Annotated in this window: 57 protein-coding genes, 1 pseudogene and 2 riboswitches (2 of these 60 cut by a window edge); of the genes and pseudogenes, 45 read left to right on the top strand and 13 right to left on the bottom strand. The window is 41.5% G+C overall.

The genetic code is table 11. The annotated features are described in order from the left end of the window. From ACZ5B7_RS19815 to map, 7 genes are all read left to right on the top strand, one after another. Positions 1–871: the 3' portion of an iron-containing alcohol dehydrogenase family protein gene (locus tag ACZ5B7_RS19815; protein WP_464490724.1), read on the top strand. The gene continues 236 nt to the left of window position 1, outside the view; the window shows 871 of its 1,107 coding nt (coding positions 237–1,107); its start codon lies beyond the left edge, outside the window; the stop codon is at positions 869–871. A gap of 25 nt (positions 872–896) precedes the next feature. Beyond that, a complete protein-coding gene (locus ACZ5B7_RS19810) occupies positions 897–1,889 on the top strand; it encodes an ABC transporter substrate-binding protein (protein ID WP_464490723.1) in 993 nt (330 codons plus the stop codon). A 240-nt stretch (positions 1,890–2,129) separates the two neighbouring features. Then, positions 2,130–2,927, top strand: coding sequence for an ABC transporter permease (locus ACZ5B7_RS19805; RefSeq protein ID WP_464490722.1), 798 nt, complete (start codon positions 2,130–2,132; stop codon positions 2,925–2,927). Position 2,928: 1 nt separating this feature from the next. Continuing rightward, on the top strand, positions 2,929–3,756 hold the full coding sequence (locus ACZ5B7_RS19800; RefSeq protein WP_464490721.1) for an ABC transporter ATP-binding protein: 828 nt from the start codon (positions 2,929–2,931) through the stop codon (positions 3,754–3,756). Positions 3,757–3,791: 35 nt separating this feature from the next. Continuing rightward, positions 3,792–4,994, top strand: a complete 1,203-nt coding sequence (locus ACZ5B7_RS19795) for an aminotransferase-like domain-containing protein (protein ID WP_464490720.1) — start codon at positions 3,792–3,794, stop codon at positions 4,992–4,994. Between the two features lie 241 nt (positions 4,995–5,235). Further along, the gene (locus tag ACZ5B7_RS19790) at positions 5,236–6,063 is read left to right on the top strand and encodes a dienelactone hydrolase family protein (RefSeq protein WP_464490719.1); all 828 of its coding nucleotides are present in this window, start codon (positions 5,236–5,238) and stop codon (positions 6,061–6,063) included. Between the two features lie 127 nt (positions 6,064–6,190). Next, positions 6,191–6,931, top strand: a complete 741-nt coding sequence (map, locus tag ACZ5B7_RS19785; protein ID WP_423798661.1) for a type I methionyl aminopeptidase — start codon at positions 6,191–6,193, stop codon at positions 6,929–6,931. A gap of 48 nt (positions 6,932–6,979) precedes the next feature. Here the strand turns inward: map and ACZ5B7_RS19780 are convergent, their stop codons facing one another. Beyond that, the gene (locus tag ACZ5B7_RS19780) at positions 6,980–7,108 is read right to left on the bottom strand and encodes a hypothetical protein (RefSeq protein WP_464490718.1); all 129 of its coding nucleotides are present in this window, start codon (positions 7,106–7,108) and stop codon (positions 6,980–6,982) included. A 215-nt stretch (positions 7,109–7,323) separates the two neighbouring features. Here ACZ5B7_RS19780 and ACZ5B7_RS19775 point away from each other — a divergent pair, with 215 nt between their 5' ends. Next, positions 7,324–8,628, top strand: a complete 1,305-nt coding sequence (locus ACZ5B7_RS19775) for a LytS/YhcK type 5TM receptor domain-containing protein (protein WP_464490717.1) — start codon at positions 7,324–7,326, stop codon at positions 8,626–8,628. Positions 8,629–8,662: 34 nt separating this feature from the next. Here ACZ5B7_RS19775 and ACZ5B7_RS19770 read toward each other — a convergent pair whose 3' ends face one another. Continuing rightward, a complete protein-coding gene (locus ACZ5B7_RS19770; protein ID WP_213145360.1) occupies positions 8,663–9,433 on the bottom strand; it encodes a sulfite exporter TauE/SafE family protein in 771 nt (256 codons plus the stop codon). 200 nt (positions 9,434–9,633) lie between these two features. Continuing rightward, on the bottom strand, positions 9,634–10,521 hold the full coding sequence (gene dapA, locus ACZ5B7_RS19765) for a 4-hydroxy-tetrahydrodipicolinate synthase (RefSeq protein WP_464490716.1): 888 nt from the start codon (positions 10,519–10,521) through the stop codon (positions 9,634–9,636). Positions 10,522–10,633: 112 nt separating this feature from the next. Then, positions 10,634–10,814: riboswitch (Lysine riboswitch) on the bottom strand. Between the two features lie 228 nt (positions 10,815–11,042). Here dapA and ACZ5B7_RS19760 point away from each other — a divergent pair. The 17 genes from ACZ5B7_RS19760 to ACZ5B7_RS19680 all read left to right on the top strand — a co-directional run bounded on the left by ACZ5B7_RS19760 (position 11,043) and on the right by ACZ5B7_RS19680 (position 28,977). Next, on the top strand, positions 11,043–11,996 hold the full coding sequence (locus ACZ5B7_RS19760; protein ID WP_464490715.1) for an alpha/beta hydrolase: 954 nt from the start codon (positions 11,043–11,045) through the stop codon (positions 11,994–11,996). A gap of 98 nt (positions 11,997–12,094) precedes the next feature. Continuing rightward, on the top strand, positions 12,095–13,027 hold the full coding sequence (locus ACZ5B7_RS19755) for a D-2-hydroxyacid dehydrogenase (RefSeq protein ID WP_464490714.1): 933 nt from the start codon (positions 12,095–12,097) through the stop codon (positions 13,025–13,027). Positions 13,028–13,049: 22 nt separating this feature from the next. Next, positions 13,050–13,937 (top strand): NAD(P)-dependent oxidoreductase, encoded by an 888-nt coding sequence (locus tag ACZ5B7_RS19750; protein ID WP_464490713.1) that lies wholly within the window; start codon positions 13,050–13,052, stop codon positions 13,935–13,937. 166 nt (positions 13,938–14,103) lie between these two features. After that, positions 14,104–15,120 carry an NADP-dependent oxidoreductase gene (locus ACZ5B7_RS19745; RefSeq protein ID WP_464490712.1) on the top strand — a complete coding sequence of 339 codons (1,017 nt, stop codon included), beginning with the start codon at positions 14,104–14,106 and terminating at the stop codon, positions 15,118–15,120. Positions 15,121–15,284: 164 nt separating this feature from the next. Next, positions 15,285–15,953 carry a phosphatase PAP2 family protein gene (locus tag ACZ5B7_RS19740; protein ID WP_464490711.1) on the top strand — a complete coding sequence of 223 codons (669 nt, stop codon included), beginning with the start codon at positions 15,285–15,287 and terminating at the stop codon, positions 15,951–15,953. Between the two features lie 107 nt (positions 15,954–16,060). Further along, positions 16,061–16,960 (top strand): formyltetrahydrofolate deformylase, encoded by a 900-nt coding sequence (gene purU, locus ACZ5B7_RS19735; protein WP_464490710.1) that lies wholly within the window; start codon positions 16,061–16,063, stop codon positions 16,958–16,960. A gap of 113 nt (positions 16,961–17,073) precedes the next feature. Then, positions 17,074–17,211: a hypothetical protein gene (locus ACZ5B7_RS19730; RefSeq protein WP_423798653.1), complete on the top strand. Its 138-nt coding sequence runs from the start codon at positions 17,074–17,076 to the stop codon at positions 17,209–17,211. A gap of 308 nt (positions 17,212–17,519) precedes the next feature. After that, entirely contained in the window at positions 17,520–18,521 is a 1,002-nt protein-coding gene (locus ACZ5B7_RS19725) for an LLM class flavin-dependent oxidoreductase (protein WP_464490709.1), read from the top strand. Between the two features lie 127 nt (positions 18,522–18,648). Then, positions 18,649–19,182: a cysteine hydrolase family protein gene (locus ACZ5B7_RS19720; protein ID WP_464490708.1), complete on the top strand. Its 534-nt coding sequence runs from the start codon at positions 18,649–18,651 to the stop codon at positions 19,180–19,182. A 137-nt stretch (positions 19,183–19,319) separates the two neighbouring features. Then, a complete protein-coding gene (locus tag ACZ5B7_RS19715) occupies positions 19,320–19,763 on the top strand; it encodes a hypothetical protein (RefSeq protein ID WP_464490707.1) in 444 nt (147 codons plus the stop codon). A 132-nt stretch (positions 19,764–19,895) separates the two neighbouring features. Beyond that, positions 19,896–20,345 carry an OsmC family protein gene (locus ACZ5B7_RS19710; protein WP_464490706.1) on the top strand — a complete coding sequence of 150 codons (450 nt, stop codon included), beginning with the start codon at positions 19,896–19,898 and terminating at the stop codon, positions 20,343–20,345. 86 nt (positions 20,346–20,431) lie between these two features. Beyond that, a riboswitch (cobalamin riboswitch) is annotated at positions 20,432–20,632 on the top strand. Positions 20,633–20,769: 137 nt separating this feature from the next. Further along, positions 20,770–23,058: a ribonucleoside-diphosphate reductase subunit alpha gene (locus ACZ5B7_RS19705; RefSeq protein WP_464490705.1), complete on the top strand. Its 2,289-nt coding sequence runs from the start codon at positions 20,770–20,772 to the stop codon at positions 23,056–23,058. Between the two features lie 15 nt (positions 23,059–23,073). Next, positions 23,074–24,111, top strand: coding sequence for a ribonucleotide-diphosphate reductase subunit beta (locus tag ACZ5B7_RS19700; protein ID WP_464490704.1), 1,038 nt, complete (start codon positions 23,074–23,076; stop codon positions 24,109–24,111). Next, entirely contained in the window at positions 24,108–24,563 is a 456-nt protein-coding gene (locus ACZ5B7_RS19695; protein WP_464490703.1) for a flavodoxin domain-containing protein, read from the top strand. Before ACZ5B7_RS19700 ends, ACZ5B7_RS19695 begins: the two co-directional genes overlap by 4 nt. Positions 24,564–24,724: 161 nt before the next feature. After that, entirely contained in the window at positions 24,725–26,413 is a 1,689-nt protein-coding gene (locus tag ACZ5B7_RS19690; RefSeq protein WP_464490702.1) for a bifunctional metallophosphatase/5'-nucleotidase, read from the top strand. Between the two features lie 189 nt (positions 26,414–26,602). Next, positions 26,603–27,529 (top strand): DMT family transporter, encoded by a 927-nt coding sequence (locus ACZ5B7_RS19685; protein ID WP_464490701.1) that lies wholly within the window; start codon positions 26,603–26,605, stop codon positions 27,527–27,529. 161 nt (positions 27,530–27,690) lie between these two features. Continuing rightward, a complete protein-coding gene (locus ACZ5B7_RS19680; protein ID WP_464490700.1) occupies positions 27,691–28,977 on the top strand; it encodes an allantoate amidohydrolase in 1,287 nt (428 codons plus the stop codon). Between the two features lie 207 nt (positions 28,978–29,184). Here ACZ5B7_RS19680 and ACZ5B7_RS19675 read toward each other — a convergent pair whose 3' ends face one another. After that, entirely contained in the window at positions 29,185–30,096 is a 912-nt protein-coding gene (locus ACZ5B7_RS19675; RefSeq protein ID WP_464490699.1) for a molybdopterin-dependent oxidoreductase, read from the bottom strand. A gap of 114 nt (positions 30,097–30,210) precedes the next feature. Between ACZ5B7_RS19675 and ACZ5B7_RS19670 the strand changes: the two genes are divergently transcribed. The 5 genes from ACZ5B7_RS19670 to ACZ5B7_RS19650 all read left to right on the top strand — a co-directional run bounded on the left by ACZ5B7_RS19670 (position 30,211) and on the right by ACZ5B7_RS19650 (position 35,825). Beyond that, a complete protein-coding gene (locus ACZ5B7_RS19670) occupies positions 30,211–30,384 on the top strand; it encodes a hypothetical protein (RefSeq protein WP_464490698.1) in 174 nt (57 codons plus the stop codon). Positions 30,385–30,489: 105 nt separating this feature from the next. Continuing rightward, positions 30,490–31,635, top strand: a complete 1,146-nt coding sequence (locus tag ACZ5B7_RS19665; RefSeq protein WP_464490697.1) for a DUF3800 domain-containing protein — start codon at positions 30,490–30,492, stop codon at positions 31,633–31,635. Between the two features lie 23 nt (positions 31,636–31,658). Continuing rightward, entirely contained in the window at positions 31,659–33,284 is a 1,626-nt protein-coding gene (locus ACZ5B7_RS19660; RefSeq protein ID WP_464490696.1) for an amidohydrolase, read from the top strand. Positions 33,285–33,457: 173 nt separating this feature from the next. Then, the gene (gene argH / locus ACZ5B7_RS19655; protein WP_464490695.1) at positions 33,458–34,948 is read left to right on the top strand and encodes an argininosuccinate lyase; all 1,491 of its coding nucleotides are present in this window, start codon (positions 33,458–33,460) and stop codon (positions 34,946–34,948) included. Between the two features lie 145 nt (positions 34,949–35,093). Further along, positions 35,094–35,825: a gamma-glutamyl-gamma-aminobutyrate hydrolase family protein gene (locus ACZ5B7_RS19650; protein ID WP_464490694.1), complete on the top strand. Its 732-nt coding sequence runs from the start codon at positions 35,094–35,096 to the stop codon at positions 35,823–35,825. 63 nt (positions 35,826–35,888) lie between these two features. On the opposite strand, the gene ACZ5B7_RS19645 is transcribed toward ACZ5B7_RS19650, so the two are convergent. From ACZ5B7_RS19645 to ACZ5B7_RS19635, 3 genes and pseudogenes are all read right to left on the bottom strand, one after another. After that, positions 35,889–37,442: a DEAD/DEAH box helicase family protein gene (locus ACZ5B7_RS19645; protein WP_464494533.1), complete on the bottom strand. Its 1,554-nt coding sequence runs from the start codon at positions 37,440–37,442 to the stop codon at positions 35,889–35,891. 18 nt (positions 37,443–37,460) lie between these two features. Further along, positions 37,461–37,523, bottom strand: a pseudogene (locus tag ACZ5B7_RS19640) (hypothetical protein); the annotation flags it as partial. Continuing rightward, positions 37,501–38,256: a TOTE conflict system archaeo-eukaryotic primase domain-containing protein gene (locus ACZ5B7_RS19635; RefSeq protein WP_464490693.1), complete on the bottom strand. Its 756-nt coding sequence runs from the start codon at positions 38,254–38,256 to the stop codon at positions 37,501–37,503. The gene ACZ5B7_RS19635 and the pseudogene ACZ5B7_RS19640, both read right to left, overlap by 23 nt. 295 nt (positions 38,257–38,551) lie before the next feature. Between ACZ5B7_RS19635 and ACZ5B7_RS19630 the strand changes: the two genes are divergently transcribed. Continuing rightward, positions 38,552–38,896 carry a hypothetical protein gene (locus ACZ5B7_RS19630; RefSeq protein WP_464490692.1) on the top strand — a complete coding sequence of 115 codons (345 nt, stop codon included), beginning with the start codon at positions 38,552–38,554 and terminating at the stop codon, positions 38,894–38,896. Positions 38,897–39,611: 715 nt separating this feature from the next. Here the strand turns inward: ACZ5B7_RS19630 and ACZ5B7_RS19625 are convergent. After that, positions 39,612–40,358, bottom strand: coding sequence for a YoaK family protein (locus ACZ5B7_RS19625; RefSeq protein ID WP_464490691.1), 747 nt, complete (start codon positions 40,356–40,358; stop codon positions 39,612–39,614). A 164-nt stretch (positions 40,359–40,522) separates the two neighbouring features. On the opposite strand from ACZ5B7_RS19625, the gene ACZ5B7_RS19620 reads away from it, so the two are divergent. Beyond that, complete coding sequence (locus ACZ5B7_RS19620; RefSeq protein ID WP_464490690.1) at positions 40,523–41,584, top strand: LLM class flavin-dependent oxidoreductase; 1,062 nt, start codon at positions 40,523–40,525, stop codon at positions 41,582–41,584. A gap of 46 nt (positions 41,585–41,630) precedes the next feature. Here the strand turns inward: ACZ5B7_RS19620 and ACZ5B7_RS19615 are convergent, their stop codons facing one another. After that, on the bottom strand, positions 41,631–41,777 hold the full coding sequence (locus ACZ5B7_RS19615) for a hypothetical protein (protein WP_213118969.1): 147 nt from the start codon (positions 41,775–41,777) through the stop codon (positions 41,631–41,633). Positions 41,778–41,956: 179 nt separating this feature from the next. Here ACZ5B7_RS19615 and ACZ5B7_RS19610 point away from each other — a divergent pair, with 179 nt between their 5' ends. Then, positions 41,957–42,184, top strand: coding sequence for a hypothetical protein (locus tag ACZ5B7_RS19610; RefSeq protein ID WP_464490689.1), 228 nt, complete (start codon positions 41,957–41,959; stop codon positions 42,182–42,184). Here ACZ5B7_RS19610 and ACZ5B7_RS19605 read toward each other — a convergent pair. Further along, positions 42,181–43,017 (bottom strand): RMD1 family protein, encoded by an 837-nt coding sequence (locus ACZ5B7_RS19605; protein WP_464490688.1) that lies wholly within the window; start codon positions 43,015–43,017, stop codon positions 42,181–42,183. The two genes, ACZ5B7_RS19610 and ACZ5B7_RS19605, sit on opposite strands and share 4 nt — an antisense overlap. Positions 43,018–43,118: 101 nt before the next feature. After that, positions 43,119–44,201 carry an ArsR/SmtB family transcription factor gene (locus ACZ5B7_RS19600; protein WP_464490687.1) on the bottom strand — a complete coding sequence of 361 codons (1,083 nt, stop codon included), beginning with the start codon at positions 44,199–44,201 and terminating at the stop codon, positions 43,119–43,121. Between the two features lie 105 nt (positions 44,202–44,306). Between ACZ5B7_RS19600 and ACZ5B7_RS19595 the strand changes: the two genes are divergently transcribed. The 4 genes from ACZ5B7_RS19595 to ACZ5B7_RS19580 all read left to right on the top strand — a co-directional run bounded on the left by ACZ5B7_RS19595 (position 44,307) and on the right by ACZ5B7_RS19580 (position 48,667). Beyond that, complete coding sequence (locus ACZ5B7_RS19595) at positions 44,307–45,137, top strand: MBL fold metallo-hydrolase (protein WP_464490686.1); 831 nt, start codon at positions 44,307–44,309, stop codon at positions 45,135–45,137. Between the two features lie 139 nt (positions 45,138–45,276). Beyond that, the gene (locus ACZ5B7_RS19590) at positions 45,277–46,074 is read left to right on the top strand and encodes a DUF2935 domain-containing protein (RefSeq protein WP_464490685.1); all 798 of its coding nucleotides are present in this window, start codon (positions 45,277–45,279) and stop codon (positions 46,072–46,074) included. A 218-nt stretch (positions 46,075–46,292) separates the two neighbouring features. After that, a complete protein-coding gene (locus ACZ5B7_RS19585; protein WP_464490684.1) occupies positions 46,293–47,516 on the top strand; it encodes an MFS transporter in 1,224 nt (407 codons plus the stop codon). A 122-nt stretch (positions 47,517–47,638) separates the two neighbouring features. Then, positions 47,639–48,667 carry a threonine aldolase family protein gene (locus ACZ5B7_RS19580; protein WP_464490683.1) on the top strand — a complete coding sequence of 343 codons (1,029 nt, stop codon included), beginning with the start codon at positions 47,639–47,641 and terminating at the stop codon, positions 48,665–48,667. A 64-nt stretch (positions 48,668–48,731) separates the two neighbouring features. On the opposite strand, the gene ACZ5B7_RS19575 is transcribed toward ACZ5B7_RS19580, so the two are convergent. Next, a complete protein-coding gene (locus ACZ5B7_RS19575; RefSeq protein ID WP_464490682.1) occupies positions 48,732–49,382 on the bottom strand; it encodes a cell wall hydrolase in 651 nt (216 codons plus the stop codon). Positions 49,383–49,622: 240 nt separating this feature from the next. Here ACZ5B7_RS19575 and ACZ5B7_RS19570 point away from each other — a divergent pair, with 240 nt between their 5' ends. From ACZ5B7_RS19570 to ACZ5B7_RS19545, 6 genes are all read left to right on the top strand, one after another. Next, positions 49,623–51,230, top strand: coding sequence for an ATP-binding protein (locus ACZ5B7_RS19570; RefSeq protein ID WP_464490681.1), 1,608 nt, complete (start codon positions 49,623–49,625; stop codon positions 51,228–51,230). Continuing rightward, positions 51,220–51,909, top strand: a complete 690-nt coding sequence (locus tag ACZ5B7_RS19565; protein WP_464490680.1) for a response regulator — start codon at positions 51,220–51,222, stop codon at positions 51,907–51,909. Before ACZ5B7_RS19570 ends, ACZ5B7_RS19565 begins: the two co-directional genes overlap by 11 nt. Positions 51,910–52,074: 165 nt before the next feature. After that, on the top strand, positions 52,075–53,367 hold the full coding sequence (locus ACZ5B7_RS19560; RefSeq protein WP_464490679.1) for a CitMHS family transporter: 1,293 nt from the start codon (positions 52,075–52,077) through the stop codon (positions 53,365–53,367). Positions 53,368–53,393: 26 nt separating this feature from the next. Beyond that, positions 53,394–53,537: a hypothetical protein gene (locus tag ACZ5B7_RS19555; RefSeq protein ID WP_378584749.1), complete on the top strand. Its 144-nt coding sequence runs from the start codon at positions 53,394–53,396 to the stop codon at positions 53,535–53,537. A 38-nt stretch (positions 53,538–53,575) separates the two neighbouring features. Further along, a complete protein-coding gene (locus ACZ5B7_RS19550) occupies positions 53,576–54,505 on the top strand; it encodes an AEC family transporter (protein WP_464490677.1) in 930 nt (309 codons plus the stop codon). 89 nt (positions 54,506–54,594) lie between these two features. After that, the gene (locus ACZ5B7_RS19545; RefSeq protein ID WP_423798602.1) at positions 54,595–55,704 is read left to right on the top strand and encodes an FtsZ/tubulin family protein; all 1,110 of its coding nucleotides are present in this window, start codon (positions 54,595–54,597) and stop codon (positions 55,702–55,704) included. 138 nt (positions 55,705–55,842) lie between these two features. Here the strand turns inward: ACZ5B7_RS19545 and ACZ5B7_RS19540 are convergent, their stop codons facing one another. Next, on the bottom strand, positions 55,843–56,283 hold the full coding sequence (locus ACZ5B7_RS19540; RefSeq protein ID WP_464490676.1) for a hypothetical protein: 441 nt from the start codon (positions 56,281–56,283) through the stop codon (positions 55,843–55,845). A gap of 188 nt (positions 56,284–56,471) precedes the next feature. On the opposite strand from ACZ5B7_RS19540, the gene ACZ5B7_RS19535 reads away from it, so the two are divergent. Continuing rightward, positions 56,472–57,239, top strand: coding sequence for a spermidine synthase (locus ACZ5B7_RS19535; RefSeq protein ID WP_464490675.1), 768 nt, complete (start codon positions 56,472–56,474; stop codon positions 57,237–57,239). A gap of 137 nt (positions 57,240–57,376) precedes the next feature. Next, positions 57,377–57,521, top strand: partial view of a hypothetical protein gene (locus ACZ5B7_RS19530; protein ID WP_213145410.1) — the 5' portion only. Its footprint extends 11 nt past the window's final position; only the first 145 of its 156 coding nucleotides appear in the window; its start codon is at positions 57,377–57,379; its stop codon lies off the right edge, out of view.

Genomic DNA, 57,521 nt, shown 5'->3' with positions numbered 1-57,521 from the left:
ATTAAAATCTGAAACCTTTGATGTTCTGATTGCTACAGGTGGAGGTAAAGCATTGGATACTGTAAAAGCGGTGGCGTATCAATTGGAGAAACCGCTTGTGGCTATTCCAACGATTGCAGCCACTTGTGCGGCGGCAACACCCATCAGCATCATCTACAGTGATGGAGGGGAATTCCTTGAAATCAGCCGAAATGCTAAAGCACCGGAAATGGTACTTGTGGACACGAACATCATTCTTGAGGCACCTGTCCGCTATTTAGTGGCTGGAATCGGCGATACATTGGCTAAATGGTTTGAAACGAAGTGTTCGATAAAGAAAGCTGTGCCAAACGCCATTAACCAAACAGCCATCGCGATTGCTGGGCAGCTTTATCAAACCTTGCTGAAATCTGGAAAAGCAGCTGTACAATCGATTCAAGAGCAAACCTTAACCAAGGAGTTAGAGGCCATTATAGATGCCGTCATTTTAGTCAGCGGTAGTGTCAGTGGTTATGGCGGTGATGATTGCCGGACTGCAGCAGCCCATGCGATTTACTCAGGGTTGACCATCTTCCCGGAAATACATGATACCTATCACGGCGAAATTGTGGCATTTGGTATTTTAGCGCAGCTTTGTATGGAAGGATTAGAAGCGGGAGAGGTAAGGTCGTTAATCGAATATTACCAAGAAGTTGATCTGCCATATACATTGCAGCAAATGGGAATAAAGGAATTAACATCAGAACAATGGAAACAGCTAGGTGAAATAACTGTGACCATTGAAGATATGGAGAATATGCCATTCGCAGTTACACCGGACATGGTCGTGACATCTGTTCAAAAAGCAGATGAAATTGGAACAACAATGTTAGTTGCGACTAATAAAAGATAAAGAAAATCTTAGGGGGAATTTAATTATGAAAAAATGGCTAGTTATGCTTTGTTCAATCATGTTAGTACTAGCATTAGCGGCTTGTGGGAAAGACGAAGCTGCAAGCGGTAGCTCAAAGGAAAAGAAATCATCAGAACCGTTAAAGGTAACATTGCCTACCTGGACAGGTTATGGTCCATTATTTTTGGCAAAAGAAAAAGGCTTCTTTAAGAAAAACGGCGTCGATGTAGAGCTTTCCATCGTTGAAGGTTTGGGAGAGCGTAAGCAGGCATTAGCCAGCGGGAAAATCGACGGCATGGCAACAGCATTGGATGTTCAAGTAACACTTGCTGCAGCTGATATTCCGGTGAAAGTTGTTTGGTTATTGGATGATTCTTACGGTGGGGACGGAATTCTTGTTAAAAACAACATCAAAGATGTAAAAGATTTAAAAGGGAAAAAGGTTGCGTTTGAAGTGGGCTCTACCAGCCATATGCTTGCTTTAACTGCATTGAAGCAAGGCGGCTTAACGGAAAAAGACGTAGAAGTAGTACAAATGTCTGCAGGTGATGCTGGTGCCGCTTTTGCAGCAGGCAAAGTGGATGCTGCTGTAACTTGGGAGCCATGGTTATCAAAAGGATCTGAAGCAAACGGCAAAGTTTTATTATCAACAAAGGATCTTCCAGGAATAATTGTAGATACCATCAGCTTTAAAGAAGACGTCATTAAAAACCGTCCAGACGATGTAAAAGCATTTGTTAAGGCGATGGGTGAAGCAATGGCTTACTGGAAAGAGCATAAAGATGAAGCAGACGAAATCATGGCAAAAGGATTAAAGATTGATACAAAAGAATTTGTTGCGACCGAATCAGGCTTGAAGTTTTTCACAAAAGAGGATAACACCAAATTATTTGGTTCAGAAAGCAGCAAAGGCTCCATCTATCAATCAACAGAAAATGCCATTAAGTTTTACAAAGAGCAAAACATTATCAAAAAAGAGCCAAAAGCGGAAGATGTGCTTAATCCAAGCTTCCAATAAAGTGAAACTTCCATCAGTGGGGGAATCTTCAGCTCCCCACTGATGGTTAGTTGAACCAATCGGACCTTTACGGGCAGTTGATCCCCCACCTATCGTCAATTTAATCTGATTCTTGAGGTGGGGGATCTTACTGCCCGTTAAGGCGGGATAAAGGATAGAGTAGAAAGCCTAATATATGAGGCGGGTTCGGTCCTCATATATTAGGCCTTTTTAAGAGATTAAGAGAATTGGGTGAGAAAAATGATTGCAAAATTATTAACGCCGAATAAGGACATACCAAAAAAGCTGTATAGTACGGCAGGACTTGTAACGTTTCTTTTATTTTTGTTAGTTTGGTCAGTACTGACCTTTGGTGGAATTGTGAACCCGCTGTTTTTGCCGACACCTACTGCTGTGTTGACTACGGGTGTTGATTTATTTGTCAATGGAGACCTGTTGTCTGATATCGGCATCAGTTTTACAAGGGTATTGGTTGGATTTTTGGTTGCCGCCCTAATCGGTATTCCTCTCGGGATTTTGATGGGCTCGCTAAAAATTATGGAGGGAGCTTTTGAACCAATCATCGGATTCATTCGCTATATGCCGGCATCTGCATTCATTCCTTTGTTGATTTTATGGATTGGCCTTGGCGAACCGGAGAAAATGAGTGTCATTTTCTTAGGGACATTTTTTCAGCTGACGCTTATGATCATGGACGTTACCAAAAATGTTCAAAATGATTTAATTGAAGTTTCCTATACATTAGGAGCAAAACGAGGGCAGTTGTTTACAAAAGTTATTCTGCCAGCAGCGTTGCCGGGGATTGTCGATACACTCCGGATTACATTTGGCTGGGCTTGGACTTATTTAGTTGTAGCCGAAATTGTCGGAGCATCAAGTGGTTTAGGCTACATGATTATGCAGGCATCCCGTTTCCTGCAGCCTGATAAAATTATCGTTGGAATCTTAATCATCGGAATTCTCGGCTTGTTAACCGATATGATTTTCAAAGCCATTTATCGGGCATCGTTTTCATGGATGAGAAAGGATGGGTTGTAATATGGTCATTCAAGCGGCGAAAAACATAATCGAAAACAATGCCCCTCAGGCAAAAACACCAAAGCTTGAAATTAAAGAAGTCGGTAAAGTTTTTAAAACAAAGAGCGGTGAAACGACGGCATTGGAGAAGACTTCCTTTTCCGTTAGCGATGGGGAGTTTGTCACCATTTTGGGTCCTTCCGGATGCGGTAAATCAACAGTGTTGAGGATTGTTGCGGGGTTGGAGGAAGCGACTTCTGGACAGGTTCTTATTGATGGACAGGAAGTAAATGGCCCGGGACCAGACCGGGGGATGGTGTTTCAGTCATACACCTTGTACCCTTGGTTAACGGTAAAGGATAATATTTCCTTTGGATTAAAATTAAAAGGGGTTTCGCAAAAGGAACGGGATGATGTAGCACGGCATTATCTGCAATTGATTGGTTTGGAAGGGTTTGAAAAACACTACCCAATCCAATTATCAGGGGGGATGAAGCAGCGAGTTGCCATCGCTCGTGCACTCGCCAATGACCCTAAGATTCTTCTGATGGACGAACCGTTTGGTGCTTTAGATGCCCAAACAAGAAATATTATGCAGGAAGTGCTATTAAAAGCGTGGGAGGAATCTAAGAAGACAATTTTGTTCATTACACACGATGTCGAGGAATCGATCTTCTTGGCCGATTCGGTTTACGTTATGACGGCAAGACCAGGCCGCCTAAAGAAAAAAGTGCCGATTGCTTTGGAGAGACCGAGAGAGTTCAGTGTAAAAGGGTCGGTTGAATTTGCCCAATATAAAGAGGAATTACTGTCACTCATCAGGGAAGAGAGTTTAAAAGCAATTAACTAACAGATTGAGTTCGTAGTGAAAGGTGTTTGTTTAACGTGAAAATTGATTCTTTTTTTCCTGACAATGTGAAAGCGGCGTTAAAGAACGACCCGCCTGGGGAATGGATGCCTGCATTGCCTAAGAAGTGCATCCGTTTAAGCTCGGGGTATCCTGCGCCTAGCCTCGTTCCTTCAGGTGAAATAAAGGCGGCGGCGGGGAATTTACTTGATGAGGAGCGTGATTTGCCTCTGCATTATCTTGGAAGTCCTCGGATGGAAAAATTAAAACAGCAAATCCAGAACCGCTTGGCTGAGCGCGGCATAAAGGTACAAGGGGATGAACTGTTAATTACAGCAGGGGCATGTCAGGCGATTGATTTAATTGCGCGCGTGCTGCTTGATGAACAAGTGGTCGTAGCTGTGGAAGCACCAACCTATATGGAAGCATTGGAAATTTTCCGCAACTATACTAATCAAATCATCAGTATTCCGATTGATGACAAGGGGATACAGACGGAAACGTTCGCTGAAATTCTTGCTGGAAGAAAACGTGCAGGGCTGACCTTGCCACGGCTTCTATACACAATTCCAACCTTTCAAAATCCGACTGGGACCACTTTGACCTTGGAACGTCGGAAACAGCTATTGGAGCTTGCGGAGGAATACGATTTCCTTATTTTAGAGGACGATGCCTATGGAGAGCTTGCATTTGGAGAAAGCCCGTTGACATTAAAAGCGCTGGATAAAGAAGGTCGTGTTTTCCATGTTGGCTCCTTATCGAAAGTGGTTGCCCCAGGAATGCGAGTTGGCTGGATTGCGGGTGAGCATCAATTTATTACGGCTTTTTCATGGTTTAAGAAGGATTTAGACCATCCATTTACCCAAGCGACAATGGCCGCATATTTAGAAAAAATTGAACTGGATGAGAGGTTGGCTGAGTTAAAATCAGTATACCGGAGCAAAAGTGAAAGGCTGGTTCAGTATTTAGAGAAGTACTTTCCCGAATCAGTGTCTTGGTATGTTCCCCAGGGCGGCTACTTTGTCTGGGTAAAGGTTCCGGGTGTTGATACAGCTGAACTGCTAGACCAGGCCTTAGACGCAGGTGTTTCGTATGTGCCAGGGAAGTTCTTTTTTGCAAACCAACATGATGGTATCGAGTATCTTCGCTTATCGTTCAGCTATGAGTCTGAAGCGCGAATGGAAAAGGGCGTTCAGATACTTGGAGAGCTCATAGCTGATAACTTAAAGAAAACAACCTAAATTGTAGGTTGTTTTTTTTTATCCAAAATGTATATTTCATTTGCCTTAATTTGTGCCATCTAGATCAACCCAACCTTGAGATTTTAATACTTGGAATTGCGTTTGAAGAGTAACAGTTAAAAATAGGCGAATAAATTCAAAATCTCCATAATTAGCCACACAAGGGCGGTTCACTTTATTTAAAAAAGCAGCATTATTATGGTAAATTGGGATAGAACAATACATAAAAGAGGTGTCATTCATGCCAGTACATTCAGAATGGAGAACATTTGCAGGAACAGACGGCGATGTTCGTGCTTATTTTGCTTCAGTTGAACCTGTTGCCGAACCAAGGCCGACAGTCATTGTAATTCAGGAAATGTGGGGTGTTGACGCCCATATTAGAGATGTGGTTGAGCGTTTTGCAGCCGCAGGTTATGTTGCCATTGCACCAGACCTATTTGCAGAAAATGGAGTAAGGCCTGAGGACCTTGGCGAGGAGAAAGTAAAAGAGGCCAAACATTTTCTCCACTCTATTCCACATCAAGCGTGGTTCAACCCAGATATACGGGAAGAGGAAATTTCAAAACAGCCTCATGACCGGCAACTAACATTACGCGCGACGTTAACCAAACTGCTTGGAGTCTTAGATCCAAGCAAATCTGAAGGATTTGTCAATCTTTTAAAAGCGACCGCTGATTATGCTCGAAATACGTATTCTCATACAAAGGGGATGTCGGTCTCCTCTGTCGGATTTTGTTTGGGCGGCGCCTTATCTGCGGCGCTTGCTGTTAACGACCCGAAACATGCAGGATCTGTTGTGTTCTACGGCCGTCCCCCAAAAGAAAATATAGACAATATTCAATGTCCAATCCTTGGTTTTTACGGAGGAAACGACCCGAATATCACAAATTTGATTCCTGCTTTTGAGGAAGAAATGAAAAAGTTTGGGAAATCCTTTGAAGCAATTGTCTATCCTAATGCACCGCACGCATTTTTTAATGATACGAATCCAACTTATAATGCACGCTATGCAAGGGATTCTTTTGCTAAAGCGCTAACGTTCTTGCATCAGGTTACCGCCGAATAATTTCAAGAAAACAGGTACTAACGAAATTATAGTACCTGTTTTTTACTTGTTTTTTTCGAAAAAGAAAGGCTACAATAGAATTTATAAGTCTTTTGACAAACTAAACTAACATAAGTAGGGGAATTGCATGATTGTTAAAACAGAAGAAGATATCAATGGAATAAAGGAAATTGGCCGGATTGTCGGTGCTATTCGTGATGAATTGGTGGAACGGACCAAGCCAGGTATCACTACGAAAGAGCTTGATGAAATTGCCGGTCAGCTTTTTGAAAAAGAAGGGGCCATTTCCGCGCCAAAAGGGGAATATGACTTTCCTGGCTATACCTGTATTAGTGTTAATGAGGAGGTTGCCCACGGGATTCCGGGCAATCGCGTCATTAATGAAGGGGACCTCGTTAACATTGATGTGTCGGCCTCAAAGAATGGTTATTTCGCAGACACGGGCATTTCCATTGTTGTCGGTCAAGGGGACGAAGTGCTGATAAAATTATGTGAAACGGCACAAGCAGCTTTTGATGCTGGCCTGAAAAAAGCAAAACCAGGGTCAAAAAAGAGCGGGATTGGCAAAGCGGTTTATCAAACTGCTAAGCAGCATGGATTCACCGTTATTAAAAACCTGACAGGTCATGGAATTGGCCGAAGAATTCACGAACGCCCAGACCATATCTACAATTACCATGAACCTTGGGATGATGAGCTACTGAAAGAAGGAATGGTGATCGCCTTCGAACCATTTATTTCCACACATGAGGAAGAGGTATATGAAAAAGGCGACGGCTGGACCTACATTACGGAAAAAAGCTTTGTCGCTCAAATCGAACATACGTTGATTCTGACGAAAAATGGGCCGATCATCGTAACTAAATAGGAGCGAACGTTAAAAGGATAACCCTTGGAGAAGAGTTATCCTTTTTTCTTATTGATTTTTCTTGTTTTGCCTTGCCGCTTTCTTACGTTCTTTTTTACTTAAAGATGATTCGGAGCCAAATTCAGCATCGTTGCTGCCAGTATGAGGCTGGTTACGATTGTTATTACGATTTGTCATGGGTTCTCCTTTCATATGTACCTTCGTTAATTTGGCAAATTAGCCATTCATATAATGCAAGTATTTATGAAAAAATATTCATTGGAAATTTTTATTGATAAACGTATAAGGCGAAATTTTCCTTTAATTACAAGTATGTAAATGCTATAATAAATGGGCTGTGTTTTCTCTATTTTAACCTTGGAAATACACAAAACATGAAGGGGCTGCCTGCAATGGATTTTGTTTATATTAATCACAATGTTTTAGATAATGTGTTTTATATAATTGTCAGTCTGTTAATGTTTTTTGTGTTAGTTGATAACGTCAAAAAATTTCAACAGTATCGGAAAACCCTTCTGACAGCCTGCATGAGTTTACCGATCATACTTTGTATGAAATTCCCGATATACATTGACCAGTATTGTGTACATGATTTGAGGCAAATTCCAGTATTTATTGGAACACTTTATGGCGGATGGCCAGTCGGGGCTGTTCTATTGGTGATGATGTTAACATCCCGCTTTGCCATTTACGGTATGAATGATATTACATTAGTTGTATATATTGTGATATTTGTGGCAACAGCCCTATTTTCAGGAAGATTTAATAGGTATAATCGAAAAAATAAATTGATCAGTTCCGTATTCCTGACTATTGTCCTTGAGGTTTTTACGACTTATATCGCCTTATGGATGTCTGATATATTTGTTGTGACAGAAGCATACATTTTTTATTTTATCATTCTGCCTCCTATTCTTATGTTTTTTATGGTATATATCATTGAATTATTGTCTGATGCTATGTATATCCGATCAAAAATAGTTAAGTTTGAAAAAATGGAGGTTGTCAGCCAATTGGCGGCAAGTATTTCACACGAAGTTCGAAATCCTTTAACCGTTGTAAAAGGATTTATTGAATTGCTGAAATCTCCTAATCTATCTCTAGACGAGAAGAAACGCTATATTGAACATATAGAAAGAGAACTTCATAATGCGGAATCGATTATTAGTGATTACTTGGCCTTCGCAAAACCAGCAATTGAAAAAGTAGAACCACTTCTAATCGAACAAGAGATCCGCAATGTCATTGATATCATGAATCCTTTAGCAAAAATGAGCTCTGTGATTATTACAGATAATCTTGGTCAAGGAACCGTTCAAGGGAATAAGAATTATTTTCGCCAATGCTTTTTAAACTTAATAAAAAATGCTATCGAAGCAATGCCAAACGGCGGGGAGCTTCATGTTGTTTCAGCGCTTAAAAAAAATAAGGTCACCGTTAAAATTGTTGATACCGGTGTCGGCATGAGCAAAGAGCAAATAAACCGCTTCGGTGAGCCTTACTACAGCAGTAAAACAAAGGGTACAGGATTAGGTTCCATGGTCGCGGTGAAAACCATTCAGACAATGAACGGGAAGCTTGATATTGAGAGTATCTTAAATGTTGGAACGACCATTACCATCACATTACCTGCCTTTATAACAGAATATAAAATGGTTCAGATGGATAGCCATTTAAAGTTAGAAACTGAATTTTAACAAAAAAGAGCTTAAACGTTTAAGCTCTTTCTTATTATAATCCGATAAGTTTTAACGCGCTAAAAATGATGACCGCTGAGATGACCGTACGAAGGGGCTTTGTCGGTACTTTTGAAGATAAGGTACTCCCTACTAAAACGCCTGGGATCGACCCGATTAACAGGTTCCCTACAAGCATATAATTGACAGTTCCGGCATTCGCGTGAAGGAGTCCGGCAACAGTCACTAATAAAAAGGCATGGGCAATGTCGGTGCCAACCAGCTCAGATCCTTTCAAACGGTAGAGATATAGCATGGCAAGGGCAAATAATGATCCTGATCCTATTGAAGTCAGGCCGACGATAAAGCCGAAACCGGCACCGATTAAAATTGTTAATGTTCGTTTTTCCTCAATCGGCCTTAATTGCCAGCGGTTCGGCCTGATTTTATTATCAAAAAATGTCTTAATTAAAATGGCTGTGGCCACTAGAATAAGGACATAGCCAAGTCCATGTTTGATAATTTGTTCTTGATTGTGGAAATATTTTTCAAAGACCTGAAGGATGAGAATGGCTCCTGTTGCACTTGGGACACTTCCGATTGCAAGATACTTCATGAGTTTAAAGTTAATCGTTTTCTGTCTCCAATGCTGAATGACTCCAAACAGTTTGGTAATGGAGTTGTAAACTAGGTCCGTTCCCACCGCAATGGAAGGCTGAATTCCGACCATGATGAGCACCGGGGTTAACAACGCTGCCCCTCCAACCCCTGTTAGACCTACCAATAAACCAACTAATAATCCCATTAATGCAATTCCTATGCTCATGTTGGGGGCCTCCTTCTTTTGTGACTAATTCCGAGTAAATATATGTGAATTATAGAGTTTGAAGAAGGTTTTGTAAACACTTTTCTGAATTTATTAAAGAAATATTTTTGCAGTGAGGATAGGGGGGGAAGCAGAAATTAAAAAAAGCAGGACAAATCGAACGGGAGCCCGCTCGATTTGTCCTGCTTTCGGGTATTACTCTAAATAACTTCCAGTTCCCTATTTTGCAATAGGACATTCTGAAGTGTTCTGGTTTCCTCTTCGTTTAAAGGAATTAACGGCAAGCGCAGACCGCCGACGTTGACCCCTTTCATATTTAGGGCTGCTTTTACAGGTGCTGGGCTTGGTGCTGCAAATAAAGCTTTCATAATTGGCAGTAATTCACGGTGTGCAGCAGCAGCGCCTGCTAAATCCCCATTTTTAAAGCGTGACACCATATCCTGCATTTCATTCCCGATAATATGGGATGCAACGGAAATCACACCAACGCCGCCAATCGAAAGCACCGGCAAGGTCATTCCATCATCACCGCTGTATAAAGAAAAGTCATCAGCAGTTTGTTTAATAATTTCGGCCATGTCATCCAAGTGGCCGCTAGCTTCCTTAACCGCTACAATATTAGGAATCTGAGAAAGGCGGATGACCGTTTCAGCAGATATATTGACGACACTGCGCCCTGGAATATTATAAAGCATTACCGGAAGAGAAGTAGATTCAGCAATCGCTTTAAAATGCTGATACATGCCTTCCTGGGATGGTTTATTATAGTATGGGGCAACGAGCATGATGCCGTCTACACCGACTTCTTCTGCTAGCTTTGTTAGACTGATTGAGGCTCTTGTGTTGTTTGAGCCAGTCCCTGCAATAACGGGAACTCTCCCGTCCGCAACTTCAACCACAAATTTAAATAAAGCCACTTTTTCCTCAGTTGATAAGGTAGGGGACTCACCGGTTGTTCCACAAACCACCAACCCGTCAGTACCATTCGCTAATAAATAATTTACTAAATCTCTCGTCGCATTAAAATCAATTTCGCCATCCTGATCAAACGGAGTCACCATTGCTGTTAAAACTTGGCCAAAGTACATGAATTTCACCCTTTTAAAATTATTTTTAAAAAGAGGTAAGGCCAAACGCAAAAAGCAGCTGCGGGAAAGGCCCAACAGCTGCATCAGAAACGTTAATTTTACAAGTTCCCCTGCGTGAGATAGCCCTCCATATAGTTTCCTATATGACAATTCTGTATTTATTCAATAACAGAACCAGCTCCCGGAACAATGAGATCCTCAGAAGCTTCGGCAAATTCCCCTTTCCGCCACCGTCAACGGGTCTCATTACCCTTGGATGGTTTACTGATGGTCTTTGCGCCTCTATCCTCACTTCATAAGGTATGAAGTAAGAAGTATGTAATTAAAATTAATATAACAGAATATTCCTATTTGTTCAAGGGTTTTTGATAAAAAATACTAAAATCGTATATTTATTGATAGTTATATGGAAACTGGGTATCATCATATATAAGTAAAGGAAATCACTGGTAAACTTGACCGAAGGTAGCACCGATGCGATTTCTCCTCATAATCTTTTAAAATACGAGAGGAGTTTTTGGATGACATTAAGACCATATGTAGAGCAATTTCTAGCGGGAAATCCATTAGGAGAGCTCAACACAACGGAAGATCTAATCAATTATCGAGGGGCGGCATTGGCATTTCTGCCGCCGGAAAACGAAAGACCTCAGGTACAAGCCATTGAAAATCGTACAATCGATGGGTCTAAAGGGCAGGAAGTACCTATTCGTATCTATACGCTAGCCGGTGAAGGTCCGTTTCCGTTGTTCCTTTTTTTCCATGGCGGCGGATTTGTCGTTGGTGATGTAGATAGCTATGATGTGCTGGGCCGATTATTAACCATTCACACCGGTGCAAAAGTTATTTCGGTTGATTATCGATTAGCGCCTGAACATCCGTTCCCAGCCGCCCCTGAGGATTGTTATGCAGCGGTGAAATGGGCTGCTGAGCATGCGTCTGAGTTAAATGGCAATCCAAATAATATTATTGTCGGAGGCGACAGTGCCGGAGGAGCGTTATCGGCTGCGGTGACTTTAATGGCGCGAGACCTGCAGGGGCCAAAAATCGCTAAACAAATCTTAATGTATCCTGTTATCGATTTCCATCCATTAGATGGTTCCTCCATCTACCCATCCTATTCGAAAAATGCCGATGGGTTTGGGGTAACAAACACTCATATGAGACTTTTCTGGGTTTTATATCTTGAAAAAGAAGAGGACCGAAAGCATCCATATGCATCACCAATCAAAGCAGAGGATCTAAGCGGTCTGCCGCCGGCATTGGTTTTAACGGCGGAGTATGATGTGCTGCGAGATGAGGGGGAAATGTATGCAAAGCGGTTACGTGATACGGGCGTTCCAGTAACCGCTAAACGCTTTGAGGGTATGGTCCATGGTTTCCTGCAATTTTTTGCGGACCAGGATGAAGCTGTGGAGTCCTTTGATTTGATGAAGGAATTTGTTCATCAAAAAGCATCTGCAGCTTCCAAATAATGAGGTAGAGAGCAGGGGATTTACAGCCTTGCTCTTCTTTTTTGAGTTTTTTCCCAATTATCCTTAAAATGGAGTTAATGTTGAAGAGGTGAATTATTGTGAAAATCGAAAATATTTTAATTGTCAGCCCCATGTATCAGGAGCTTCGAGCATACATCCAAAATGCGGGCGTCCAAAAGAATTTCCGTTATATCCCCGAGGCTGAAGTGACTCAGGAGGATTTGAAATGGGCGGATGCACTTGTATCTTTTAATCTCAAATCGGATTACGATTACAGTCATTTAAAATGGGTGCACTCGCTCGGTGCGGGAGTTGACCGCTTTTTATATAAAAAGACCTGGGACGATAGTGTACTTTTAACAAGGACAGTTTGTACGTTTGGTCAAAGAATCGGAGAGTATTGTTTAAGCTACATATTAAGAGACTTACAATGTCACGAGGAGTTTCGGGAATTACAGCTGCAGAAAAAATGGCAGCAACGGACTCCGAAGCTATTAAATGAACTCAAAGTGATGGTCTATGGAACCGGTGAAATTGGGCAGGCTGTCGCCAAGCTTTTTTCTAGTTTCGGAGTGGAGGTTTACGGCGTCTCCCAAAGTGGAAAAGAAAAAGAGTATTTTAAAGAGGCTTTGGCTGTTGAATCTCATTTTACCATCCTAGGGGAAATGGATGTGATCATCAACACGATGCCGCTGACGGAAGAAACGGCTGGATTTTTTAATAGTCAAGTCTTTCAAAAAGTAACAAATGCCGGTTTTATTAATGTAGGGCGGGGAGCATCGGTGGATGAAGAATCATTGCTGCAAGCTTTGGAAGACGGGCAGGTCCGGTATGCTGTCTTGGATGTTTTTACACAGGAGCCGCTGCCGGAAAATCATCCATTATGGAAACATCCTGGCGTACTGATTACCCCTCATATTTCAGCGGTAACGACACCTGAAGAAGGGGCGGCGTGTTTTTTGGATACACTCAGAAACTTGGAAGAAAACAAACCTCTTAACAATAGAGTAGATACCAATAAGGGATATTAGAATAACAGGAGGATGAACGAAAATGACACGAGTAATCGGCTTTATCGGCCTTGGAAATATGGGAGAGCCTATGGTTATGAATTTATTGAAGGCCGGTTTTCAGGTGAAGGTTTACAATCGAACTCCCGAGAAAACAAAGGCAGTTGTTGAAGCTGGCTCCGAGCAAGTGAACAGGCCAGCAGACGCCGCAGTACCTGGCGGAATCGTGATTACGATGGTGGCAAACGATCAGGCAGTGGAAGAGCTAGTATTGGGACCAAATGGGTTTGGGGAAGTGCTTGGTCAGGGCGGTATCCATTTATCAATGAGTACGATAGCTCCAGCAACTTCACGTAAATTAGCAGCTTATCATCAGGAGCACGGCAGTCAATATGTCGCCTCTCCTGTTTTTGGCCGTCCGGAAGCAGCGGCAGCTCAAAAATTGAATATTCTTAGCTCAGGGTCCAGTGTGGCGAAAGAGCGGGTAAAATCCATCCAGGAAGCGCTCGGCCAGCGTGTTTTTGATGTTGGGGAGGAGCCTGAAAGTGCCAATGTCATCAAGTTAGGCGGAAATTTTATGATTATGGCAGCAATGGAAGCCATGGCCGAAGCCTTTAATTTAGCTGAGAAAAATGGTATTGACCGGCAGTTGGCTGCTGAAATTTATGCATCAACCTTATTTAATTGTACAGTGTATCAAGGCTATGGCCAGATGATTGCCCACAAGCAGTTTGAACCGGCGGGTTTTCAGCTGGCGCTTGGTCTTAAGGATTGCAACCTAGTTTTGGAGGAAGCAAACTCGACCCAGACACCGATGCCGTTAGCGGGTCTATTACATAACCGCCTGCTCGCCTCAGTGGCCAAAAATCGCGGAAATCAGGATTGGGCTGCACTTGCTAGAATTGCTCTTGAAGAAGCGGGATTGGAATAACAGGATGCAGCGAAGGATATTGCCGAAATAGTAAGAAAAATAGGATAAATTGAAGGTATACGCGCATTAATTTTGTGTTCTGGCAGGAGAATGGCCGTAAAAGTAGAACATTATAATCAAGCACCTAGAATTGCTTCTTGGAGTAGATAAAACAGGGAGTGGTTAGATGACAAACCTTTTGAACAGAAAAATTTTATTGGCTAGCCGGCCAGTAGGAATGCCAGATGAAAGCAATTTTGAATTTATTGAGGAGAATGTTCCTGAACTTCAGGATGGTGAAGTGCTAATACGGTCACTTTATTTGTCTGTTGACCCTTATATGAGAGGCCGGATGTCGGATGCCAAATCTTATGCCAAGCCATATGAAGTAGGTCAGCCATTTAAAGGCGGGGGCGTTGGAAAAGTAATCGAATCGAAAAATTCTCGGTTTGAAGCGGGGCAGTATGTAGATGGCCTTATGGAATGGGCTGAGTATAACGTTTCTGATGGAAGCGGTCTTCGCAGACTTAACCCAGAATTGGCACCTGTGACTACTGCACTGCATGTGCTCGGAATGCCTGGATTAACTGCTTATTTTGGATTGTTATACATAGGGGAGCCGAAGGAAGGGGAAACGGTCGTCGTTTCAGGAGCATCTGGAGCTGTTGGAACAGTTGTCGGTCAAATCGCTAAATTAAAAGGCTGCCGAGTCGTTGGTATTGCAGGCGGAGACGATAAATGCGCCTATTTAACCGAGGAACTAGGTTTTGATGCTGCGATTAACTATAAAACAGCAGATAACCTTCGCAAAGCATTGAAGGAAGCCTGCCCTAACGGTGTCGATGTTTATTTCGACAATGTTGGGGGTACTGTAAGCGATGCGGTGATGTCCTTAATTAACTTCCAGTCCAGAACCGCCATTTGCGGACAAATCTCTCAATATAATGCGGATAAGCTGCCTATCGGTCCAAGAGTGGCTGGTCAGTTGTTGACAACCAGTTCCATGATGAAGGGCTTCATTGTTTCTGACTATGCCCAGCACAACAAGGAAGGCATAACACAGCTAACCCAGTGGGTAAGGGAAGGAAAAATCAAATACCGTGAAACGATTGTCGAAGGCTTTGATAACACTGTAGATGCCTTCCTAGGACTTTTCCGGGGTGACAACATTGGTAAACAGCTGGTGAAAGTGGCTGAGGAATAAAGAAGAAAAGAAGTGTCCTTTTGGGGCACTTTTTGTGTTTTGCCCGGGGCGGGTATAAAACGGTATTAGAAGTAACAAACAAGTTGCCTATTTTACCCGAAGCTTTATGATATAAACAGAAATAGGGTAAAATAAAGGAAATTTTATCGGTGAGGTTACCTGTAATGAACTTGAAGTTTCAGCTAACACGAGCATTCATCATAAGTGTCATCTCCCTTGCAGCCTTTGCATTGATGGCAACGCTTATCGAGGCTCATAAGATTGTCCAATTTGATAGCACCATAATAAATTCGGTTCAGGGACTTGAGTCACCTGCTTTAACAGCCATCATGAAATTTTTCACCTTTATTGGGTCGACAAAAATAGTGGTAATTCTCAGCATCCTTATTATTTACTTTCTCTATAAGGTGCTTTACCATCGGCTGGAATTGATATTATTCATTGCCGTGATTGCGGGAACCCCGATTATCAATTCCATATTAAAATCAATCTTTCACCGAGCGCGGCCCGAATTTCATCGATTGATAGAAATCGGTGGCTATAGTTTTCCGAGCGGACATGCGATGAATGCATTTTCTGTATATGGAATACTTGCCTTCCTGCTTTGGAGACATATTGCTACCCGAACAGGCCGAACACTGTTGATTTTTTTTAGTATCATTATGATTTTGATGATTGGCATCAGCCGTATCTATTTGGGTGTTCATTATCCAAGTGATATTATTGGCGGCTATTTTGCGAGCGGGTTTTGGATGGCAACAACAATCTGGTTTTTCCAATGGTATGTAGAAAGGCAGCCGCAATTAAAAGGCAGGCAGTTGAAAAAGACGTAAAAAATGGAGTGGCGCGCCACCCGTTTTTTTATTTAGATGGTGACAAGGCCCTACTTTAAATTGTATAATAATTCACAATAATTAAAATGAGGGTAGAGGTAGCTATCATGAGTTCGTTTTTTAAAGATCAGCTAGAACAATTTCAAGAGAAGAATCAAAATCGCGGCAGGCTTTTAGTCAGTTGTCCGGATCAACCGGGTATTGTGGCCGCCATTTCACAATTTTTATATTCCTACAATGCAAATATTATTGAGTCCAATCAGTATTCTACTAATCCAGAGGGCGGGCGTTTTTTCATCAGAATTGAATTTGAATGCCCCTCTTTAAAAGATAAAGCTCAGGAAATGAAACAGAAATTTATTGAGATTGCTGCGCAGTTTTCAATGGAATGGAGCTTTAGACCGGTTTTTGAGGTGAAAAGAACGGCGATTTTTGTATCAAAGGAATTGCACTGTCTGCTTGAACTCTTATGGGAATGGCAAAGCGGTGATTTATTGACGGACATCGCTCTTGTCATCAGCAATCATGAAGAGGCTAGGGATGTGGTCGAAGGACTGAATATTCCGTTCTACTATATTCCTGCCAATAAGGACATTCGTGCGGAGGTTGAAGCCAAGCAATTGCAGCTCCTCAAAGAACATGAAATTGATGTCATCGTGCTGGCCCGCTATATGCAAATTTTGACGCCGAACTTTGTGGCTGCTAACCCAAATAAAATTATCAACATCCACCATTCGTTCCTGCCAGCCTTTATTGGGGCGCGGCCGTATGAACGGGCATATGGCCGCGGTGTAAAATTAATCGGGGCCACCTCCCATTATGTGACCAATGATTTGGACGAGGGGCCAATTATCGAGCAGGATATTGCCCGGGTTGACCACCGTTCGAATGTTGAGGCCCTTAAGAAAATCGGCCGTTCGATCGAACGGAGTGTATTAGCGCGTGCGGTCAAATGGCATTTAGATGACCGGGTTATTGTCCATGAGAATAAGACGATTGTCTTTTAATGCGAAGTTATATAATTTAAAAAGCCATGCTGATTGGGTGGCTTTTTTGCGTTAGTCTGGAAGAATGAAGCTTTCAATTCAGTTCATAATAAGAACGAAAAGGAGTGAATTTCATGGATAAGAAATATAACACAAACGATGATGCAACGGTGGAATTAAAGAAGGCACTCAATAAAACCAAACCGCCGCAAAACCGGATGAGCGAAGCGGAGAGAAGAATGAAATATGGTGAAAAAGGAAATGAAGTTTAAACTTACCTGAATCCAATAAAAAATAGAGGTGAAAAAAATGGCAGATAAAAATCCAATTGAGTACTCAGGGAAGGTATTGGACCAGAGAAATACCCTAACTGGTCCAGACGATTCAGGAAAAACGGGTTATCCGAAACCTCCAAAGCATGTATCAATACAGCAGAAGAATAATAACGATTAAGTTTGAATGGAAAGGGTGTCGGGATGGTGCGGCACCTTTTTCTTTTTGTATAAGCATTTAATTTTTGTTCCTAAACTGTCATTGTTACTATAGTAGTGTATCTGTTTAAAGAAAGGACTTATAAATAATGACAAATACTCATATACCAGTTTCAGTATTAAACCTTGCCCCAATTCGGGAAGGACAAGATTCAAAACAAGCGATTGATGCAATGGTGGATTTAGCACAGTCAGTTGAAAAAATGGGATATAAACGTTATTGGATTGCGGAACACCACAACACCCCGACGCTGGTCAGTTCTGCAACTGCCATTTTAATAAAACATACCTTAGAACATACAAATGAAATTAGCGTGGGCTCGGGCGGGATTATGCTCCCGAACCACTCCCCTTTGGTAGTTGCTGAACAATTCGGAACGATGGCAACCATTTATCCGGGGCGGGTTGAACTTGGTCTCGGCCGCGCGCCTGGAACAGACATGATGACAGCAAATGCACTAAGACGTTCGAAAAACGATTCTGTCTTTACGTTTCCTGAAGATGTTAAAGCGTTGCAAACGTATTTTGGACCTGAAGACCAGCAAGGTTATGTGCGGGCATATCCTGGGGCAGGAACGAATGTCCCTATTTATATTCTTGGTTCCTCGACAGATTCTGCTTACTTAGCGGCAAGTCTGGGACTTCCATATGTTTTTGCCTCCCATTTTGCGCCAAGATACATGGAGGATGCGATTTCGATTTATCGCAGCCGGTTCCAGCCGTCTGAGTATTTGGATCAGCCATACATGATGGTTTGTTTAAACGTGGTTGCTGCAGCAACAGACGAGGAAGCAAGTTTCTTATCAACTACGATGCGGCAATTTTCCCTAAATGTTGTTCGCGGTTCCCGCATGCCATTGCAGCCGCCGGTTGAAAATATGGAACAAATTTGGACTCCAATGGAGAAGGAAATGGTGATGTCCATGTCCAGAATGACGATGTTGGGAAGTAAAGAGACCGTCCGGGAGCAGTTGTCAGCATTTCAGGAAAAATATAATGTGGATGAACTTATGGCTGTTACCTATATTTATGATGTTGAAAAACAAAAACGGTCGTATGAGATATTAAAGGAAATTGTGGACGGGAAATAGGTAAAAAGTGCAAATATCTTGCGGGATATTTGCGCTTTTTTATTATCTTATTTGTACGGATTTTATGGAAAAAAGATGTAAAATTAGTGGGGGCAATTAAAAAATTCGCTGAAAGGGGAATGGATTAATGGGAGAAGGAAAATCATCATTACTGGTTATAGACGTTCAGTTAGGTCCGCTTTGGGGGACTTATAAAAAGGATGAAACGTTTTCCGTGATACAAAAGATGATTGCTAAAGCGGAAAGAGAAAATGTCCCTGTTTTTTACATTCAGTTTGAAGGTCCGGAGGGTGATTTGCTGGCAAGGGGAACACAGTTTTGGAAGTTTGCTCCGGGGATTACTCCCCGCGAGCAGGATGTTGTGATCCACAAACGGGCGGCGGATTCTTTTTATCAAACGGATTTACAAGAGGAGTTGCAAAATCGCGGTGTGACCAACCTTGTTGTAGTCGGTGTGAGAACAGAATTCTGCATTGATACGACGTGCCGTTCAGCCTTGTCACAAGGTTTTGATGTTACATTAATTGAGGACGGTCATACCACTGTTGACGCAGTTTTTTCTGCCGAGCAGGTAATAAATCATCATAATCATACCCTGAGAGGAGTGAAGACTCCTGAACACAAGATTGCCGTTGTGAAGTCGGATGAGGTTATCTTTTAAATTAAGAACTTTTTGCGTCGTATGTCTAGCTAATATTCCGATTTTTCAAATATAAGTGTAAAATAAAAGTAGGAAAAATACTCCATTTTGATTCGCCATACGATTTTTCCAAATCAAAACGAAAGAAGATGGAGAAAATGGACAAAACGAAGTTTTTATCGAACATGGCCGGAACAGTGTTGACATTGGTCGGGATTGCGGCAATTACGGTTGGACTGGGGCTGATTGTGGCGCCCGATGGAGATGGTTTCAAGCTATCAGTTGAGCTCTTGAAAAATACTCCGTTCAGGGACTATCTCATTCCCGGTATCGTTTTGTTGACAGTGATTGGAGTAGGAAGTTTATTGGCGGCAATTCTAGCATTTAAGCTTCATCGGTTCGCAGGAGCAGCGACCTTGCTGCTTGGCTTGGCACTCGTCCTGTTTATTGTGGCCCAAGTCTATTGGATTGGTACAGGAAGCGGTTTATTGCCGATTTTAATGATTGTTGGGATTGTGGAGATGGGCTTAGGAGTTTTGATCATGGCAGTGGATTCCAATCATCAAATGTTCCACCGCCATCATAATCACCATGCACATTAAAGGGAAGAATGGAGGAATTTTACATTGAAAATGTAAGATTCCTTTTTGTCATTTTTTGCAGGGTTTTAGGAATTTTTGTTGAAAGGTTAAAAAGGATGGTTTCATAAAAAATGTTAAAGGGGTATTTGCAAAATGGAAAGTTTTCACTTTAAAGTAAATGGCAGCTGGCAGGGAGATCGGAATGGGAAGGGGCATATTCAAGGAGGCGGGCTTGATATTACTGTCTCCGCACCGGCGGATATGGAGGGTCCAGGAATCGGGTCAAATCCGGAGGAGCTGCTTATTTCTTCTTCCAATAATTGTTATATGATTACACTAGGGGCGATGCTGGGGAATCGTAAAATTGAGCTAGAAAAACTCGAGGTTGTTTCTGAGGGTGTAGTTGACAGGGAGGATGGCAAATTGAAGTTTAAACAAATTATCCATCGTCCAGTTTTTTATATTAATAGTGACTCGGGGATCTCTCCAGAAAAATTGCTAGAGATTGCAGTCCGAGCAGAAAAAGCTTGCTTTATTTCTCAGACATTACGGCCAAGTATCGATATTTCAGTAGAGCCAAATGTTGTCGTTGATGGAAAATAATACTTGACCAAAAAATGAGCTTGTACTAATATTTATATTAGTTTTTCTATATATTGTTTTGTTTACAAAACTAAAAACTATATATTGTGTTAGCCTTAAAGAGAGACGCCGAATACGGCTTAATAGGGAATCCGGTGTGATGCCGGAACTGCCCCCGCAACTGTAAATGCTGACGAAATGAGCAAACCACTGTATAAGAATGCTTATGAAAATAGGTGCTTATATGGGAAGGGCTTAGAGTAGAGGGATGCATAAGTCAGGAGACCTGTCTTTCTTAAGATGTTTCAACTTCTTCGGGGATTGAGAAGAGGAAACGACGGCGACAGAAAAGAAGGCATGGTTTCCTTTTTCTTTTTTTGTTGTTTGCTCGTTTCATCCGCTCGGATCCCCCCGAAGCGGATTTTTTATTTATAGGGGGAAAACCATGACCACACAGGAAAAATCAGATTTATACGAAGTATTAGAATCGATTAAGGAAGTTTCGATGAAATACAAGCTGGATACAACGGGGCTGGAAAAACAAATTATGGAGCTAGATATGTCAAAAGAGGAGGCAAATCAGCAGGGATTATTATATGCAGTTAACAAAATTGCAATGGACCAGCCGGATTGGACTTTTGTTGCGGCCCGCTTATATCTGTATGAACTCTATATTAATGCAGCGGAGAATAGAGGCTATGATTCTTCACTAAAATATGGGGATCTACACGGCTTAATTATACATTTAAGTAGTATTGGGATTTATTCTAGTGACCTATTAAATTTATATACGAAAGAGGAAATAGAGGAATTAGCGAAAGAGATTAATCCTGACCGGGATGAGTTATTTAATTACATAGGGTTATTCCTATTGGCAGACCGTTATCTTGCCCGGGACCATAATCGAAACATTTTCGAACTACCGCAGGAACGTTTCATGATCATTGCCATGACAATCATGAAATACGAGAAAAAGGGCGTGAGGATAAAACTGGTAAAAGAAGCTTACTGGGCATTGAGTAATTTATATATGACTGTTGCCACCCCCACCTTGGCGAATGCCGGAAAAAGCTTTGGTCAGCTGTCCTCCTGCTTCATTGATACGGTGGACGATTCCCTTGATGGCATCTATTTAAATAACTGGGACATTGCCCGGTTAAGCAAAGATGGCGGCGGGATTGGGATTTACTTTGGGAAGGTGAGGGCATTAGGCTCAGACATTAAAAAGTTCAAGGGTAATTCCTCCGGTGTCGTACCATGGGTTAAATTGGTCAACGATACCGCCGTCAGTGTTGATCAATTAGGCCAGCGCCAGGGGGCAATTGCTGTTTACTTGGATTTGTTTCACAAGGATCTAATGAACGGGTTCCTGGATTTGAAAACGAACAATGGGGACGAACGCCGGAAAGCACATGATATTTTTACAGGTGTCTGCGTGCCGGATCTTTTTATGGAAAAACTGCAGGAGACTGATGGCACTGGCAGAAGCATCGGCGAGTGGCATACCTTTTGTCCTCATCAAGTGAAGCAGGTGATGGGCTGGAAAGATGCCGATGGAAATCCCCTAGGGATAGAGGATTTTTACGATGAAATTGACCGGAAATATTTTACGGAGAAATATGAAGAAGCTGTTAACCATCCGTTACTGCCGCGAAAAACGTATAGGGCTATGGATATAATGGCGCGAATCATGATGGTGCAATTGGAAACGGGGACCCCGTATATGTTTTACCGGGATGAGGTCAACCGGCAAAATCCCAATAAACATTTATTAGGAAAGGGCCGCACCTCGATTTTCTGCAGCAACCTTTGTACGGAAATCACGCAAAATATGTCGGCGACGAAAATTGTTAACGAATACCAGGATCAGGAAGGAAATATAGTAATTGTTCGAAAACCTGGTGATTTCGTGGTATGTAATCTATCGTCTATTAATCTTGCCAAAGCAGTCCCGGCTAAGGTAATGGAGCGTTTGGTCCGTATCCAGGTCAGAATGCTGGATAATGTCATTGATTTAAATACCATTTCGGTAGGACAGGCGCAGTTGACGAATCAAAAATTCCGGGCTATCGGTCTCGGTACGTTTGGATGGCATCATCTTTTAGCGTTGAAGGGGATACACTGGGAATCGGAGCGGGCTGTTGAATTTGCGGACGAGCTTTATGAGGAGATTGCCTACTATACCATCCGTTCCTCAATGGAATTGGCCCGTGAAAAAGGAGCTTACAGTCAGTTCCATGGTTCGGAGTGGCAGACCGGGGAGTATTTTGAGCGGAAAAATTACCGCTCTGAACGGTGGCTGGAGATAAAAAAGGAGGTAGCTCAGCACGGGCTCCGGAACGGCTGGTTGATGGCCATCGCTCCGAATTCATCAACAGCTAAAATTGGAGGCTCAACCGACGGTATTGACCCAATTTACTCTGTCGAATTCGCGGAGGAAAAGAAAAACTTTAAGTTTAAAGTGACGGCACCGGATTTGAACCATCGAACGTATATTTATTACCGCCGGGCAAGGCACGAGCTCGATCAGAAGTGGAGCATTCAACAAAATGCGGCCCGCGCACGCCATATTGACCAAGCAATCAGCTTTAACCTTTATGTCCGGCATGATATCAAAGCGAAAGAACTGTTAAACCTTCATATGGAAGCATGGAGGCAGGGGTTGAAGACGACGTACTACGTTAGAAGCACATCGCAAACGGAAATCGAGGAATGCGAAGCTTGTCATAGCTGACAGGAGGAAATAGAGATGAAACTTTTGAAAAAAATTAAACTTTTGAATCCAGAGTTTCCCAATAAGTCAACCGGCATCATTAATGGCCAGTCGTCGGGTTTGCTGAATTGGAATGATATTGCTTATCCACAGATGTATGATTTATATCAAACTTTGTTATCAAATTTTTGGAAAGCTCAAGAGATTAATATGCAGGATGACATAAAACAATGGGACCTGCTTAGTGACATTGAAAAAGATGTATTTTTGCGGATCAATACACAGCTAGCATCACTAGACAGTCTGCAAACACCAACGATGACACAAGTAATGGATTATGTGACCGATTCCAGCTTTAAAGCGATTTTTGCTGTGATTGCCCAGCAGGAGGCAGTCCACAATGAATCCTATTCGTATATTTTGAGCTCGCTAGTTCCGTTAAGAGAGCAGAATGAGCGGTTTAATCAGGCAAAAAGTGACCCGATTGTACAAAAACGGAACCAGCTGATTTTAGATGCGTATGAACGATTTCGTGAAAAGCCCACAGCACAACATTTATTTGAATTAAGTGTAAACTCAATTAACCTCGAGGGGATCTATTTTTATGCGGGCTTTGCTTTTTTCTATCATCTTGCCCGGCAGCAGAAAATGCTGAAAACCAGTACGATGATCAGCTATATTCAGCGGGATGAAATGCAGCATGCGTACTTCATGGCGCAGTTTATTCGGATTCTATTAACTGAAAACTCGGAGCTGTTTACCCAGGAGAATATGGACTATGTCTATCGAACGATTGGACAAGCAGTTGCGCTGGAAAAAGAGTGGGCTTCATTCATTTTGAAGGATATTAACGGGATTGATTTGGGCGAATACGAAGAATACACGGAATACCTTGCCAATAAGCGCCTGCGTCAGCTTGGCCTTGAAAATTTATACACGGATAGGACCAATCCGATGCCGTGGATCCATGTGTTTAGTGATGAAATGCTGAACGGAACAAAATCTGACTTCTTCGAGCAGAAGCCGCGGACCTATTCCAAAGTCACCCAATCAAATGGGTTCGATGAGTTATGAAAATAGCCATCATATATGCTTCAAAAACAGGGAATACGGAGGAATTAGCCTATTTGCTGTGGCGTTTATTTTTACAGAAAAATAGCGATACAGCCTTATTCCGTGTCGACCAATTTCCGGTTTGGGAATTAGCGAGGTTTGATACGGTCGTGATTGGAACCTATACGTGGGGAAATGGGGAAATTCCATATGAAATGATGGAACTGTACCGCGCTTTTGAAACATTGGAGGTCAGAGGTATGATCACGGGGGCGGCAGGGACTGGCGACAGCGGGTACCCAAGATTTTGCGGGGCAGTTGATGAATTTAGGGATATGCTTTATGTTCAGACGAACTTGGCGGCCACTCTTAAAATTGAAGTGATTCCGCAGGCGAAGGACTTAGAGCGATGCAGGAAGTTTGTGGATGCTATTGTACAACGAATCAACCAAAGAATTGCTTTGGGTTCGTAAACAAAAAAATGCGGGAATTAAAAAATAGTTCTCGCATTTTTGGAATTAATTGCAGTCCTATGCGCAAAAGGAGGGATATCACTAGAAAAATTTGCTAAAATAGAAGTGACGTATGAATTCATACGCCAGGGTAAAAATTTAAATGTAAATAGGGGGATTGGATGAAAGTTCAAAAAACGCTTTACCGCAAGTTTTTCTCTGTATTAACTGCTGCAGCCATGATGACAACCGCCACTGCTGCTCTTGCAGCCCCTAAAGAGCCTCCTGCACCGTCAGTAAAAGCACAAGCAAATGCCTCCTATGAATCTGCACTACATAATAAAGACAAAAGCAACTATACGTTGACTATCATGCACACCAATGATACCCATGCACATTTAGACAATGTTGCAAGAAGGATAACCGCTATTAAACAAGTGCGCGAAGCACATCCAAGTTCACTTCTATTGGATGCTGGGGATGTTTTTAGCGGAACACTTTATTTTAACAAGTATGAGGGTCTGGCCGATCTAGAGTTTATGAATCTTGCGGGCTATGACGCGATGACATTTGGTAACCATGAATTTGACAAAGGGACAGCCACCTTGGCGAATTTTGTGAAAGGGGCGGAATTTCCATTTGTCAGCGCAAATGTCGACTTTAAGCAAGATGGAAATATCAACTCGTATTTTAATGATGAAATTAAAAACAATCCCAAGCGCCATGGCGAAATTTACAATGGCATTATTAAAAAGGTAAACGGGGAGAGAATAGGGATTTTTGGATTGACGACCGCCGAAACCGTGGACATTTCCAGCCCAGGCCCTGATGTGGTTTTTCAAAATTATCTAGAAGAAGCAAAACAAGCAGTCAAATCGTTTAAAGAAAAAGGCGTCAATAAAATTATTGCATTGACACATATCGGGTATGATGATGGAGGCGGAGATAACGACCTGACGTTAGCCAAGGAAGTTGATGGGATTGACGTCATCGTCGGCGGGCATACGCATACTAAACTAGACCAGCCGGTCGTGGTAGAAGCCGGCAAGGAGCCGACAGTCATTGTCCAAGCAAATGAATACAGCAAATACCTAGGGACACTAGATGTTCAATTTGATAAAAAAGGAAAAATTGTGAATTTCGGAGGCAAGCTTGTTGATCTTAGTCAAGTGCCAGAAGATCCGGAGGCGGCACAGATACTCGAAACTAAATACAAGCCAGCTGTAGTAAAAATGCAAAAGACCGTGATTGGTAAAACAACGGTTGACTTAATTGGCGGTAATCCGCCTGCACGAACTGTTGAAACCAATCTGGGGAACCTGATTACGGATGGAATGCTTGCCAAAGCAAAAACCATCAACTCAGAAACGGTTATTGCATTCCAAAATGGAGGCGGGATTCGTGCGACTGTGCCTGCGGGGAATATTACCTTGGCGAATGTATTCGAAATCATGCCGTTTGGAAACTCGTTGGGCATCATGAAATTAACGGGTGCGGAAATTAAAGAGGCTCTTGAAATTAGCGTTAAGGACGTACCAAAAGCGTTTGGCGGGTTTCTCCAAGTATCAGGTTTGAAATTTACCTACGATAGCAGTCAACCTGTTGGCCAAAGGGTGAAATCAATTGATGTAAAAGAAGATGGCGTTAACTATGTTCCTCTTGATCCTAATAAAACTTACGTTGTTGCCACGAACACCTTCACGGCAAAAGGCGGAGACGGTTTTACTGTTTTTGCGAAAGCGTACAGTGAAGGTCGTGTCAGCGAACCGGGATATGTCGACTGGGAAACCTTTACTGAATATGTAAACGCCCAAGAAGATAAAACCGTCAGTCCAAGTGTGGAAGGACGCATCGTAAATCTGGCAAATTAGTAGCAGGACATATTTGTAGGCTAAAAAAGAAATCCATAAAAACTAAGATAATACAGTTGGGAATTTTACTTACGGTAAGATTCCCTTTTTAAATGTAAAAATATAGAATTCTAGCAATAAAAATACGTTTCGTGTCACGAAACACCATGCTATAATGGATAACATGATTATAGTAAATTGGAAAGGTTCGTGTACATCCTTATGAATGTCGGCCAAAATAAAGCTTTTATCAGCTTGTTTTTAGTCTCTGTCTTTTGGGGCTGTAATTATCCCATCAGTGCTTATTTGCTTCAAGGGTTTTCCCCAGTATTCTTATCAACTGTCCGGATTTGTATAACATCGCTTTTTCTGATTATAGTTGCGCTCTTTTATAAGGGAATTAAGCGCCCAACAATCTCCGAATGGAGATATCTTGTTGGTGTCGGAATTTTTGGGACGCTGCTGAACCAAACGTTTTATTTTACCGGCCTGAAACATACCACGCCGGCCAATGCGTCATTAATCATTTCGCTGGCACCAATTGCGACTATTATCCTCGAACGGATTATTTTTAAAGTGAAATTAACAGCTAAAAAATCTTTAGGGGCTATTATCAGTTTGATTGGTGTTTTTTCAATTATTGGGGTGGCCGGTGGATCATTAGGAATCTCTTGGGGAGATTTTAATATTTTTATAGCAATGCTTTGTTTGTCGATCAGTATTTTATTTATCCGCGGCTTATCCCAAACCATGCCTTCTTTTGTGGTCACGGTTTACGCGACCGTTTTAGGGAGTGTCTTAATGATTCCTGCTGCAGGAGTGGAAGAAATGGTGATCGGAACCACCATTAGTCATTCTGTCTTCATGTGGTCGTTGCTAATTTTTGCAGCGATATTTGCCCAAGGAATGGCCGGTTTTTGGTGGAATAGCGGGGTGGCAAAGGTGGGAGCAGGAACGGCTTCCATGTTCATGAACATCCAGCCGTTTGTCGCTATTCTTGCTTCACATTTCATATTAGGGAACCGGATTATGCTGTCGCAAATTTTAGGGGGAATCTTAGTGCTGCTGGGGGTTTATATCGCCAACATGCCTAGTTTCAAACCGATCATGGCCGTTGAACATAAGAAAAGCATCTAATATATTTTAAAGGGCAGTGAATATTATCAATCACTGCTCTTTTTGTACCTGAAAAGGTAGAGTCCTAGGAATTCCCCGGAGTAAATAAAGTTAATCAGCATTTGCATTTATTACATAGGAATAATTTAATAAAATAGAAAATATAAGAACGGAGGTAAGCTATGTTGACAGAAAAACTTTTAACAAAACTCAAAGAAGATTTTGAACCCTCACTCAATCACTCCGGAATAGACGGAGACCGTCTAGCGAAAAGATTGGCCAAGCTTTCCGAAATCGGTGCTACCCCTGAAGGCGGAGTGAATCGTCCCGGTTTTTCAGCAGAGGAAAAGCAAGCTAAAGAATTGGTGAAAACATGGATGCAAGAGGCTGGCTTAAAGGTATGGGAAGATGGTGCAGGGAATGTATTCGGAAGATTGGCTGGATTAGATGATGCCCTGCCAGCGATTGCATCAGGTTCCCATGTCGATAGTGTCCCAAATGGAGGGAATTTTGACGGCCCGCTTGGTGTATTGGCCGCCCTTGAGGTAGTCGAGGCATGGAAAGAAACGGGGCATCGCTCGCAACGTCCATTTGAAGTTGTCATTTTTTCGGATGAAGAGGGAGCTCGGTTTAATGGCAGTTTAACAGGAAGCATGAGTTTGATGGGAACGCTTGATATCGAAAAACAGCTTCAATTGACTGATTATAATGGGGATTCATTTGAAGAAGTCCTTGAAAAATATGGGACTAGTCTCGACGAATTGAAAAAGGCATCCAGCCACAAGAAGGACATTGGATTATTTGTTGAGGTACATATTGAACAGGGAAAGCGGCTTGAAAAGGCAGGGCTCCCTGTCGGCATTGTCAGCGGAATAGCGGGGCCATGCTGGCTGGAAATTATTTTTTCAGGAAAGGCAGGTCACGCCGGAAATACACCGATGGATGACCGGAAGGATGCGCTAGTTGCTGCAGGTGAATTCGTGGTTGCGGTGGAGACATTCCCTGAAAAAGTAAGCTCTACTGCCGTTGCAACGGTTGGTAAGCTTTCTGTTCATCCAAATGGGGTAAACGTCATCCCAGGAGAGGTCTCATTGTTTGCTGATATTCGTGACATTTACGAGAATACCCGTGATGAACTCGTCTCGCTTGTTATTGAAAAAGCAAAATCCATTGCAGAAAAACGAGGGATTGAGGTATCGATTAAGGTGAATACCTCTGTTAAGCCTGTACCGATTGATGAAAACATTCAAGAGAAATTGGAAAAAGCATTTCAAGAAAATCAAATTGAGCCAATGAGATTACCAAGCGGTGCCGGTCATGATTCAATGATCGTAGGAGAGGAGATCCCAGTTGGCATGATTTTTGTAAGAAGCAAAGACGGAATCAGCCACAATCCAAAAGAATGGTCCTCCCTAAACGATTGCGTAATATCAGTGCATGTACTAAAAAGCTTTATTGAAAGCTTGTAAAACGCGGGGACGGTTCTTCTGCTTCTGAAGCAGAAGAACCGTCCCTATGCATCACTATTCTACCTTAATTTTAATCTGTGACACCGCATTGTATCCATATCCCTTCCGGTTCCTGAAAGCGGTATCGGGCTGCAAATGGCCGTTTGAATCATAGGCACGGACCTTGATGGAGTATTCGCGATTTTTTTCAAATACAACAGAATATGACTACTTAATCCATTGATATTGTCGGGGCTGGCCATGGAAAATGGCCGGCTTCCATGTTCCGCCATCATCCAAACTAACCTCAACGGATATAACCACACCTTCGCCAGTCCAAGCGAAACCCTTTATTTCATGCTGGCCAGGCTGCAAGATTTGCCGGTCAAGCGGCTGCTGAATAATTGAATTTACATGGCTCACTGTCACAGGGACGGCCTCTTCATTATTGTTTTTATGAGGATAATAGACATAATCATCTGTCTGGAAGGGCCCGGAAAAAGGATGGTCCACTACACGAATGGTTTTTAGCCACTTTACTGACGCCATTCCGTACCAGCCGGGAACGATTAATCGAAACGGAAATCCATTTTTCGGGCTAATCTGTTTGTGATTATGTTCCCAGGCAACGATGACATCATGTTCCATGGCTTTTTTTAGCGGAAGGCTTCTTACGAAAGGAACATGTTGACCTTTCTTGATCCCAGAATCATTACCCTCAAAGACCACTTCATGGGCACTATCCTGAACTCCAGCAATCTGAAGCAGATGAAAGAGGGGTACCCCTTTCCATGTCCCTTGGCTAATCGCCCCATCCTTCCATTGCTCTCCAAACACTTTTGGTCTGAAGTGGGCTCGTTTGTTCCCAGAACACTCAACCACAGCGGTCACTGTTCGGGAAGGCATTGTAATGATTTGGTTGTATGGAATGGTAATGGGAGTCTTCACTGCGCCGGTGATGGCTAGATAGTACGAATGGTTGGAAAGGGCGGGATATTGAAAATGATTTCTTCGATAGATTAATGCGGTTGGCGTTTCACTGTTTTCAAGAAAATGGATGGGTGTTTCCTGATTTTCGGGTTGTAAACTGCGGGTTGTTAGGTAAGGTTTATTTTTAAAAAAAGGATCTCTTGGATACAAACAATCACTCCTTTCCTACCTTATAAATATATTAGAAATATAGACTTATATAAGTTAAAGCCCTTGTCAAAAATAAAATGAGAAGGTTTTATTTTTAGGATGAGGTGAAAATCAATGAATGAACCAATGGAGTATCCGTACATCCTGTACAACGAAGTCATCTTGTATCTTGAATCTAAGTGGCGACGTTCTTTAGATGAGCATGAAAGACACGTGCTGATCGAGGGCTACAAATATGGAAGAATGGTCGAAGCGGAAAACGAAATCAGAATACTGTTTGCAAAGTAAAGCGGATGATTCCGCTTTATTTTTTTACCATTGAAAAATTGAAGGGATTCCCAGAATTTTGTTGAATAAATAGGTAAATTTCTTTTTATGGTGAGGTGGGAAAAATTGACCGAGTTACAATTAGCTTTTATCGATGAATTTGGAAATTATGGATTTGATTTTGACAACCACGAACATTCGACCCACTTTATCATTATTTCCATTCTTGTAAAAGAATCTGAAAAAGAAAACCTGGAACAGCAGCTGCAAAACTATTTTCCCTCAGAATCTGGGCCTATGGATGATGCCCAAAAATCCAAGGTATTGCAGGAAATAAAGGATTTGCCTTTTACTATATATGCCTACGTAATTGATAAAAGAAAGGTAAGAGAAGACAGCGGCATCATGCATCAAACGCCTTTTATTAAATATATAAATAGGATGGTTTATGAGGACTTAAATAGAACCTTTGATCAGCTTGATCTTGTAACGGATGAATCTGAAGGGAAGAAATTCTTGCAGGAATTTAAAAGGTACATCATAGCAAGGAGTATTCCAGATTTATTCAATTATTCTTCGTTTGGGTTCAATAACAGCCAGTCTGATATCTTGCTTCAATTGGCCTGCTTAATTGCGGAGACTTTGGGCAATAGCTACGACCGTACTTCTTATTCCGTTCATTCCCATTCATTGCTAAAAATGATTAAACATAAAATTGCCGCTCTTAATCTGCTGCCTTTGGATTACCGACATTTTCTTTATGATTACAAAACAGACCCCACTGACTCCCGATACAACGAGGTAATCATCAAACAGGCTGTCAATTCCTCCTATCAATATATCGAAAAACATCGTAAGAGTGAGGAAGAGGACGAAAGGCTCCGAATCGATTTCTTGAAGTTTCTTTTGTTCAATCTGAAGGAAAATCCGGATGAATACGTCTATACTCAAGAAATTCTCGATAATTTAAATGCCATTCGGGATATAAAAATGAATCAGCATTATTTCCGCTCCAACATTGTTTCGAAGCTGCGTGATAGCGGGTTGTTAATCGCCAGCAGCAATAAAGGCTACAAGCTGCCTATATGTTTAAACGATTTATATGATTTTGTGAATCTATCAAGTTTGACCATCCATCCGATGATCCAGAGAATATCCAAGTGCAGGGATCAGATTCTGCTGGCAACTAACAATGAAATCGACATTCTTGACCAAAAAGAATATGGCTATTTGAAAAAAATCATTGAATTGGAAAAGTTGACTATTAACTGAATGTATTAGGAGGGGTTAGCCAGATGGGGAAAAAGACTTTGTTTATTAATGGCGAAGTAATTACCGTCAATCCAAAGGATGAAATTTGCAGTGCAGTTGCTGTTGAGGGAAGGAAGATTATAGCGGTTGGCAGTACAGAAGAGATTTTGAAGTTAAAAGATGAAACATGTAAAATCATTGATTTAAACGGGAGGACCCTTCTTCCGGGCTTTATTGAGTCCCATCTTCATATTACCATTTATGGAACAAATGAATTATCTGTTTCCTGTAAGGATGAATCGGTCCAATCCATCGCTGATTTGCTGAAAAAGCTGAAAGAAAGGGCAAAGGAAACACCCAAAGGGGAATGGATTCGGGCTTGGGGATATAATGACCAAAAAATTGCTGATGGACGTTTTCCAACGAAGGAGGAATTGGATAGCGTTTCGAACGAACATCCAATTATTGTCATACGTGCTTGCGGTCATATATCTGCAGTGAATAGTTATGTGCTGAAACTGGTATCCATCGATAAAAATACTCCCAATCCAGATGGTGGTAAAATTGGGCGGCAAGCAGATGGAGAGCCATGCGGATTGTTGATTGAAAATGCCCATATGCAAGTTTTTCAAACAGCTGGTTTTTCCCGTGAAGAAATCCGTAAGGCCCATATCATTGCGTCCAGGCATTTTGCTAAAAAAGGAATAACTTCTGTCCATGATGCATCCGGGTATGGAATAGCAAATGTAGAAGCCCTTCAAGAGGATTGTGAAAATGGTGTGATTAAGCAGCGAGTCTATGCGATGATCGGGGCACTCAACGAAGCTGAGAAGGTCGTCCGGTATTTTGTTGATTTAGGTGTCAAAACCAAGGATGGAAATGATCGTTTTAAATACGGTCCAGTAAAGTTATTCCTCGATGGAAGCAGCAGCGGCCCAACCGTTTGGACAAGGGAGCCTTACGATAGTGATCCAACTAATTACGGCATCCATTATTACCGCCAGGAAGAAATCGAGGAACTGTTTATTCCAGCGCATCAAAAAGGGTGGCAAATTACTGCTCACGCCCAAGGAGATGCTGCCATCGATATGTTGCTCACTTGCATCGAGAAAGCAAACCGCTTGTACCCACGAAAAGATACGCGGCATCGAATCGAACATGCGGGAATTGCACAAAAAGATCTTATTGAAAGGATGAAAGAGCAAGGGGTCATTCCAACACCAAATCCGGCTTTTTTCTATGAATATGGTGATGGTTATATCAAAAATTATGGTGATCGGGCCAAACAAATGTATCCATTGAACAGCTACAAACAGGCAGGTGTGCCGGCTGCGATTGCCTCGGACTGTCCGGTGACAGATTTCAATCCAATGAGGGGCATACATAGTGCCCTGACAAGGCTCTCACCAACGGGAAAAGTTGTCGGTGATAAAGAAAGGATTGGGCTCTTGGACGCCATCCGAATGTTAACATGGAACGGTGCTTATGCCTCTTTTAGCGAAAAGGAAACCGGGTCAATTGAACCGGGAAAACTGGCAGACTTAATTATACTCGATCGTTCCATCCTTAAAACAGAAACTGACGAAATACCATCGATTCAAGTGGTGTGGACCATGATAGATGGTGAGGTTGTTCATGAAGAACTACATATAAATGAACACGTGGGTTAAGAAAATTTAAGGGCAGAATATGGGAAAAACTCCTTTTCGAAGGGGTTTTTTTGTCTTTTCAGTCAGCAAACTAACTAACTGTCACTGTCATTAAATTTACTTCGTATAAATATAGAAAGGAAGTTTGGAAAAAGAAGTAAAATTATCAGTTTCATGAAATCGGAGTGGACAGGATGAACAAGCATCGTGAATTTCTCAAAAATGAAGGAAATACATTTCCAGGTAAAACCTATATAGAAGAACTGTTAAAGCCCATTTTTTATGACCAACGTGATTTCTTATTTGAGGCAATGTTCTATATTCATCGTGCCCATGTGATTATGCTTACGGAACAACAAATAATCAAAAAAGACGAAGCCAAAATAATGCTTGATGGAATTGATAAAGTCTCAAAAACTGATATTAATGAAATTTCCTTTGACCCTAAATATGAGGATTTATTTTTCATGATGGAGGCCAAAATAGCAGAGGAAATTGGTGATGATCTAGCTGGGAATATCCATATCGGTCGAAGTAGAAATGATATGGGGGTAGCCATGTACCGATTGGTGCTGAGGGAGCAGCTTTTACGACTGATAGGTGATGTGTATCGGCTCTGTGAAGTATTATTAGAGCAATCAGAGCGTAATGTGGAAACCTATATGACGGCTTATACCCATACACAGCCGGCACAGCCGACGACGTTAGGGCATTATTTTTTGGCGATATATGATGTCTTACAGCGTGATTTAAAGCGATTATGGTCTGCCTTTGAAACAGTAAACCAATCACCACTTGGAGCGGCAGCGTTAGCAACGACAGGTTTTCCCATCAGCCGGTCGCGGACGGCAGAGCTGTTGGGGTTTGACCGAATTGTTGAGAATTCCTATGATTCCATCGCGGGAGCTGATTACTTATTGGAATCGGCAACTGCAATCATGAATTGTATGGTCAATACCGGTAGATGGATCCAGGATTTCTTATTATATGTAACGAGGGAATTTAGCGCATTTAAAGTAGCTGACCCGTATGTACAAGTCAGCAGCATCATGCCTCAAAAACGGAATCCAGTTTCGGTGGAGCATTCCCGCTCGCTTGCGAGCAGTTCTGTTGGTGAGGCGCTCGCTGCCATCCAAATGATTCACAATACGCCTTTCGGGGATATCGTTGATACAGAGGATGATCTGCAGCCGCATTTATACCGGGCATTTGCGAAAGCTAACCGCGTGATGAAGCTGATGTATGCTGTGATATTGACTCTTCAGGTTAATAAGGGTCATTTAAAAGCGATGTCCGAAAAAGCATGCATCACGATTACGGAACTGGCCGATACACTAACGAGGAAATATAAGATCTCTTTTAGGAAGGCTCATTCGGTTGCAAGCACAATTGCCAATAAAACATGTAAGGAACAAAAAGAATTAAATGATTGGAAGATTGATGAGATTAACTCGATGCTGCAAGAATTTGTCGATGTCTCGCTTACTGAGGATGAATGGAAAAATATTGTCTCCCCAGAGTATTTTGTCAGGGTCAGATGCATACAGGGTGGTCCGAATCCAGAAGAGGTGAAGAGGATGACTTGTGAGAGAAAGCGAAACCTTGAATGGAGTATTCAAGAACACCGGCAATTATTGGATAAATTATACAAGAAGAGAAAAATGTTGAGAGATTATTTGTTATAGTTTTTGAGAATCCTTCCCCTATTTATCAGGGGATTTTTTTATCTAACCGATATCAAAATAATATATTATGATATATTTAGATTAATGCAAACAATAAAAAAATAAGCTGTAGTCGTTCAGTACCAAATTCGCAGGGGGAAGAAAAATGCACAAGAAACCAATAATAGGCATAACGGGTGCCTATGTTAACCATAACGAATATATGGAAGGTGTTTATGTCCATCATGATTATCATAAAAGCATAGCGGCAAATGGAGGAATTCCGATTGTGCTTCCTTTTATAAATCCTGAATTGGCTGTTGAAACACTAGGACTATGTGACGGAATCATCCTTAGCGGGGGAGAAGATGTCGATCCAAAGTTTTATGGACAGGACCCACACCGCCGGTTGGGGCCGACCATTCCTGAAAGGGATTTAACCGAAATCGCCATTGTAAAATATGCGATTGAAAACAATATACCGCTGCTTGCAATCTGCCGGGGTGTTCAAATATTAAATGTAGCTTTAGGCGGGACATTAATACAGGATATTCCAAGCCAAGTCAAAGAGCCAATCCAGCATACGCAAAAGATTGATAGGAGCAGGGATAGTCATTGGGTGAATATCTCAAAAGATAGCAAGTTATTTGATATGATAGGTTCTGAACTAGTAAGAGTTAATAGCCTTCATCATCAAGCTTTGGATACGGTCGCTGCTGATTTACGTGTTGTTGCCACGGCTTCTGACGGAATTATTGAAGCAGTAGAGTATATTCATCCAACCACATTCACTTTAGGAGTACAATGGCATCCGGAATCTATGGCGAGTACCGATTTGGTGATGAATAATTTATTTGTGGAGTTCATTAAAAGCAGTATTAAGGTGCCAGTTATTTAAGTGATTTTTGCCGTAAAAATAAAGGAAGGGTGTCAGTTGGTTTTGACACCCTTTACTGAATCTTTAAAACAACCTCATTTGCTCTGATTCAGGTCCTGTCTTGGACTTAGTTTCCGGGAATTTGTATCCCATTGATTTATAGCCCTTCATTCTTTTTTCAAACATAGCTTTCAAAATTGGTTCTTTATGATCTACATAATCAATGACCTTCACTTGGGATTTATCGTCATGGAGTCGATGCAGCCTGCCGACATATTGTTGCAATGTTCCTTCCCAGGATAACGGCATGACTAAAAATAAGGTATCCAATCTAGTATGGTCGAAGCCTTCCCCAATGTACTTTCCGGTGGCAATAACCAGTCTTTCCTCATCATCCGATAACTCTTCTAGTCTTTTTAAATTTTCCTTTTGTTCTCTTTTGCTCATTTGACCGGTTAAGATGATGATGTTTTTGGCAAATCCCGTAAACCTTGATTTTAGCTCAAAGGCGTGCTCTACTCTCTCAGTTAATATAAGTGGGACAGAACCTTTTTCAAGTTCTTTTAAAACATCATCAAAAATCATTTGGTTTCGGATTTCATCCTTAACAAGTTCGCTATAAATGGATTGAATATCTTTCTGTTCTTCTTTCTTTGGAATTCTAAAATTGGTGTACCTTGGCAGAAGGATATGATTGAACGGCCTCACTTTTGCTTGATTTTTAGCGGTAACCTTATGACGAATTGGTCCTAGTTGCATCGTCAAAATTGGGTCCAACCCATCTTTTCTTTTTGGGGTTGCTGTTAACCCATGAACAAATTTTGCATTTGCTGCTTTTAACACTTTCTCAAAACTATAGGCTGCGATGTGGTGACATTCGTCTACAATGATTTGGCCATATTGCATAATTAAATCTTTAATTTCACCGTTATAATTAAGGCTTTGTATGGTTGCGATATCAATGATTCCAGACTGTTTGTTTTTTCCACCGCCAACTTGTCCTATTTGATTAGTTTCCAAACTTAAAAAGTTAGATAGGCTTTGTTTCCACTGCTCGATTAACTGCTTTCGGTGAACAATTACCAATGTATTTACCTTTCTTTCAGCTATAAGGGCAGCTGCAATAACAGTTTTACCAAATCCAGTGGTTGCCGATAGTATCCCATTAGAGTGCTCCAATAATTCTGTGACTGCTTGTTCTTGCTCAGTTCTTAAAGCACCTTGGAAGCTTAACGAAATTTCGGAGCCCTGATTGGTTTCGTCTTGAAAATCTGGTTTAATCTTGTGTTCATTAAGCAATAATATAAGTTCATTATTACATCCTCTAGGCAAAATGAAGAATTGGTCGGTTTCGTCATAACAAGCTATTTTTCTAGGGATTCCATGTGTTGAAAATCGCTTGGCCTGGGCTTTATAAAACTCTGGGTTGTTAAAGGTTGCTAGTTGCATCAGTTTATGGATGAAAGAGGATGGGAGATTCTCCTTTTCTAAATATAATCCATTTTTTTCAATAATCTTCAATTCCGTAGGAAGATTTTTAATCTCAGTTGAGTGGCGTATTTGCTTCACAGGAGCATCGTTATATTCGTTAATTAATTCCTTTACTGATGCAAGTGTCATTTTTCTAACTTGTTTCAAATAACTCCATTGATCGTCAAATGGGACAAAGTTTTCATCAATAAAAAGGCTGTTTCCTTCATTTCTTGTCCGTCCTTGCAAGGGGCAGAGCAATTAAGTTTCCAAAGTTACCTTTAGGCATGGTATCTTGGTTCGGGAATAAACGATCATACGAAGTCATTCCGATCTCATGTCTTTTTTCAATAGTCCACGATAATAAAAGATTACCCAGTTTGCGTGCTAGGGAGGCAGGCAGTGCTTGGTCGAAAAAAATCCATATGTGACAGCCGTTTCCTGAGCGGGACCGTTCAATGTTGGCAGGGACACTCAATTCTTTGCAAGTGTTGTAAAAAGCGAGCGAGTCCATTTGCCAGTTATTTTTATCAAAATCAACCGCTAAAAACCAGCAGGTATCATCTAGTAGCAAGGGATAGATACCAATCGTATGTTTCCCAAATAGATGATCGTAGATTACCTGGTCGGTAAGGGGGAGAAATTTTCGATGCTGACAAACGGCACATTTCACTTTAGGTTTATGGCAAAGTTCCGGATGCCACTCATGTACACAAGCAGGTGAATAACCCTTTCTACCATCACTAGATTCCCTGCGGACGGCAAAAACATCGGTCCTGCCCCTGAAAAGACTTTTGAAAATCTTGATTCTTTCCAGAATCTTTTCCTTTTTAGCTTGTTCCTTCATGGAATTGGTATATGACTGTTGCGGCCGATAATCTATGTTATGAGATTTTAATATTAGCTTTAATAGCTGATTCTCTTGTTTAAGTCTATTGCATTCGTTTAATGCTTGCTGAAGTTGCTGTTCAAGGTTTTGCATTGGAATCCCTCATAATAATTTTAATGAAATCCAAAATAGTATAATATCATTATAGCCAAAGTTGATAGATTTTATAAATTCTTGGATTTGATCAGGATGGCTAAGAAAAAAGAGGCCATTATAGCAGGGGCTGCGGCCGATTCCGGGCAAATGAGAAGTTTAGTGGCAATGGACATAAAATTCTATATGTAAAGACTTTAAAAGATAAGGTAGAGCAGGAGTTGAGGAGGAACAATTCTCTAAGGTAAAACAACGTCATAATCCGTATAGGAAATCTTTAAAAATAAAGCTAATTATGATGAATGATACGGAAGAATATATTATCTTTCAGTATATGGGAAAATGGTACGCTGTTATGGTCGGTAACTATTTTCAAATTCCGGTTATTTTTCGATATAAAAATGATAGAGAAATTCCCTTTGTGATTGCTGAAGAGCTCATGAAAGATTTCGAGGAAGTATGGGAAGTAGTAATGCTAAAGTATGAATATAAAATCGACGAGGGCCATTATCTGGATTACCATTTCATGGATGAATATGATGAAATGGAGTCGAATGAATTAGTGTTGGATTCCGAATATCTTGAACTGGTTGAAAAATTTAGGCTGTTTTTAATGAGGGTTGCTCCTAATAACTTCTAAGACTTCATATGCAAATAAAGATTTTGGAAGGCTTTAAAAAGACAAATGAATGGACTTCAGGGGCTAAAATGTCCAATAAAAGGATTTTAAAAGCCAAATTTAGGGGTATCTTGAGCCTAAGTGTCCAATAGAAGCATTTTATAAAGACAAAACGAGAGGCGGCGCCAAATAGAAGGTTTCTAAAGGACAAAACGAGTGGTGTCAGGAACCGAAATGTCCAATAGAAGGCTTCTAAAGGACAAAACGAGTGGTGTCAGGAACCGAAATGTCCAATAGAAGGTTTCTAAAGGACAAACGAATGGTGTCAGGAACCGAAATGTCCAATAGAAGGTTTCTAAAGGACAAAACGAGTGGTGTCAGGAACCGAAGTGTCCAATAGAAGGCGTCTAAAAGACAAAACGAGGGGTGGTAAGTACCAAAAGCGTCCAATAGAAGGCTTTTAAAAGACAAAACGAGTGGTGTCAGGAACCGAAATGTCCAATAGTGAGGTTTCTAAAGGACAAAACGAGTGGTGTCAGGAACCGAAGTGTCCAATAGAAGGTTTCTAAAGGACAAAACGAGTGGTGTCAGGAACCGAAGTGTCCAATAGTGAGGTTTCTAAAGGACAAAACGAGTGTCATCAGGACCAAAATGCCCAATAGGAGGCTTTTAAAAGACAAAACGAGTGGTGGCAGGTGTCAAAATGTCAAAAAGAAGATATTAAATAGAAAAACTTTTACCCCTTATTCAACAGCGTCCTCGGATTCGCATTTAACACCATCAACGCGCAAATCAATATCCCCGATACAAACCAAATCGCTTTCGTACCGAAATGCTGGGTGAACAGGGTTCCTAGCAATGCTCCCACTAAAAATGATACTATTACAATGCTAAAATCGAAGAATTGCTGGATGCCTTGACGGTTGCGTAACAAAAACGCAGAATAGGCTGCTTCGGCTGCCGTCCGCAAATTACCAGTCACCATCGCAGAATTATAGGGCCACTTTACCAAAGTGCGAAACGACGAAATTTGTACAGAGGAAACGAAGGCAATCGTTATAACCACAAACGTATTAGGCACGGCCGCTGGCAGGGCCCCAACAAACAAAAGGACGAGACTTTCTAAGAAAAGCACCGATCGGGCGGGATGGGGAAACTTCCTCGTAATAAACGGTTGTTTCAAGCTTTGAGCAACTACAACCCCGATTACAAAGGCCAAAATAGGCGGTATATGCCTCAAGCCTTGATCCCAATTTCCTTTTGAAACCTCAACTCCCAACAATACAAGATTACCGGTTTGGGAAGTCGCAAAAACCCCATCTCTGCTCACATAAGTATATGCATCCAAGAATCCGCCAATTAACGCAAGTAGGATACCCAATCCGACGGATTCAGGTGTTAAATGAGGCACTCTTTCAACGCCTCTATGTAGTTGCTCCCGTACAGCATAAAGCGATACCTTCTTATTATAAGTTTTATCCATTAAGATTCTCCCCAAGTACGCTTTTCCTAATAGATTAACCATTTTTTCAACGTATTACATATTAAAATAAGGCGTTCAGGCTATTTTCTTGGAATAATCACACAATAAATGTTAAAAAAGAATTATATATTGCTGGCTTCAAAAGTCTTTCAGGGGGTTTTTTAGTGGAAATAGGTATTAGCACGTTTGTGGAAACAACGCCGGATGTCCAAACCGGCGAGGTAATAAGCCATGCCCAGCGAATTAGGGAAGTGGTTGAGGAAATCGTTTTAGCAGATCAGGTTGGGCTTGATGTATTTGGTGTAGGCGAGCATCATCGAGAGGATTATGCAGCATCTGCACCTGCTGTTATTCTAGCGGCAGCGGCCTCTCAAACCAAACGGATCCGACTGACAAGCGCTGTAACAGTTTTATCCTCTGATGACCCAGTAAGGGTTTTTCAAAATTTCTCAACACTTGACTGTATCTCGAACGGACGGGCCGAAATTATGGCTGGACGAGGTTCCTTTATCGAATCGTTTCCGTTATTCGGATATGATTTAAGTGACTATAATGAGCTTTTTGATGAAAAGCTAGAACTTTTGTTAAAAATACGCGAATCGGAAAAAGTGACCTGGCGTGGAGGGCACCGTCCGGCAATCGATAATCGCGGAGTTTATCCTAGACCAGTTCAGGACCCGCTGCCTGTATGGATTGGCAGCGGTGGTACCAGCGAATCAGTTGTCCGAGCAGGCCTGCTTGGACTTCCTTTAGTCCTCGCTATCATCGGAGGAAGCCCTGTACATTTTGCACCGCTAGTCAAGCTTTATAAACGGGCTGCCGCCCGCGCAGGTCATGACCCGGAGAAGCTTCCGGTTGCCTCGCATTCGCATGGGTTTATAGCGGAGACTACTGAAACTGCTGTTGAAATGTTTTTCCCGCCGACCCAATATGCCATGAATAAACTTGGCAGGGAGCGCGGCTGGGGCCAATACGACCGTACAAGCTTCGATGCTGCCCGCAGCTTTGAAGGGGCTCTTTACGTTGGAGACCCAGAAACGGTCGCCACAAAAATCATTCATTTGCGAAAAAATGTTGGGATTACCCGGTTTATGCTGCATGTCCCTGTTGGCACCATGCCTCATGAAGACGTGATGAAAGCGATTGAGCTTTTAGGAAAAGAAGTGGCACCAATTGTCCGTGAGGAAGTTGCTAAATGGGAAGCGTCTGGCGGAGGAAAAGAATAGGTCTAAATAAAAGAAGGCATGCTTAAGTGGCATGCCTTTTGTGGTGTTATGATACATCTGTTAATTCTGATAAATGAACCAATTCGATGTGATGCAAGCTTCCTACTTCTTTAATTTCGCAGTACCCAGAAGTGTACTTAAAAAGGATGACATACCTCTTGCCGTTATAAATTACAGGAGTGTTGTTGTCCATTCTATTCCCGCCTTCCGAAATCCTTATTATCATTGTACAAACCATTCTTTATTTTTATATGAAGCGTATTTTAAAAATATGTTATAAATTTGCGAAAAAAATCGAAAAATCGTGTTGGATTTTGGCTGAAGGTAGGACAAGCTAAAATTTAATACATGAATGTTAAAGGAGTTTAGACCGTGAAATCATATGAGATTAACAACATGATTATCGATGATGACTTTGCAAGCGAAGAATATGTAACAGTGGATTTTATTCATCAGGAGAAACAATATAGTATTACATTCAAAAAATTGGACCTAGAAGTGATGAACAGATGGGTGTATGAGGATGGTACGTCTCTTCCGGCAGAAATACCGGAAGAGCTGATTGAATCAATTAGAGAAGATGTCAAAAATAGAATTTAAGGAATCCACCCGATAATTTGCAATATGGTCAGGACAATTTCAAACAGGATGAGAACGACGATAATCCATTCCACGAACAGGCCGCGGATGGAGTGGCTAATGGTCGAAAAACCATCCATGATATTGTATAAGATGTCTGTTTTGCTTTTTAAGATTTTATAGCGGTCATTTAATTCGAAAAATTCGATCATCCTGTCATAAAAATCACTTGCCGTGCTGCTGGTCCATGTGATGTCGGGCTTATCCAGAATCATAATATAGGCCAGGGTGTTATATTCGTGCCGGACTATTTTCGCTGTTGTCCGGGCGAGTTCCTTATTGCCGATTCTCAAGTTTCCTTTTTCAAGCCGGTCAATCATGTTTTCAAGCTTATCATGAATCTTTCCGAGTTGTTCTTCTGTTTTTTCGAGGGCCACTGATTTAGCCAGAACCGTGGAAATTAGCTCAGGATAGAAATCCTCAAATTCCGGGACTACTACATATTCGTCAGCGAGTTCGAGGTTCTCGTTTTCTCCGAAGTGCAGGCTGTAATCGTCAGTGTAGTTGTAGGCGATATTAAGGTCAACATCCGGCTCGAAGGAACGAATAAAGCGAAATACTATGTGGAAATCTTCTTCGTTTGCATGATTGATAAAGACGATACTGCCAAAGGAAAAAATCAATACCATTTGCATGTCGGAGACCTCTTGCATGAGGACCGAGCGTAAAACATCTCTCTTTAGAACTAAAGGTTCCTCCCAGGTGAATTTTTTTGGTATGCCGCAATGAATGGCAATTTTGTTTAAATCAATTTCGTTTGTGATGGCGAATGCTTTAAAGGTTATGGCCTCCATTGTTACCACCTTTTAGTAAATTTTCTTAGCTTATTAAAGTGTATTCGGTATGCCGCGACGAATTCCCTGCATTATTTTTGAAAAAGAAACCCAATGGGGTGTTAATACAAAAAATCCGTTCCTTTGATATATTGTGCTAAACCTGATTGAATTTCATTAAAGGATTTTTCCAGCAAATGATAAAAAACATAATAGCTTTTTCGCTTTGAAGCGATTAGTCCTGCATCTTTTAGTAGTTTTATATGTTTAGAGACAGCACCCTCAGTCATTCCCATCAGTCCGGCGAGTTCTCTGGTCGACCGAGGCTTTTGGGATAAATATTTAACAATCTGAAGCCGGCTTAAGTCTCCTAATGCGTTGAACAACTTTAGTAAATCCTCTGGAGGCATGGGCCGAGCAGCCTCGCGCTGATTTTCCATGATAGAGTAGTTAATCCCCACCGGTTTATGGGTATTGACAAATAAATGCGGCCAGGCGAAGTAGGAAGGAGTTAACAGTAAGACATCGTCTTTCTCAAAATAAATCTCCCGTTTGGAAATTCTTCTAATCACGGCTTTCTGTTGATTAGGATGAATATCAATTTCCGGTGAAAGGCTTCCCAATAGCGTTAGGGGCCCTTCCTTCATAAGCTTTCTGCCGCGGGAAGTAATATCCTTTAGAAAAAGATCCTCTATTCTACTCCAATCATCTTTCACGCATGTTTTCCAAAAATCCTCCAGCAACGTCAAAAATCTCTGTTTTATCTGTTCCGGTTTTTCCGCCAAAGCTAAGATAATTTCGTTTGAGTCTGGGTAAACGCTGCCGGCAAATTGGACAAATTCTTGTTGGAGAGTTTGGGGCGTTACTTTTTGGCCTAAGATGGTTTCTGCAACAGTTTGGAAAAATGTATCAGATGAGCCGCAACTTAGTTTATTCAGATCCTCACCAAAATCGCTAATTGTGGAATTCTCTTCTAGTCCCCAGAAAGTGACAATCGGCCGCTTATAAAAAATGCTGAATGCATCAATTTCTTGTTTTAAAGCCGGATTTATTTTTTTTCTGGCGTTTATGACCCATGGGATATGGAGCGGGTGGTGCTTGCAATCGATGAACACGTGAAGGGCGATTAGAGTTTCGTGTGCGGCTGAGTACCCAAATGATATTTGTTCAGATGATAGATTCGTAACTTCTAAGGAAAAAGACATTGTGATCCCCCAACTGATTTACTCTTTGCTCAATAAGTAGTCCGGCCAAAGGCCGTCGTCATATAATTCAATTATAATACAATCGGTAAAAAGGAGAGGAACTAGATGAGCGGAGAATTTTACAGCAAGCATTTTGATTTGGAAAGAGTGGGGGACGGGGTGTTTGCCGCGATTGCAAAGGAGGGCGGCGGTGCGGTTGGAAATGCCGGATTTGTGGATTTAGGAGGCCAGACGATTGTGTTTGATACATTTAATACGCCACAGGCAGCCGAAGATTTGAAAAGGGCAGCGGAAAGGGAAACCGCCCGTCCGGTTACATGGGTGGTGAATAGCCATTTCCATGGGGACCATATTCGCGGCAATCAGGTGTTTAAGGGCAGTACGATTATTTCTAGTCAAATCACGTTGGAGAAAATGCGGGACATTCATCCTGCACGAATCGAGCAACAGAAACGGGGCATCACGGAACTTACCCAATATATTCAAACTTTAAAAGAACAATTGGATCGGAATCATGATCATGAGTTAGCAAACAAAATCAGTTTTTTATTGGAAGTGGAAGCGTCCCTGCCATCGCTGGAGTTGACCTTGCCGCAGCAAACGTTTGAAGACGAAAAGGTTTTTATCGGAACCAAAAGAAGCGCAAAACTATTCACGCTAGGCGGCGGACATTCCTACTGCGATGCCATGCTATTGATTCCCGAAGAAAAGGTCCTATTTCTGGGAGACTTACTATTTGTCCAAACCCCGCCAACATACTTTGAAGAATCAAACCCTCAACAATGGATGGAGATTCTAGAAATTGTCGAAAACCTTGATTTTACAATAGCCGTACCTGGCCATGGCCCAGTAGGAACAAAAAACGATGTGCGGAGCATGAAAACGATGCACGGGACGATGCACGGGGACGGTTCTCGTGTTTCAATAGAACGTTAGAACGGGGAAATCAACTTCTTCAAATATTATGAGGTCCGTCCATAAACATTAGAATGGTTATAGAGCGGCAGTGTTCCTTCATAAAATAATAATGGCGTTTGGAATAAGATGTTTAGTATTTTTTAAGGGGGAGCTCAACATGAATGACACTTTTGCCAAGACTGCCAGCTTTGAGCATGCTTTCTGGCTGCAAATACTTGGTGACCATTCTCGGTTTATTTACGAGGCACTGGCACCCGTTCAAAAAGAGGAGATTGAAAAAGCCGTCAATTTCATTGAGATTTTCGATAGTCTTTTGAATCAAGTAAAAACGACTGATCCAAAGCAAATGGCAGCCCAAGCAGAACCAGAGGTAATGAGACTTCGGAAATTTAAATTAGACATGCTAAGTAAACACCTGATTGGAAAAATCAAAATTCACCTTTCCCCAACCTTTCTCAACCATATGGTCAACGAATTAGAAGAGTATGTACGGATCTTAAAGCACTTGAAAGCAGGGCAGGTTCCGCCTGTCTACCATGAAGTACATCATCATCTTGTTTGGTTATTGGATGCGGCCGGCCATTCGGATGCCATTTCCTCTAATTTGGACGGTGTGGAAAAAAGATTAAGAGAGAAAAGTGATAAATTTACGAAGGATTTTGAGGCATTTTATTTAAAGGCAGTCGAGATGGCAGGTTATTTAAGGACCAACCTGGCGGCATTTCCGGCGTTGGCGAAATTTAACTCAGATGCCTCGTTGGAAATTAAACTTTTTCAAAACTTTTTAAAGGAAATTGAAGAACTGGAGTTAAGTAAGCAAGCTTTAGGGACATTTGCCCCGTTAATGGCGGACCATATGTGGCGGGAGGAATGCTATTATCTTACCAAACTGGCAGAAGCAGCCAATCAGGACATGCCGAATTGTGATCCCACGAAGCCGAGGCTTCGGGATTAAATTTATGCGTGACAGCCCACTATAATTATGTTACTATAAGAAAAAATAAATCTCCTTTAATATGGTCCAGAGAGGCCAAAAAGGGTTGTACGGAAACACTCATATATCTTTTTGTGTATATGAAACCCTTTTGTCTCTTTACCGACGGAAGGGTTTTTATTTTTTCAAAAGTATCTTTTAATCAGGGTCCAGAGAGGCTCGAAAGGAGAATGACAACAGTGAATTATCAGAAAAAAACAGTCGTTGCATCAGTTGCAGGTTTAACGTTAGAGGGAATGGATATTATGTTTATTTCCTTCGCCATGTCCATGATCATTGCCCATTTCCACATTGATATGGCAACAGGCGGACTTATTTCTTCGATTACCAACTTGGGGATGTTAGTTGGGGGAACGATTTTTGGAATTTTGGCAGATAAGTTTGGCCGAGTAAAGGTTTTCACCTATACGATTATTTTATTTGCCATCGGAACAGCTTTAACTGGTTTGGCCGCAAATATTGAACAAGTATATATCTTTCGCTTTATCGCAGGCCTAGGTGCTGGCGGTGAATATGGAATTGGAATGGCTTTGGTCGCAGAAGCATGGCCAAAGAACAAGCAGGGGCGCGCTTCCTCCTATGTAAGTGTTGGGGCACAATATGGAGTCATCCTGGCAGCACTATTAAGTGCGGTAATTCTTCCTTCCTGGGGTTGGAGAGGATTGTTCTTCGTCGGAATTATTCCGGTAATCTTTGCCTTTATGGTTCGTAAAAACTTGGACGAGTCGCCGGAATGGGTGGCTGCCCAAAAAGAGAAGAAGTTGGTTAAAAAGCAAGGGAATTTAAAGCAATTGTTTGCGACTCGCAGAACCGCCTTCACGACGTTAGCTTTGGCCATCATGGCAACTGTACAGATTGCCGGCTATAATGGGTTAATGATCTGGCTGCCATCGATGCTTCAAAAATCACAAGGATTGTCGGTGTCTGGTTCCGCGCTATGGACCATCAGCACCGCGGTTGGAATGATTGTCGGGATGTTAACATTTGGACAGTTTATCGATCGCTTCGGAATGAAACGAACATACGGAATCTTCTTATTAGCATCAGCAGTTGCAGTATTTTTATACTCCTACGCATCAGGAAGTGCCGGTGTCTTAATCGGCGGTGCCATCGTCGGATTTTTCGCAAATGGAATGTTTGCCGGCTATGGTGCTTTAATTAGCCACTACTATCCTGTAGAAGTGCGCAGTACCGCCACTAACACGATTTTTAACTTTGGCCGGGCACTAGGCGGTTTATCACCGATTTTAGTAGGATTTATCCTGCAGCACGCGAACGTAACAGTTGCCATGGGATATCTTGCAGTGCTTTACTGTGTATCCTTTATAGCGATGCTCAGCTTGAAAAAGGGGAAGGCGGAGCAAAAACAAGAACGGTTCGTTCCTGCTGCAAAGGCAGTGTAACTTCTGTTAAAGCCATCACCAAGGGTGATGGCTTTTTTAGTGCGCAAATTTAGAAATTATTAAAAAAATAATGGTACAATGGAAAAATAATTCTATTTTTGAAAAAACGGAGGCAAACAAGAATGTACAGCTTTAAGAATGACTATAGCGAAGGCGGACATCCTAGAATACTGAACGCTTTGATGGAATCTAATTTCGAGCAGGAGGACGGGTATGGCGAGGACCGTTATACCAGTGAAGCGATTAAACTTATCAAAGAAAAAATGGGGCGGACTGATGTTGATGTTCACCTTTTAGCCGGTGGTACGCAAACGAACTTAACCGCAATTTCTGCTTTCTTAAGACCACATGAAGCGGCGATGGCAGCAAGTTCAGGTCATATTCTTGGACATGAAACAGGAGCCATCGAAGCGACTGGGCATAAAATCATTACGATTGATACGAAGGAGGGAAAGCTCAATCCTTCCCATCTTCAAGCAGTTCTTGACGGACACCCGGATGAGCATATGGTAAAGCCGAAGCTCGTTTATATCTCCAATTCCACTGAAATTGGAACTATTTATAAAAAGAATGAACTGGTGGCATTGAAAGATTATTGTGATGAAAACAAACTGATTTTATATATGGACGGCGCGAGATTAGGGTCGGCTTTGTGCTCCTCGGAGAATGATCTTCAGTTAAGTGACCTACCGTCATTGGTGGACGCTTTTTATATTGGTGGTACGAAGAACGGTGCACTGATTGGGGAGGCGTTAGTGATATGCCGTGACTCGCTAAAGGAGGATTTCCGCTATCATATAAAGCAAAAGGGCGGGCTTTTAGCAAAAGGAAGACTGCTTGGCATCCAGTTTCTTGAACTGTTTCGGGACAACCTATTTTTTGACTTGGCAGGGCATGCGAATAAACTGGCGGAATTACTTGTTGCTGAAATAAAGAAATTGAATGTTTCTTTTTTGACCGAGTCACCTTCTAATCAAATTTTTCCGATTCTCCCCAATGCGGTAATTGCAGAACTGGAAAAGAAGTATTGTTTCCATATTTGGGAAAAGGTTGATTCCGACCACTCTGCCATTCGACTGGTTACATCCTGGGCGACAAAAGAGGATAAGGTTTTGGAATTTATTGAGGATTTGAAAAAGGTAATTGGTTAAATTGCCGTAACATGCTCAAATTGAGACCGGGCAAAGGTAAACCTGCCCGGTTCTTCTATATAAACTATCTTTTAAACACATGATCCCCAATCGAGGCGGTTGTCGTCTTTGAATCAAGCCAGCGGCTGGTTGCAATTGCCGGATTATAGAAGAATAATGAATCTCCTACTAGTTCCCTTTTCTCGTTCAATGCTTCCCGTACTGCTTTAATAGAATCCTCATCCGCGGGTTTATTAATGGCCCCATTGCGGACAGGCTGGAACTGTCCCTTTTGATAAATAACCTCTCTAATCGAGTTTGGGAATGCCGAACTCGCAACACGATTTAAAACAACGCAAGCAACGGCCACTTTTCCTTCGTAAGGCTCAATCTCTGCCTCGGCCCTGACCAATCTCGCCAACAAATCTAGTTCTTGTTCTGAATATCCCTGATTCTCTTCTAGTTTTAACGCGGCATCTGCAGCCGCAGCCCGCACTGCAACTGTTCTGGCTGTCGTCAATTCAGCCTCGGAATTACCAGTATGTATAGTTTGTCCAACATAAATCAAATCGAGGTTTTGAACCTGAGGATTCCGATTCGCTAAATCTTGTAAAGTCATATTATGTTCTCTTGCAATCTTTGTCATCGTATCCCCGGTTTTAACCGTATAAGCAAAAACAGGTGAAGAAAATAAGAGTGATATCACAATTGTTAATGTCGCTATTAATTTTTTCATCAATACTTACCTCCTAGTTGATTTCACGTAATCTCTTAGTGTCTATTTCTATGAATCGAAAAAAAGAATAGTATTACAGTTTGATTTCATAGAAATAACAATTGTGTTATGTTGAAAAAATATCCAGGAGGTCGCTGATAATTAGAAACTAACAGAAAATATGAATTTGCTAGTTTTTAAAGAAAAATCTATATTTAGAAGCTATAATGTAAAAAGAGATTTTTTAAGGGGGTGTGCATCATGAAGACCAACAAAGTTTCCCTTCAAACCAAAATATTCATGCTGGTTCTGATTCTTAGCCTTATATTGATATTGTTATTGACTGGCTTCTATAGTTATACGGAAAGTAAGCAAATTGAGGAAAACAAAGGCAGGCTGGCACTGGAAATCTCGAAAACGGTTTCCTATATACCGACCATTATCGATGCTTTTAAGTCGAGTGATCCTACCAAAACCATTCAGCCAATTGCTGAAAAAATCCGGAAAGAAACAGGGGCTGAGTTTGTCGTCATTGGGAATAACGATAGGATACGATATTCGCATCCTGACAAATCAAAAATTGGCCGGAAGATGACCGGAGGGGATAGTGCCAGGGCCCTTGAAAAAGGGGAGTATTATATCTCTAAGGCTAAGGGTTCGCTCGGGCCTTCGATAAGGGGTAAATCTCCTATCTTTAACCAGCAGGGAGAGATTATCGGGATCGTGTCAGTTGGATTTCTCCTCGAAGATGTCAATCAACAAATTACCAGTAACTTAAGAAGAGTACTGATTGTTTCCTTATTTGCACTTTTCATTTCGCTGATCGGTAGTATTCTGCTAGGACGGAATATCCGCAGGGATACGATGGGACTGGAGCCGTACGAAATTGCCACCCTTTATAAGGAGAAAAACGCAGTCCTCCATTCTGTTAAAGAAGGGATTCTAGCAATCAATCAGGAGGGTTACATCACCATGATGAACCAACAGGCGAAAGAACTTCTTCAGATGCAAGGATCTGTTAGAAATAGGAAAGTGGATGGACAGTTTCCTTCCAGCTATTTATATGAAGTTTTAAAAACAGGTAACTCGCAAACAGACAAGGAAATGGTCTGGAATGATAAAACCGTCATCGTAAATTGTACGCCAATTGTGGATGAAAACGGCATAAAGGGCGTTGTGGCATCATTTCGGGACAAAACGGAAATTGAGCAAATGATTAATACCATATCTGAGGTAAAAAGGTATTCGGAGGACCTCCGTGCCCAGACCCACGAATTTACCAATAAACTTTACTTTTTACTGGGCTTGCTGCAGCTTGGGGAATACAAGGAAGCCATCGAGATGATTCAAGGTGAAACCCAGGCACTTCAGTTTCAGAATTCGGTTGTATTTAATCAAATTAAGGATACAAAAATACAAGCTATCTTATTAGGAAAATTAGGGAAAGCTTCCGAAAAGAAAATAAGCTTTGAGATTAATTCGGACAGTTATTTGGAAGCTTTGCCCTCCCATATTAAGCTTTCTAACCTTATTGTCATCCTAGGAAACTTAATTGACAACGCTTTTGAATCTGTTTATGGCAGAGTTGACCCGGCCGTAAAATTTTTTGGGACAGATATCGGCAGTGATATCATATTTGAAATTTCGGATAACGGTAAAGGATTTGATGAGGCTGACATACCACTCCTCTTTGAAAGGGGCTATTCCTCTAAAAAAAGTTCGGAACCGCGAGGATTTGGCCTGTCGAATGCGGAAGAGGCCGTGCTGGAGCTGAATGGAATCATTGAGGCACAAAGCAATCCCGATGGCGGAGCCATTTTTACCGTTTATCTTCCAAAGAACTTGCAAGGAGATGAGAATGTTGAATAGGATCAAGACGGTTATTGCCGAAGATGACTTTCGAATCGCTGCTATGCATGAAAAATTCTTAAATCAATTTGAAGAAATCGAAGTAGCAGGAAAGTCATTGAATGGAGAACAAACACTTCGTTTGTTGGAGGAGAAAAATCCTGATTTACTCCTCCTTGATGTCTATATGCCAGATATGCTGGGTTCGGATCTTCTTCCCGCTGTACGTGAGAAATTTCCGAAGGTTAGTATTATCATGATCACTGCGGCAACGGATAAGGAATTCCTTGAAAAAGCCTTAAACTATGGGGTTGAAAACTACTTAATCAAACCGGTAAACAAGGAAAGATTTGATGAAGTCATTCAAGAGTATATCAAAAAGCGTACATTGCTTTCCTCTGCTCAGGAAATCAACCAGAGCTATGTGGACCTTTTATTTAGGAATGGGAAAGCAGAACAAGAGGGAAAAAGTACTGGGCTGCCCAAGGGAATTGATGAAATTACACTGGCAAAAGTAAAAGCCGTTTTTAAGGTAAAGAAAGAGGGGCTCTCTGCAGAAGAAGTCGGCAAAGAAATTGGCGCTTCCCGGATTACGGCACGAAGATACCTGGAGTATCTTTCCTCCAAACAGGAGTTAAAAGCAGAAGTGGTCTACGGAATTGTCGGAAGGCCGGAAAGAAAATATTATCCAGTATCATAAAGGAAGGCGAATAGGTTGCCTTCCTTTTCCTTTTGGAAAAATCCCCCTCCTGTGAACAATATGTACAAAATCAACTTAAATTACGATAAGAACTTTATTTTGGTAACGTTTTCACCACAGAATATTTTGATTATATTTAATTTACAAACAAAAGGGGTGACTACAATGCTTGCTATTTTAGGATTTTTAATGATTATTATTTTCATGACATTGATTATGACAAAACGTCTTCCTGCTATGGTGGCGCTAATCGTTGTACCTGTTATTTTTGCATTGATTGGCGGCTTTGGGAAGGAAATGGGACCGATGGCGCTAGAGGGGATTAAAAGTGTTGCGCCAACCGGAATTATGATTCTGTTTGCGATTCTGTTTTTCGGGATTATGATTGATGCCGGAGTGTTTGATCCTATCATTTCGACAATACTGAAAGTGGTAAAAGGGGACCCGGTCAAAGTAGCGATTGGAACGGCTGTCCTCGCCCTATTGATTTCTCTCGACGGGGATGGGACGACCACTTATATGATAACGATTTCAGCGATGTTGCCATTGTATAAACGGATTGGCATGAGACCATTAACGCTTGCCGGAATTGCCGTTTCCGCTTCAGGCGTCATGAACCTCCTTCCATGGGGCGGGCCGACAGCAAGAGCGATGACTGCTTTACATATGGAAATGTCAGATATTTTTACACCGGTGATCCCAAGTATGGCGGGCGGAATCGTGTTCGTCTTATTCATGGCATTCGTGCTTGGAAGAAAAGAACGGAAACGGGTTGGTGTCCTGCAAATCGATCCTAGCACGAGCAATATGGTAGCTGCCACTTCAGAGGCTGCCTACCTAAAACGACCTAAGTTAATTCTTATAAACTATGCTTTGACGATTACTCTATTAGTAGCATTAATCCAAGAGTGGCTTCCAACAACAGTCTTGTTCATGCTTGGATTCGCTATTGCGATTACGCTTAACTACCCACGCTTAAGCGATCAAAAGGAACGAGTTGCCAACTATGCAGACAATGCCTTGTCAGTTGTTTCAATGGTGTTTGCGGCAGGGATTTTTACAGGTATTTTGACAGGTACAAAAATGGTAGATGCCATGGCAACTGCAATGATTTCCTATATTCCAGACTTCATGGGTTCACATTTTGCTGTGATTACAGCGATTATTAGCGCACCATTAACCTTCTTCATGTCAAATGATGCTTTCTATTATGGGGTGCTGCCTTTGCTTGCTAAAGCAGCGAGTGTATATGGAATCGACCCGGCGTTTCTTGGACGGGCATCATTGTTAGGACAGCCTGTTCACTTATTAAGTCCTCTTGTCCCTTCGACCTACCTCTTGGTTGGTATGGTTGGCGAAGACTTCGGCGACCTGCAGCGTACATTCCTAAAATGGGCGTGCGGCTCGACATTGGTGATGATCGTCGTTGCAATTGTTTTAGGCATTATTCCTTTTTAATAGAAAAATAGGCTGGAGGATTCAATATGTGGATTATTACCGTCTTTTTAGGAAAAAATAATGTCTCAATGTATGAATTTTATTCTGAGCAGGAAGCAAGGGAAGCGTTTGGCAATGTATCAGGTTGCAAATTTCTTTCTGAGGTGATTTATTATAACGATAAAGAATAAATAGGATTTTTGGTTTTATAGAGAGAGAAGGTATTTCAATGAATATATTGTTTCATATTTTGCTGGATATCATTTTCCCGATCTTTGTGTTAATCGTGGCAGGCGCCATCTTGCAGCGGACTGTTAAGTTAAATTTATCTACACTGTCAACTTTGACAGTGTATTTCTTATTACCGGCAGTTTGTTTCGTCAATATATATCAGAGCAAGTTGCCCAATGCGGTCGTTAGTCAGACGTTAGGCTTTTTAATGCTGTTTAACTTTATTCTAATTCTTATCAGTATGATAATTGCAAAAGCAAACAAATTTGACCGCAAGCTGTCTTCAACGTTTAAAAACAGTATGGTCTTAAGCAATTCCGGAAATTACGGTCTGCCGGTCAGCGAAATGGCTTTTGCCGGGAATCCGATCGCTATGTCCATCCAAATCATCATCATGATATTTCAAAACATACTCACATTTACTTACGGTTTATATAACTGTGTTTCTGCCCAGAGCAGCGGGATGGAAGTTTTGCGGAAAATTATGCGGCTACCGGTGATTTACGCTCTATTGTTGGCCGTATTGTTAAAATGGCTTCATGTGGAAATTCCATTTTATATTTGGAAGCCAATTGAAAATGCATCAAACGCCTTTTTAGCGGTTGCGCTCGTTACATTAGGTGCACAGGTCGCGTATTTAAAAATTACTAACATTTCCCGGCCCATAGTTTGGATTGTCATCGGCAGGTTGATTATTTCGCCAATTGTTGGTTTTTTCGTTATCACGGTACTTGATCTTAAAGGGATTACTGCACAGGCATTATTTATTGCCAGTTCTTTTCCGACATCGAGAAATAGTTCCCTGCTTGCGCTAGAGTATGACAATTATCCGGAATATGCCTCGCAAGCGGTACTGTTAACGACCATTATCAGCAGTTTTACCGTTGCCATTGTCGTTTACCTATCGAAACTCCTTTTTGCGGCTTAAATGAACTGATTAGACAGGCCAATTTTTCAATGGATAAGTCTAAATCTGCAAAAAATGAATATTTTCATAGTAGATAAGGAGGCGATAAGGTGAAATCAATCGGCATCTTGGGGGTAGGTCAAGCAGGTGGAAATATCGCTGAAATAGCAACGACGATGGGCTTTCAAACTGCCCTTATTAACACTAATCAACGTGATGGGGCAGTCAATACAAAGGTTGAAAAGAAATATTTTGTGCCCGGGTATAATGGTGCAGGGCAGGACCGTTCAGTCGGATTACGGGCGGTTCACGAACATTATCGGGAACTGATTGACTTTGTTAAAAAATCCTTTAAAAACGTCAAACTGTTATTAGTTGCTTTCTCGACGGACGGTGGAACTGGGTCGGGAATGAGTCCGCTGTTAATTGATATTTTATTAGACCAGCTGCCGGGTATGAACATCGGGGCAATTGCGGTTGTGCCTGAACGGAATGTGCTGGCAGGGAATCGAATCAATGCGGCTGAATGCATTGAGCAGATTTCCAAAATTGAAGGCATTTCTTCCGTATTTCTAGTGGATAACGATCAAATGCGGAAAGTAAATCCGCAATCAAGCAAGCAGCAAGTTTATCTTCAGTCCAACCATCAGGTTATGGAGGCCATCAGCCATGTCCTGGAAGTAACACAAAAGAGTTCATTTTACGGCAATTTTGATGAAACGGATTTGATGAATATCCTCAATACAAGAGGAGTAACGTTGATTTCGTCGGCACCCGTTACTAATGCGGAGACGACGGCAGAAGTGGCCGAAAGCATTCAACGCTCTTGGGCAACCTCCATCTTTTGCCCTGTTGATACAGTCGGAGTCATTCGGGCAGGACTTATATATGAAGGACCGGAGACAGTCACGAAACTCATTAATGTGCCTTCTATTTTTGAGGGGATTGGGGAGCCTTTAGAGCTATTTGAGGGAACCTATATAACAGAAGGGGATCCGACGATTACGACAATTTTGGCAGGGTTGTCTTTCCCGAGGCGCCGCATGCAATCCTTGGAGGAATCACTGGAGAAAAACAAAGAGCGCCTGCAATATCTCGTCAAGAAGGAACATGCTGAGAGATATGAATCCTCCGTTTCCTGGGCTTCCAATCTGAAAGCAAAACCACCTGAGCGAAAGTCTTCAGGAGTAACTTCCAAATTGTCAAAATATCAGAAGTAAGGAATTGAGGCATCCCCTAGGGAGAGGGGATGTCTTTTTTTACGGAAAAAATTGTTGGTAGAGTTTTAACTGAAAAGAGATATAAATGAAAAAAGCGATGAGGCTGCTCGCCGCTTCACCGCATTTATGCTCTAATTTTTATTTTGATTTTCGTTTAAATAGTTTGTAAAAACCTGAATTATCATTTGTGATATTGTCCAATTTTTGAGCCATAGATGACAGTATTTCGTTTTGTTGTTTAAGTTCTTTAACCACGTTAGATATATTTTCTAAATTATTATTTAGAGAGGATAGCATTTCATTTACTTTTTGTAATTCTGTAACCACATTAGCGGAATTCTCCTGGCTTTGAGATACGATAGACGTCTCTGCATTTGGTGCTAAAGATGCAGGGAGTTTCAGCTTACTAAGTCCAGCAACAGAAGTTAAAAACGAATCATTTTTTAGAAGAGTGGTTGCCATCTGCATCAGGGAATTCATATCAAGTTGGTTTCCTAAATTGCCCGTTAAATTCTTGAGTTTCTCCAAATCCACATTCATCCCATCAGGATTATTATTTTCAACAACATTTTCATCCATAATATTACTCCTTTACCGTTTATTAAAATCAAAAATTTACTTTATCATATGTTTTACTGCAAAAATGAAGTGTGTGAATAACCACTATCGAAGAAGTTTTCTTTTTTGTTAGTTTCTATGCTATCTATTCATTCCGCGATAAGTACAATTGAATATTCTATAGCAAACATGCTTCAGGAGGTGAATGGATGAATTCAATATATGAAAATGAAGATTTTGAAAATTTTATTCCCCGTTTCGGGTCAACAATAATTTATAAGACATCTAGCGATTATCAAAATATTTATGTAACAGAGCGAAGTCAATATGAAGGAAAGCGTGGAAGATTTAGGATGCTTCAGTCTTCATCCAATGCTAGTCAAGGAATCATGAATTTGGAGCAACCTAATGATCTGGTCGTTTCATATATTCGAATTACAGTTGATCTTATCAAACACTATCAATCTGATTTTAAAAAAGGGTTTATTATTGGTCATGGAATTGGCACTGTCAGCTCTTTTTATTCTGATAAAAATATGGTTACGGCGGAAATTGACCCGATGGTTGTTGAGGTATCAAAGAAGTACTTTGGTCATTCTGGTCATAATGTTGAAATTGGCGATGGACAAGTTCTTTTAATGAAACAGGAGGCTCATTCTCAGGATATCATTTTTCTAGATGCGTTCAATAATGATGAAGTCCCAATTCATCTAACAACGGAGGAGTTTTTTACTTTAACTGATGAGAAGCTGTCCGACACAGGGGTTTTAATCATAAACTATATTGGAAAACTAAAACATGATAAATTCTTGCTTACATTATATTCAACGATTTCCAAAATCTATCCTTGTGTGAAAGTGTTTGCGCCAAATCCAAAGAAAATATCGAAGCAGAACATATTATTCGTAGCAAGTCGGAATATTCTGGAGGACTATACTCCACGAGAAGCAGAACCAATTCAGATTTCGGGTAATTAGCTGTTATTAAAATGATATATTTATATAATAAAATACACTTTTTAACTAGAACGAATCTACTCCTTTCCACATAGCTTGTCTAATATAAGGAGGATACAATCTTCCTTATGTAAAAAAGAGAAAAGGGGGGATTATCCATGGCAGTTACATTGCCTGCTTGTCCAACACTGGGTGATATTGTTGTAGGCCTTGTATTGGTTGTAGCATTCCTATTGGGAAGCTTGCTAGGGGCTCGCGAATCAACTTTATCTTGCGTTTCAGATTGCATTGCCCAAGCCTTTT

The organism is Neobacillus sp. S1115 (genome assembly GCF_055385565.1).
Note: the sequence above shows the minus strand (reverse complement) of the source record. Positions and strands in the feature narration are given on the sequence as shown.

What these genes read in the sequence shown, in the direction of transcription:
- ACZ5B7_RS19700 (WP_464490704.1), top strand. Translation starts at nt 23,074, where the DNA reads ATGAAACTTTTGAAAAAAATTAAACTTTTGAATCCAGAGTTTCCCAAT.
- ACZ5B7_RS19725 (WP_464490709.1), top strand. Translation starts at nt 17,520, where the DNA reads ATGACAAATACTCATATACCAGTTTCAGTATTAAACCTTGCCCCAATT.
- ACZ5B7_RS19535 (WP_464490675.1), top strand. Translation starts at nt 56,472, where the DNA reads ATGAATTCAATATATGAAAATGAAGATTTTGAAAATTTTATTCCCCGT.
- ACZ5B7_RS19775 (WP_464490717.1), top strand. Translation starts at nt 7,324, where the DNA reads ATGGATTTTGTTTATATTAATCACAATGTTTTAGATAATGTGTTTTAT.
- ACZ5B7_RS19630 (WP_464490692.1), top strand. Translation starts at nt 38,552, where the DNA reads ATGATGAATGATACGGAAGAATATATTATCTTTCAGTATATGGGAAAA.
- ACZ5B7_RS19540 (WP_464490676.1), bottom strand. Translation starts at nt 56,283, where the DNA reads ATGGATGAAAATGTTGTTGAAAATAATAATCCTGATGGGATGAATGTG.
- ACZ5B7_RS19800 (WP_464490721.1), top strand. Translation starts at nt 2,929, where the DNA reads ATGGTCATTCAAGCGGCGAAAAACATAATCGAAAACAATGCCCCTCAG.
- argH (WP_464490695.1), top strand. Translation starts at nt 33,458, where the DNA reads ATGAACAAGCATCGTGAATTTCTCAAAAATGAAGGAAATACATTTCCA.
- ACZ5B7_RS19575 (WP_464490682.1), bottom strand. Translation starts at nt 49,382, where the DNA reads ATGAAAAAATTAATAGCGACATTAACAATTGTGATATCACTCTTATTT.
- ACZ5B7_RS19780 (WP_464490718.1), bottom strand. Translation starts at nt 7,108, where the DNA reads ATGACAAATCGTAATAACAATCGTAACCAGCCTCATACTGGCAGCAAC.
- ACZ5B7_RS19750 (WP_464490713.1), top strand. Translation starts at nt 13,050, where the DNA reads ATGACACGAGTAATCGGCTTTATCGGCCTTGGAAATATGGGAGAGCCT.
- ACZ5B7_RS19730 (WP_423798653.1), top strand. Translation starts at nt 17,074, where the DNA reads ATGGATAAGAAATATAACACAAACGATGATGCAACGGTGGAATTAAAG.
- ACZ5B7_RS19570 (WP_464490681.1), top strand. Translation starts at nt 49,623, where the DNA reads ATGAAGACCAACAAAGTTTCCCTTCAAACCAAAATATTCATGCTGGTT.
- ACZ5B7_RS19805 (WP_464490722.1), top strand. Translation starts at nt 2,130, where the DNA reads ATGATTGCAAAATTATTAACGCCGAATAAGGACATACCAAAAAAGCTG.
- ACZ5B7_RS19790 (WP_464490719.1), top strand. Translation starts at nt 5,236, where the DNA reads ATGCCAGTACATTCAGAATGGAGAACATTTGCAGGAACAGACGGCGAT.
- ACZ5B7_RS19770 (WP_213145360.1), bottom strand. Translation starts at nt 9,433, where the DNA reads ATGAGCATAGGAATTGCATTAATGGGATTATTAGTTGGTTTATTGGTA.
- ACZ5B7_RS19550 (WP_464490677.1), top strand. Translation starts at nt 53,576, where the DNA reads ATGAATATATTGTTTCATATTTTGCTGGATATCATTTTCCCGATCTTT.
- ACZ5B7_RS19565 (WP_464490680.1), top strand. Translation starts at nt 51,220, where the DNA reads ATGTTGAATAGGATCAAGACGGTTATTGCCGAAGATGACTTTCGAATC.
- ACZ5B7_RS19710 (WP_464490706.1), top strand. Translation starts at nt 19,896, where the DNA reads ATGGAAAGTTTTCACTTTAAAGTAAATGGCAGCTGGCAGGGAGATCGG.
- dapA (WP_464490716.1), bottom strand. Translation starts at nt 10,521, where the DNA reads ATGTACTTTGGCCAAGTTTTAACAGCAATGGTGACTCCGTTTGATCAG.
- ACZ5B7_RS19605 (WP_464490688.1), bottom strand. Translation starts at nt 43,017, where the DNA reads ATGGAGGCCATAACCTTTAAAGCATTCGCCATCACAAACGAAATTGAT.
- map (WP_423798661.1), top strand. Translation starts at nt 6,191, where the DNA reads ATGATTGTTAAAACAGAAGAAGATATCAATGGAATAAAGGAAATTGGC.
- ACZ5B7_RS19715 (WP_464490707.1), top strand. Translation starts at nt 19,320, where the DNA reads ATGGACAAAACGAAGTTTTTATCGAACATGGCCGGAACAGTGTTGACA.
- ACZ5B7_RS19745 (WP_464490712.1), top strand. Translation starts at nt 14,104, where the DNA reads ATGACAAACCTTTTGAACAGAAAAATTTTATTGGCTAGCCGGCCAGTA.
- ACZ5B7_RS19650 (WP_464490694.1), top strand. Translation starts at nt 35,094, where the DNA reads ATGCACAAGAAACCAATAATAGGCATAACGGGTGCCTATGTTAACCAT.
- ACZ5B7_RS19690 (WP_464490702.1), top strand. Translation starts at nt 24,725, where the DNA reads ATGAAAGTTCAAAAAACGCTTTACCGCAAGTTTTTCTCTGTATTAACT.
- ACZ5B7_RS19680 (WP_464490700.1), top strand. Translation starts at nt 27,691, where the DNA reads ATGTTGACAGAAAAACTTTTAACAAAACTCAAAGAAGATTTTGAACCC.
- ACZ5B7_RS19695 (WP_464490703.1), top strand. Translation starts at nt 24,108, where the DNA reads ATGAAAATAGCCATCATATATGCTTCAAAAACAGGGAATACGGAGGAA.
- purU (WP_464490710.1), top strand. Translation starts at nt 16,061, where the DNA reads ATGAGTTCGTTTTTTAAAGATCAGCTAGAACAATTTCAAGAGAAGAAT.
- ACZ5B7_RS19600 (WP_464490687.1), bottom strand. Translation starts at nt 44,201, where the DNA reads ATGTCTTTTTCCTTAGAAGTTACGAATCTATCATCTGAACAAATATCA.
- ACZ5B7_RS19555 (WP_378584749.1), top strand. Translation starts at nt 53,394, where the DNA reads ATGTGGATTATTACCGTCTTTTTAGGAAAAAATAATGTCTCAATGTAT.
- ACZ5B7_RS19625 (WP_464490691.1), bottom strand. Translation starts at nt 40,358, where the DNA reads ATGGATAAAACTTATAATAAGAAGGTATCGCTTTATGCTGTACGGGAG.
- ACZ5B7_RS19670 (WP_464490698.1), top strand. Translation starts at nt 30,211, where the DNA reads ATGAATGAACCAATGGAGTATCCGTACATCCTGTACAACGAAGTCATC.
- ACZ5B7_RS19760 (WP_464490715.1), top strand. Translation starts at nt 11,043, where the DNA reads ATGACATTAAGACCATATGTAGAGCAATTTCTAGCGGGAAATCCATTA.
- ACZ5B7_RS19580 (WP_464490683.1), top strand. Translation starts at nt 47,639, where the DNA reads ATGTACAGCTTTAAGAATGACTATAGCGAAGGCGGACATCCTAGAATA.
- ACZ5B7_RS19810 (WP_464490723.1), top strand. Translation starts at nt 897, where the DNA reads ATGAAAAAATGGCTAGTTATGCTTTGTTCAATCATGTTAGTACTAGCA.
- ACZ5B7_RS19705 (WP_464490705.1), top strand. Translation starts at nt 20,770, where the DNA reads ATGACCACACAGGAAAAATCAGATTTATACGAAGTATTAGAATCGATT.
- ACZ5B7_RS19660 (WP_464490696.1), top strand. Translation starts at nt 31,659, where the DNA reads ATGGGGAAAAAGACTTTGTTTATTAATGGCGAAGTAATTACCGTCAAT.
- ACZ5B7_RS19560 (WP_464490679.1), top strand. Translation starts at nt 52,075, where the DNA reads ATGCTTGCTATTTTAGGATTTTTAATGATTATTATTTTCATGACATTG.
- ACZ5B7_RS19635 (WP_464490693.1), bottom strand. Translation starts at nt 38,256, where the DNA reads ATGCAAAACCTTGAACAGCAACTTCAGCAAGCATTAAACGAATGCAAT.
- ACZ5B7_RS19720 (WP_464490708.1), top strand. Translation starts at nt 18,649, where the DNA reads ATGGGAGAAGGAAAATCATCATTACTGGTTATAGACGTTCAGTTAGGT.
- ACZ5B7_RS19590 (WP_464490685.1), top strand. Translation starts at nt 45,277, where the DNA reads ATGAATGACACTTTTGCCAAGACTGCCAGCTTTGAGCATGCTTTCTGG.
- ACZ5B7_RS19595 (WP_464490686.1), top strand. Translation starts at nt 44,307, where the DNA reads ATGAGCGGAGAATTTTACAGCAAGCATTTTGATTTGGAAAGAGTGGGG.
- ACZ5B7_RS19740 (WP_464490711.1), top strand. Translation starts at nt 15,285, where the DNA reads ATGAACTTGAAGTTTCAGCTAACACGAGCATTCATCATAAGTGTCATC.
- ACZ5B7_RS19615 (WP_213118969.1), bottom strand. Translation starts at nt 41,777, where the DNA reads ATGGACAACAACACTCCTGTAATTTATAACGGCAAGAGGTATGTCATC.